Here is a 56,596-nt window from a genome sequence, read left to right on the forward strand (position 1 = left end):
CCTGCGGCAGCTCCTACAGGAACCTTGTGTTACTTCTGGACAAACTTCGCGCTGACATACGGCGAATAATCCGGCAGCACCGTCTCCACCTTCCCTTGCTCCTTCAGGAATTTCGCCGTCTCGCCAATGGCCTTGGCCGTGCCGCCATCCAGCAGCGCGCTGCCCTGTTGCGCCTTGGCATCCGGGAATGCGGAACCGGCCAATAGCTCCGGCACATCGGCGGCGTTGGCACCGGTCAGTTTGGCGATTTTCTGGACGGGCACCGAATCAACGGTCCATTGGTCCTTATGGGCGGCATAGTCGGCGAACGAATCCAGAGTGACCTTGGCGAATTTGGCTACCACCTCTGGGTGCTTCTCTGCGTAATCCTTGCGCGCTACCCAGACTTCGAAGGTTGGCGCGCCCCATTGGCCGACCTGTGCAGCGTCGGTCAGGGTCTTGCCCGTCTTGCGGATTTCCCCCAGTGCAGGCGACCAGACAAACGCGCCATCAATATCACCACGCTTCCAGGCAGCGGCAATTTCTGCTGGCTGCAGGTTCACCACTTTGACTTTCGAGCCGTCCAGGCCCCAGTGCTTCAGCGCACCGAGCAGGCTGTAGTGGGAGGTTGAAACGAAAGGCGTGGCGATGGTCTTTCCGATCAGATCTTGCGGTTTTTCGATGCCGCTGCCGTTGCGCACCACCAGCGCTTCGGCGGCATTGATCTGGGCCGAGACGATGAACGCGACGATCGGCAGGTTGCGCGAAGCCGCAGCGGCCAGTGGACTGGAGCCGAGATTGCCGATTTGCACATCGCCCGACGCAATCGCCGTGACCACTTCCGGGCCGCTGTTGAAGCGCCGCCAGTCGATGGGCTGGCCGATGGTTTTTTCATAAAGACCATCGGCCTGGGGGACTTTGCTGGGGTCGATTCCGGTTTGATAACCGACGGTGAGGTTCGCCGCCTGAGCGGTGAGGGAAAATGCGAGCGATACACAAACTGTAACAATTGATCCGGATAGTGCGCGTTTGATCGTCATGGGGCCGCCTTTCGGTAAAGGATTTGTTTCCGAATTGCGTCAAAACTAAACGATCTAAAAAAGTAAAAATAAATACCGATTAGGAATTAGCTTATGGTCCAAACCCTCTATTCTGGGGTGATTGGCGATCGGGGAGCTAAATTCCTAAACGGTATTAGAAAAGAATCGGGTAATTCTTTTCAGGTTCATGACGAATTCATGACCCAGCAGGGACCAAAAAAACGGGGGTTAGACTATGGTCGTAGACACATATAGTTACGATTGACTTATGGGTCACGGTCTGGCGCTAATCGCGCATCTTAGGATTTCGGGCGTCGACTCGAGACCAGGAATACAAGAATTAGAAACGAGAGGAGCTGCACAATGAACAAGTCCACCTTGGCTTTGGCCGTGGCCGTAGGGGTAGTGGCGCAGCAGGCAGGCGCCGCAGGTTTCCTGGAAGACAGCAAGGCGTCCATCAGTTCCCGGACCATGTATTACAACAACGATAACCGTGAAGGCGGTGCGGATCAGAGAGAGTCCGCAGAAGGCCTGAAATTCGATTATCTGTCCGGTTTCACCCAAGGCACCGTCGGTTTCGGTATCGACGCCCAGGCACTGCTCGGTATCCACCTGGACGGCGGCAAGGGTCACCACCCAGACAACAACACCTTCTTCCCAAGCGATAGCGATGGTTCGGCCGTGTCCGAATGGAGCCGTGCAGCCGCTAACGTCAAGGCGCGCTTCTCGAAGACCGAAGCCCACCTGGGTGGCGCTCTGGCACCCAACTTGCCGATCCTGGTCGCGAACGACAGCCGTCTGCTGCCACAGACCTTTGACGGTGGCACCATCACTTCGAAAGAAATCGACAACGTGACCTTCAACGCAGGTCAGTTGGAGCATTCGGCAGGTCGCGCCTCTTCGAACTCCACCGGCCTGGCCGTGGCTGGCGGTACAGAGGGCAGCAACAAGTTCTACTACGGTGGTGCTGACTGGAAGGTCACCAAGGACCTGACCCTGCAGTACTACCACTCGAATCTGAAGGACTACTACAAGCAGGATTTCCTGGGCTTGATCCACGTGCTACCGATCAGCGCCAACCAGTCCTTCAAGACGGATATTCGTTACTTCGACAGCAGCTCCGACGGCAGGAACGGTGATCCGGGTTTCCGTTTCAACAACAACAACGGTTTTGCCAAGAACCCGGGCGAGGTCGATAACAAGACCTGGAGCGCCATGTTCACCTACACCCTGGGTGGCAACGCCTTCCTGCTCGGTCATCAGCGCGTCAGCGATGACGGTGGTTTTGTCTACCTGAACCAGGGCAACGTGGTCGATGGCAATGGCCGTCCGGAAGGGAATGGCGGCGCCAGCTTCTACCTGTTCACCGACTCCATGATCAACGGATTTGTTCGTGCCGGTGAAAACACCACTTTCGGCCAGTACTCCTATGACTTCGCAGCACTGGGTGTGCCGGGCCTGAAAACGTCGATCGCCTACCTGCACGGCGATGACATCAAGGCGACCAGCGGCAGTGGTCCTGACAGCTCCGAGTGGGAGCGCGACATGAGGATCGACTACACCATCCAGCAGGGTGCTCTCAAAGGTTTCGGCGTAACGCTGCGTAATGGCGTCTACCGTGGCAGTGAAGTCTCCAACAACCCTGACGTTGACCAGACTCGTGTGATCTTCAACTACACCTACAGCTTCCTGTAACAAGCCTTGTGAAAAAGCCTCGTCTGTTGACGGGGTTTTTTTTGAGCTGATTTTTATATTCCATAATGATCTTTATTGATTATTTATTATTCTTTTTAGTTTTTATTCATCCCGCTTAAAGTGCGTCTGTCCGACACTCATCCCTGAGCTCGGATTCGGCAATTTCGTCCCTCGACAATTGATCAGTTTCAGGAATCGGCCTTGCCGCCGATACCTCGGATCTGCCGTGGGAAGTCATATTCCACAGCGGTATTAAAAAATCCAAAGAAATTCTTTTTGGCTTTAAGGCCATGTATCCTGCGGCCCGCCAAACGACCGACCTAGACGGTTTGCCGCGAATTTATGCATTCAGGATCCCGGGCAATCGATTCGGGACCAGGAACATCAGAACTAGAAACGAGAGGAGCGAAACATGAACAAGTCCACCTTGGCCATGGCTGTGGCCGTCGGGGTATTGGCCCAGCAGGCAAACGCCGCGGGTTTCATCGAAGACAGCAAGGCAACGTTGGGGCTGCGTAACTTCTATATCAACACCGATTACCGCGACGGTACCGGTCCCAACAAAAACGAAGAGTGGGGCCAAGGCTTCGATCTGCGTTTCATCTCCGGTTACACCCAAGGCACCGTCGGTTTCGGTATCGATGCGATCGGCCTGTTGGGCGTCAAGCTGGATTCGGGTGGCGGTACCAACGGCGCCACGGCGACCTCTTACGGCGGCACGGTTTTCCCGAGCAAATCCAATGGCGAGGCGGTAGATGATTTCTCCAGCCTGGGCTTGACCGCCAAAGCCAAGGTTTCCCAGACTGAACTGAAGCTCGGCACCCTGCAGCCGAAAAACCCGGTGATCGTGACCAACGATGGTCGCCTGCTGCCGCAAACCTGGCAGGGTGGCCAGATCACTTCCGCCGAGATCAAGGACCTGTCGCTGGTCGGCGGTCAGATCGAAGCCGTAAAAGGCCGTAACTCCAGCAACAACGATCAAATGTCGATTTCCGGTGCGAACACTCGCGGTACCAAGTTCCGCGACAGCAACAAGTTCATCTATGCCGGCGGCGACTACAAGATCACCAAGGACCTGACGGCCCAGTACTACTACGGCAAGCTGGAAGAGTTCTACAAGCAGCACTTCCTGGGTCTGGTTCACAACTGGGCAATCGGCCCGGGCGTATTGAAGTCGGATTTCCGTTATTTCAACAGCTCTGATGATGGTGCCAACGGTCACGACCCGCTGTACTACACCACTGGCAACTACAACGCGCCAAACGGTAAAGGCAAGGTCGACAACAACCTGTACAGCGGCCTGTTCCTGTATTCGGTTGCCGGTCATACCTTCGGTGGCGGTTACCAGGTCAGCAACGGCAGCAGCGACTTCCCTTGGCTGAACCAGGGTGACGGTTCGTCGAACTACACCATCACCGATTCGCAAATCCAGAAGTTCGGCCGTGCCGGCGAGAAAACCTGGCAAGCACGTTACTCGTTCGACTTCGCCAAGGTCGGTGTGCCTGGCCTGACCGCGGGTCTGGTGTACCTGCACGGCGACAACATCGATACCGTCAACGCCAAGGGTGGCCAGGCGGCCAACGGTGCTTCCGAGTGGGAACGTGACCTGAGTGTTGCCTACGTGGTGCAGGAAGGTCCGTTGAAGAATCTGGGCCTGGCGTGGAAAAACGCTACCTGGCGCACCGACCTGCCGAACACCCGTTCGCAGGACGAAAACCGCTTGATCGTCAGCTACTCGATCCCGCTGTTGTAATAGCGCTCGCGTAACCGATGCAAAAAAGCCCCGCCCGGTATTGCACCGGGCGGGGCTTTTACATGTTCAGGACGGGTTCACCCCCGTAATCCCGTCCTGAAGTTCCCTCTTTGCAGCAACTCAAGGCCTTCTCGAACCTCGTGGCCGATCTTCGACGGGTTGTGCGTGCACGTCCAGTGAACAGATCTTTAATATTTCTTAATGATCTAAATAAATCGATATTTATTCTTTTTAATAGATAAAAAACACAGGCACAGTTGAACCCATCAAGCACTCACAAGGAGCAGCACCATGGGTCTCAGACTTGGCGATATCGCCCCCGATTTCGAACAGAACTCCAGCGCCGGCATCATCCGTTTCCATCAGTGGCTGGGCGATAGCTGGGGCGTGCTGTTTTCCCATCCGGCGGATTTCACGCCGGTATGCACCACCGAACTGGGTTTCACCGCCAGGCTCAAGGATGAGTTCGCGACCCGCGGTGTCAAGGCTATCGCACTGTCCGTGGACCCTGTGGAGTCGCATCACAGATGGATCGAGGACATCAACGAGACGCAGAGTACCGTGGTCAACTTTCCGATCCTGGATGACGCCGACCGCAAGGTCTCGGACCTCTACGACCTGATCCATCCCAACGCCAACGACACCCTGACCGTGCGTTCGCTGTTCGTGATCGATCCGAACAAAAAGGTCCGGTTGACGATTACCTACCCGGCGAGCACCGGGCGCAATTTCAATGAAATCCTGCGGGTGATCGACTCGCTGCAACTCACCGACAACTACAAGGTGGCCACGCCGGCCAACTGGCAGGACGGTGATGAAGTGGTGATCGTGCCGTCGCTCAAGGATGAAGAGGAAATCAAACAGCGTTTTCCCAAGGGCTATCGTGCCATCAAGCCTTACCTGCGCCTGACGCCGCAGCCGAACCGTTGAAGATCAAAAGATCGCCGCCAATCCCTGTAGGAGCTGCCGCAGGCTGCGATCTTTTCAAGATACCCACAGAGCAGGGGATTTCAGGCCGTTTCGACGGCCTTTTTTTTTGCCCGAATGAAGTCGATTTGTATATCTCTATAGTGAATAACCAAATGAATAAATATGATTTATGGATATATGAATCAGCTGTTAAGGTCACTCCATCGAAGCGAGATCGCAAACCGCGAATCGCCAACACCGCTCAAGGAATCGTCTGAATGTTGGTCGTCTCACTCGGAGGCAGTCCCAGTCAGCGCTCCCGTTCCGGGGTGCTGCTGGACCGCTCCAGGAGTTGGTTGCAAGAACAGGGCGTGGAGGTGGTGAGTTATCAGGTACGGGACTTCCCGGCCGAAGACTTGCTGCATGCACGCTTCGACAGCCCGAAGGTCATTGACCTGCTGCAACAGATTGAAAACGCCGATGGCCTGCTGATCGCTACGCCGGTGTACAAGGCTTCGTTCTCCGGCGCATTGAAAACCGTGCTGGATCTGCTGCCCGAACGCGCCCTGAGCCACAAGGTGGTTTTGCCGATGGCAACCGGTGGCAGTATCGCCCACATGCTGGCGGTGGACTACGCGCTCAAGCCGGTGCTGTCGGCGTTGAAAGCCCAGGAAATGCTCCACGGGATTTTCGCCGTCGACAGCCAGATCGCTTACGGCGAAGGCAGCGCCCTGGCGCAGTTGGCGCCGGAGCTGGAGCAACGGCTGAATGAATCGCTGGAGCTGTTTCTCAGCGCCATGGCACGACGGCCCAAGCCGCTCGATCCTAACCTGTTGAATGAACGTTTGTTGAGTGCTCGCTGGAGCATATGAGCTCCACTGAACATTAGCCCCACCGAAAATTGAAGTACTGGCCTTACTCGCCCGCCAACGGGCAAGCAGGTGCAGCCAAAACCCAACTGCAAAAAGGAGAGCGCCATGCGCCCTGTCATTTTGCGTCGTGGTCTGGTCGCTCTGTTTGCTGCGGCTGTCACCTTCGGCGCCATCACTCAAGCCCAGGCCGAGACGCTACGGATCGGCTATCAGAAATACGGCACCCTGGTGCTGCTCAAAGCCAAGGGCACCCTGGAAAAACGCCTCGCCGCCCAAGGCGTGGACGTGCAATGGACTGAATTCCCCGGTGGCCCGCAACTGCTTGAAGGCTTGAATGTCGGCTCCATCGACTTCGGCGTTACCGGCGAAACCCCTCCCGTGTTCGCCCAAGCGGCCGGCGCCGATCTGCTTTACGTTGCTTATGAACCACCAGCGCCGCACAGCGAGGCGATCCTGGTGCCGAAGGACTCGCCGATCAAGTCGGTGGCAGAGCTCAAGGGCAAGAAGGTCGTGCTCAACAAGGGCTCCAACGTGCACTACCTGCTGGTGCGTGCGCTGGAAGACGCCGGCCTCAAATACACCGACATCCAGACCGTCTTCCTGCCGCCGGCCGATGCCCGCGCTGCGTTCGAGCGTGGCAGTGTCGATGCCTGGGTCATCTGGGACCCGTACCAGGCCGCCGCCGAACAACAGTTGCAAGCGCGCACCCTGCGCGATGGCCAGGGCATCGTCGACAACCATCAGTTCTACCTGGCGACCAAACCCTACGCGCAAAAAAATCCCGAGGTGATCAAGACCCTGGTGGAAGAAGTGCGCGCAGTCGGCGACTGGTCCCGGGCCAATCCTGAAGACGTGACCCAGCAAGTCTCGCCACTGCTCGGCCTGTCGGCAGACATCACCCGCACTTCGGTGAAACGCCAGGGCTACGGCGCGTTGTTCCTGACCCCGGAAGTGGTCGCGGCGCAGCAGAAAATCGCCGACACCTTCTACCAGCTCAAGCTGATTCCAAAGCAATTGAGCATCAAAGACGTGATCTGGACGCCGCCGGCCGCCGTTGCGAAAGCCCAATAATTCGATCCCCCAAGGAGACCACTCCATGAGCCTCAATATCTTCTGGTTCCTGCCTACCCACGGCGACGGCCATTACCTTGGCACCGCCGAAGGCGCACGCGCCGTTGACCACGGCTACCTGCAACAAGTCGCGCAAGCGGCGGACCGACTGGGTTTCGGCGGCGTGCTGATTCCCACCGGGCGCTCCTGCGAAGATTCGTGGTTGGTGGCGGCGTCGCTGATTCCGGTGACCCAGCGCTTGAAGTTTCTGGTTGCCCTGCGCCCCGGGATCATTTCCCCGACGGTGGCGGCGCGTCAGGCCGCGACCCTGGATCGGCTGTCCGGCGGTCGTGCGCTGTTCAACCTGGTGACGGGCGGTGATCCGGAAGAGTTGGCCGGCGATGGTCTGTTCCTCAGCCACGAAGAACGCTACCAGGCTTCCGTGGAGTTCACCCGTATCTGGCGCCGCGTGCTGGAAGGTGAAACCGTTGATTACGACGGCCAGCACATCAGCGTGAAGGGCGCGAAACTGCTCTATCCACCGATCCAGCAGCCGCGCCCGCCGCTGTACTTCGGCGGCTCTTCGGATGCCGCGCAAGACCTGGCTGCCGAACAGGTGGAAATGGTTCTGACCTGGGGTGAGCCGCCGGCCGCCGTGGCGGAAAAAATCGAACAGGTCCGCGCCAAGGCCGCGAAGCTCGGGCGCACCGTGCGCTTCGGTATTCGCCTGCACGTGATTGTGCGTGAAACCAACGAAGAGGCCTGGAAAGCCGCGGATCGACTGATCTCCCATCTCGACGACGACACCATCGCTCGGGCCCAGGCATCGCTGGCGCGCTTCGATTCGGTCGGTCAGCAGCGCATGGCCGCATTGCATGGCGGCAACCGCGACAACCTGGAAGTCAGCCCGAACCTGTGGGCCGGTGTCGGCCTGGTGCGTGGCGGTGCCGGTACGGCGCTGGTGGGTGATGGCCCGACTGTGGCCGCCCGCGTGAAGGAGTACGCGGACCTCGGCATCGACACCTTTATTTTCTCCGGTTATCCCCACCTGGAAGAGTCGTACCGAGTCGCCGAACTGCTGTTCCCGCACCTCGATGTCGAGCGGCCTGAACTGCCGAAAAGTGCGGGCTACGTGAGTCCGTTCGGCGAGATGGTCGCCAACGACATTCTGCCCAAAGCCGCGTCCCAGAGCTGAGGCGCGGTCATGAAGAAAATCATCCACAGTCTCGCGCCCTGGGCGTTGCCGGTGTTGTTGCTGGCGGTGTGGCAGTTGAGTGTGTCGGCGGGCTGGTTGTCGACACGGATTCTGCCGGCGCCGGTTGCCGTGATCGAAGCTGGCGTGAGCCTGGTGCGCAGCGGCGAAATCTGGACGCACCTGGCGATCAGTGGCTGGCGTGCCGCGCTGGGCTTCACCATCGGTGGCGGCATCGGTTTGACCTTGGGTTTCATTACTGGCCTGTCGAAGTGGGGTGAGCGACTGCTCGACAGTTCGGTGCAGATGATCCGCAACGTGCCACACCTGGCGCTGATTCCGCTGGTGATCCTGTGGTTCGGCATCGACGAGTCGGCAAAAATTTTCCTGGTGGCGCTGGGCACGCTGTTCCCGATTTACCTCAACACCTATCACGGCATCCGCAACGTCGACCCGGCGCTGGTGGAGATGGCGCGCAGCTATGGCCTGACCGGCTTCAGCCTGTTCTGGCAGGTGATCCTGCCGGGGGCGCTGCCTTCGATTCTGGTTGGCGTGCGCTTTGCCCTGGGCTTCATGTGGCTGACGTTGATCGTCGCGGAAACCATCTCCGCCAGTTCCGGTATCGGTTATCTGGCGATGAATGCCCGGGAGTTCTTGCAGACCGACGTGGTGGTGCTGGCGATTCTGCTGTACGCGGTGCTCGGCAAACTGGCCGACCTCGCGGCCCGTGGACTTGAGCGTGTGTGGCTGCGCTGGCACCCGGCGTATCAGGTAGCCAAGGGAGGTGCGGCATGATCGCGGAACAACCTCCACGCCTGCTGCGCGGCATTCCGCTGGCGGTGCGCGAGCTGCAAAAAACCTTTGGCGCGCGGCAGGTGCTGCACGAGATCGACCTGCACATTCCGGCGGGCCAGTTTGTCGCCGTGGTGGGGCGTAGCGGTTGCGGCAAAAGCACCTTGCTGCGATTGCTCGCCGGCCTCGATCAGCCGACTGGCGGTGAATTGCTCGCCGGTGCCGCGCCATTGAGTGACGCGCGGGAAGATACGCGGCTGATGTTCCAGGAAGCGCGGTTGCTGCCGTGGAAAAAGATCATCGACAACGTCGGTCTGGGCCTCAAGGGCAACTGGCGGCCGCAAGCGCTTGAAGCCTTGGACGCGGTGGGCCTGGCCGACCGCGCCAACGAATGGCCGGCAGCGTTGTCCGGTGGACAGAAGCAACGCGTGGCGTTGGCCCGTGCGTTGATTCATCAGCCGCGCCTGCTGTTGCTCGACGAACCCCTGGGTGCGCTGGATGCCCTGACCCGAATTGAAATGCAGCAACTGATCGAACGGCTCTGGCAGCAGCACGGCTTCACGGTGTTGTTGGTGACCCATGACGTCAGTGAAGCGGTGGCGATTGCCGATCGGGTGATCCTGATCGAAGACGGTGAAGTCGGCCTCGACCTGCACGTGGAACTGCCGCGCCCTCGAGTGCGCGGCTCCCATCGGCTGGCGGCGCTGGAAACCGAAGTCCTCAATCGCGTGCTGGCGCTGCCCGGTCAGCCACCGGAGCCGGAACCTGTTTCACCCTTGCCTACGCAATTGCGCTGGGCTCAATAACTCAAGTCTTACCCAACGACAGGAATCAACATCATGACTATCAAGGCCATCAACGTTCGCAACCAGTTCAAAGGCTCCATCAAGGAAATCGTCCTCGGCGACGTGTTGTCGGAAATCGACGTGCAGACCGCTTCCGGCATCGTCACTTCGGTGATCACCACGCGCTCGGTGAAAGAGCTGGAACTGGCGGTGGGCAGTGAAGTGATCGCGTTTGTGAAATCCACTGAGGTGTCGATCGCCAAGTTGTAAGCCACATGCGTAAACAACAACCCCGAAGGGTTTGAGCCCTTCGGGGTTTTTTTGTGCGTGTGATTCATTGAGATCGGTGGCGCGGCCTTCGCGAGCAGGCTCGCTCCCACAGGGGAATGCATTTCAAATGTGGGAGCGAGCCTGCTCGCGAAGAGGCCAGTAAGGCCAATCAAGAAATCAGGATGGAATGCTGCGCTTGGGCAGATAGGGCGGCAGGTACAACCCCACATAAGCATCAAACACTCGCATCCCTTCCTCGGCCATGCGTGGCGTAATCTGCCCGTGCTGCTGCACCGAGCGCGCATACACCCGGTCGCCAAGCTCCATGGCCAGGGCGAACACGTCGACATCTCTCGGCAGCGTCGGCAGTTCGAAGTGGTGATCGAACAGCTTGTGCATCAACTCGCCCAGTTCGAGGTCGTGCTGGCGGTCGGCCTGGGTGACTTCGGTCAGGCCGTGCTGGGCCAGAATGAGTTGGCGGGCGGCGGCGTCCTCTGCATAGATGTCGAGCATGCGTTGTTCCACCAGCCGCGACAGATCGCGCCAGCTGCCGAGGGCGTGATGATCGATGGGTGCTTGCAGGCACGCGCGGAAGGCCGCATGGACGTCGGCGGTCAAGGCTTCGAGTAATGCCGGCACGCTGGCGAAGAAATGGTAGACCGAGGAGGGCGGAATCTCCGCGCGCTCGGCGACACTGTAGATCGACAGACTGGCCACGCCCTCGGCGGCCAACAGCGTGCGGGCCGCATCGAGTATCGAGTCGATCCGGGCCTGGCTGCGTGCGCGGGGTTTGCGGGGGGTGGCTACGCGTGTCATTGAAGTCTCCTGCGGGGCAGGGGGCATTGTACGAGTCGGGTTGTGTGTTGTCTGCCCGGACGCTTTCGCGGGCAAGCCCGCTCCCACAGGGATTGGTTTCGTACACCCGATTTGTGGTCGACAAAGAACCCTGTGGGAGCTGGCTTGCCAGCGATCCGCCGAAGGCGGCCATAAAAAAACGCCGCAGGCTGAGAGGCCGGCGGCGTTTCTTCACTACCGCAACCGCTTACACGGTATGCAGGTACCAGTTGTACTCGAGGTCGGAGATGGAGTGTTCGAACTCCTCCAGCTCGCTCTCTTTACAGGCCACGAAGATATCGATGTATTTCGGATCGATGTACTTGGCCATGACTTCGCTGTCGTCCAGCTCGCGCAGCGCATCACGCAGGTTGTTCGGCAGGCTTTGCTCGTTCTGCTCGTAGCTGTTGCCTTCGACCGGAGCGCCCGGCTCGACCTTGTTGACCAGGCCGTGGTGCACGCCTGCCAGGACCGAAGCCATCAGCAGGTACGGGTTGGCATCGGCGCCGGCCACTCGGTGTTCGATGCGCACGGCATCGGCAGAACCGGTGGGCACGCGAATCGCCACGGTACGGTTGTCCAGGCCCCAGCACGGCGAGTTCGGCACGTAGAACTGTGCGCCGAAACGACGGTAGGAGTTGACGTTCGGGCAGAGGAAAGCCATCTGCGCCGGTAGGGTCTCGAGCACACCGCCGATCGCGTGACGCAGTGCGGCGTTCTGCTCGGGATCCTCACTGGCAAAAATGTTCTTGCCGTCTTTGTCGAGAATCGAGATGTGGACGTGCAGACCATTACCCGCCTGGCCCGGGTAAGGCTTGGCCATGAAGGTGGTGTCCATTTCATGGTCGTAGGCGATGTTCTTGATCAGGCGCTTGAGCAGGACCGCGTAGTCGCAGGCCTTGATCGGATCGGCCACGTGGTGCAGGTTCACTTCGAACTGCGCCGGGGCACTTTCCTTGACGATGGCGTCAGCCGGAATGCCTTGCTCTTTGGCACCTTCCAGAATGTCCTGGAGGCAATCGACGTATTCGTCGAGGTCGTCGATCAGGTAGACCTGGGTCGAGTGCGGACGTTTGCCGGAAACCGGTGAGCGAGGTGGTTGCGGACGACCATTCACGTTCTCCTGGTCGATCAGGTAGAACTCCAGTTCGAACGCGGCGCAGATGGTCAGGCCCATTTCGTCGAACTTGCGCACCACGTTGGCCAGCACTTCACGCGGGTCGGCGAAGAAGGGTTCGCCTTCGAGTTCGTGCATGGTCATCAACAGTTGCGCGGTCGGGCGCTTCTGCCATGGCTCGTTGCACAGGGTATCGGGGATTGGATAGCAGATTCGGTCAGCATCACCGATGTCCAGGCCCAGGCCGGTGCTTTCCACCGTCGAGCCGTTGATATCCAGAGCAAATAGAGAGGCCGGCAGGTTGATGCCTTTCTCGTAAACCTTGTGGAGGCTGGTGCGTTCGATGCGCTTGCCGCGCACCACACCATTCATATCCGCAATCAGAAGGTCAACGTACAGAACCTCAGGATGTTCCTTAAGGAACGCGTTCGCTTCGTTAAGCTGAACGGCACGCGGGGGTACCGACATGATGCAACACCTTTGTTGTTAAAAATATCAATCATTGATCTTTTCTGGTTTCAGTCAACCCGAACGGCATGCCGAAGTCAAGCGAGGCCTTTTTTGCCCTAAAAAAGCACCCGTGTGGCTTTTTTGAGGCACTTTGGGGCGTTTTTATGCCCTTGGCCTCTATGGCGCCCGCAGGCTTGAGCGGGCCGTGTTGTATTTTTTACGGGGGTGTTGTGTAAAAAAATGAACAAGGCTAAGCTCGAATCAAACCCATAACAGCAATAATACCGGGGTGCTTCATGTCTCGCCTGCCGATAATCGGCGTCACCGACTGCTCAAGACAGGTCGGTCGGCATGTTTATCACATCAGTGATGACACGGCCGTCCGTTCCGTGGTCTCGGCGCTTGCGGTGATCCTCCCATCCGCGACGGTTCAACCGTCCCCGTCCGATATTCTGGACGGTCGCGATGGCACCCCCATTACGGTTACTCCATTCAATATAGAACCGATTCACAATAGCGGCCTGACCATCGTTCGGGGCATCGCTCGTGATTCTGCACGCCCGGCCTCTGCGGCAGTGTTGGCAAACACGATAATCTGCCGCGCAAACGCTCTACAACGCGACGCCGATGCGTCAAACAACGCCTGACCTTAAAAGGGCCAGACAACTCAAGCCTAGAGGCATTTATGAGTAACAACCTCGACCAGCTCACCGATTGGTTGAAAAACCACAAGATCACAGAAGTCGAATGCATGATCGCCGACTTGACCGGGATTACCCGGGGCAAGATTTCGCCGACCAATAAATTCATCGCCGAAAAAGGCATGCGCCTACCAGAAAGCGTTCTGCTGCAGACCGTGACCGGCGATTACGTCGAAGACGACATCTATTACGAACTGCTCGACCCGGCCGACATCGACATGATCTGCCGTCCCGACCAGAGTGCGGTGTACCTGGTGCCGTGGGCCATCGAGCCGACCGCCATCGTTATCCACGATTCCTACGACAAGCAAGGCAACCCGATCGAGCTGTCGCCGCGCAATGTGCTCAAGAAAGTCCTGAAACTCTATTCCGACAAAGGCTGGCAGCCCATCGTGGCGCCGGAAATGGAGTTTTACCTGACCAAGCGCAGTGACGACCCGGACTACCCGCTGCAGCCGCCGGTCGGCCGCTCCGGTCGCCCGGAAACGGGTCGTCAGTCGTTCTCCATTGAAGCGGCGAACGAGTTCGATCCGCTGTTCGAAGACGTCTATGACTGGTGTGAACTGCAGGACCTTGACCTCGATACGCTGATTCATGAAGACGGCACGGCGCAGATGGAAATCAACTTCCGTCACGGCGATGCCCTGTCCCTGGCCGACCAGATCCTGGTGTTCAAGCGCACCATGCGCGAGGCTGCGCTCAAGCACAACGTGGCCGCGACCTTCATGGCCAAGCCGATGACCGGCGAGCCGGGCAGTGCCATGCACTTGCACCAGAGCATCATCGACATCGAGACCGGCAGGAACATCTTCTCCAATGATGACGGGACCATGAGCCAGCTGTTCCTGCACCACATCGGTGGCTTGCAGAAACTCATTCCCGAGCTGTTGCCGCTGTTCGCTCCAAACGTCAACTCGTTCCGCCGCTTCCTGCCCGATACCTCGGCTCCGGTGAACGTGGAGTGGGGCGAAGAGAACCGCACCGTGGGCCTGCGGGTTCCGGATGCCGGGCCGCAGAACCGTCGGGTGGAAAACCGCCTGCCGGGCGCCGATGCCAACCCGTACCTGGCGATTGCCGCGAGCCTGCTCTGCGGGTACATCGGCATGGTTGAAGGCCTGAATCCGAGTGCGCCGGTGGTAGGGCGTGGCTATGAGCGCCGCAACCTGCGCCTGCCGCTGACCATCGAAGACGCGCTGGAACGCATGGAAAACAGCGCGACCATCGAGCGCTACCTTGGCAAAAATTTCATCACTGGCTACGTCGCGGTCAAGCGGGCCGAGCATGAAAACTTCAAGCGCGTGATCAGTTCGTGGGAAAGGGAATTCCTGCTCTTTGCCGTCTGATACGCCGGGCGCCGTTGTCCTCTAATGGCGCCTTCACCTGATTTTTTTAGGAGATTCGTATGACCAGCAACAATCCGCAAACCCGTGAATGGCAAACCTTGAGCAATGATCACCACCTGGCTCCGTTCAGCGACTTCAAACAGCTGAAAGAGAAAGGCCCGCGGATCATCACCAACGCCAAGGGCGTTTACCTCTGGGACAGCGAAGGCAACAAGATCCTCGACGGCATGGCCGGCCTGTGGTGTGTCGCGATTGGTTATGGTCGCGATGAACTGGCCGATGCCGCCAGCAAACAGATGCGCGAGCTGCCTTACTACAACCTGTTCTTCCAGACGGCGCACCCGCCGGTACTGGAACTGGCCAAGGCCATCGCCGACATCGCGCCGCAAGGCATGAACCATGTGTTCTTCACCGGTTCCGGCTCTGAAGGCAACGACACCATGCTGCGCATGGTTCGTCACTATTGGTCAATCAAGGGCCAGCCGAACAAGAAAGTCATCATCAGCCGCAAGAACGGCTATCACGGTTCCACCGTGGCCGGCGCGAGCCTGGGTGGCATGACGTACATGCATGAACAGGGCGACTTGCCGATCCCGGGCATCGTCCACATTGCCCAGCCGTACTGGTTCGCCGAAGGCGGCGACATGACCCCGGAAGAATTCGGTGTGTGGGCGGCCAATCAGCTGGAAGAAAAGATTCTGGAAGTCGGCGTCGACAACGTCGGTGCCTTTATTGCCGAACCGATCCAGGGCGCCGGTGGCGTGATCATTCCGCCAGACACCTACTGGCCGCGCATCAAGGAAATCCTCGCCAAGTACGACATCCTGTTCGTGGCTGACGAAGTGATTTGTGGTTTCGGTCGTACCGGCGAGTGGTTCGGCAGCGATTTCTACGGCCTCAAGCCGGACATGATGACCATCGCCAAGGGCCTGACCTCGGGCTACATCCCGATGGGCGGCCTGATCGTGCGTGACGAAGTGGTGGAAGTCCTGAACGAAGGCGGTGATTTCAACCACGGCTTCACGTACTCCGGTCACCCGGTGGCGGCTGCGGTGGCGCTGGAAAACATCCGCATCATGCGCGACGAGAAAATTATCGAGCGCGTCCATGCAGAAACGGCACCGTATTTGCAAAAGCGTCTGCGGGAACTGAACGATCACCCGCTGGTGGGTGAAGTTCGCGGGGTCGGTTTGTTGGGGGCCATCGAACTGGTCCAGGACAAGGCCACGCGCAAGCGTTACGAGGGCAAGGGTGTCGGCATGATCTGCCGCCAGTTCTGCTTCGACAACGGCCTGATCATGCGCGCCGTCGGCGACACCATGATCATCGCACCGCCACTGGTGATTACACCGGCGGAAATCGATGAGCTGGTGACCAAGGCTCGCAAGTGTCTTGACCTGACCCTGAGTGCATTGCAGGGCTAAGTGCTAGGCTCTGAGCGGAAGTCCGAAGTTCTGCATATGAAGTAGGAACTTTCGCTCAGAACTGTCAGAAAGCGTGGCCGTTTCCTTGAAAGACCGATGTGGATCTTGCCAGACTAGCCGCGGTTCCAGTTGCCCGGGTTCGGTCGCTGAACAAGTGGTTCAAAAAAGAAAAATTTGGAGCATTACGCATGAAGGCACTAGGTAAAAAGCTCGCTGGCAAGACTCTGCTTGCCATGTCCGTGATGGGGTTGATGGCGGGCGCGGTTCAGGCCGATGACAAAGTACTGCACGTGTACAACTGGTCCGACTACATCGCACCGGACACCGTCAAGAAGTTTGAAGACGAGTCGGGCATCAAGGTTGTCTATGACGTCTTCGACAGCAACGAAACCCTGGAAGCCAAGTTGCTGGCAGGCAAGTCCGGCTACGACATCGTCGTACCGTCGAACAACTTCCTGGCCAAGCAGATCAAGGCTGGGGTCTACCAGAAGCTGGACAAGTCCAAGCTGCCTAACTGGAAGAACCTGAACACCGACCTGCTCAAGGCCGTTTCCGTGAGCGACCCGGGCAACGAGCACGCCTTCCCGTACATGTGGGGTTCGATCGGTATCGGCTTCAACGCCGAGAAGGTCAAGGCAGCACTGGGTGCCGACGCACCGGTCGATTCCTGGGACCTGATCTTCAAGCCTGAAAACGCCGCCAAGCTGAAAGCGTGCGGTATCAGCCTGCTGGACTCGCCAACCGAGATGATTCCGGTGGCGCTGCACTACCTGGGCCTGCCAACCGACAGCCAGAAGAAAGAAGACATCGACAAGGCTGAAGCGCTGATCATGAAGGTCCGTCCTTCGATCGCCTACTTCCACTCGTCCAAGTACATCTCGGACCTCGCCAACGGCAACATCTGCGTGGCCGTGGGTTACTCGGGTGACATTTACCAGGCCAAATCCCGCGCTGCCGAAGCCGGTGACAAGGTGAAAGTCAGCTACAACATTCCGAAAGAAGGTGCCGGCAGCTTCTACGACATGGTCGCCATCCCTAAAGATGCCGAAAACGTCGAAGGCGCCTACAAGTTCATGACCTTCCTGCAGAAGCCGGAAATCATGGCTGAAATCACCAATGCCGTGCGTTTCCCGAACGGTAACGCGGCTGCAACTGCGTTGGTTGATAAAGACATCACCAGCGACCCGGGCGTTTACCCGCCGGCGGACGTGCTGGCCAAGCTGTACGCGATTGCCGACTTGCCGGCCGCGACCCAGCGGATCATGACCCGCAGCTGGACCAAGATCAAATCGGGTAAATAAGTAAAACCCCTGTAGGAGCGAGCCCGCTCGCGATGAACCTGAGAGCACCGCTGGGTGTCAGGCACCCAGCGTCATCGTTGACGACCATCGCGAGCGGGCTCGCTCCTACAGGTATCTGTATAAAAGTTTTGCTGGAACGGTTTTTCGAGGGTAAGTTGCGCGCCGGTTTTGTTGCTGGGCAATCACGGTTGTCATGTAACGCGGGGCAACTTGGGCCCAACTAATTTCAGAGGACCTCCACGTGCCTATTTTTTCTTTGTTGCGCAATGCCATGCTGGTGGGCGCCGGGCTGACGATTGCCGTCAGTGTCCAGGCCGCCGGCACCGTGCATATTTATAACTGGTCGGATTATATCGGCGAGAGCACCCTGGCGGACTTCCAGAAAGAGACCGGGATCAAACCGGTCTACGACGTCTTTGATTCCAACGAAACCCTGGAAGGCAAGTTGCTGGCCGGGCATACGGGGTATGACGTGGTCGTGCCGTCCAATCACTTCCTCGGCAAGCAGATCAAGGCCGGCGCATTCCAGAAGCTCGACAAGTCGCAGCTGCCGAACTATTCGAACCTCGACCCGGTGCTGCTCAAGCGCCTGGAGCAGAACGATCCGGGCAACCTGTACGCCGTGCCGTACCTTTGGGGTACCAACGGCATCGGTTACAACGTCGACAAGGTCAAGGCCGTGCTGGGTGTCGACAAGATTGACTCCTGGAGCGTGCTGTTCGAGCCAGAGAACATCAAGAAGCTGCACAAATGCGGCGTGGCGTTCCTCGATTCCGCTGATGAAATGATGCCGACGGTCCTTAACTACATGGGCCTGAACGCCAACAGCACCAACGAGGAAGACTACAAGAAGGCGACCGCCAAGTTGCTGGCCGTGCGGCCCTACGTCACCTACTTCAACTCGTCCAAGTACATCACCGACCTGGCCAACGGCGATATCTGCGTGGCGGTCGGGTTCTCCGGCGACATCTTCCAGGCCCGCAACCGTGCCCAGGAAGCCAAGAAAGGCATCAACATCGCCTACGCCATTCCGAAAGAAGGCGGCGCTCTCTGGTTCGACATGCTGGCGATTCCGAAGGATTCGGCCAACCCCAAGGAGGCGCACGCGTTCATCAATTACTTGCTGAAACCCGAGGTTATCGCCCAGGTCAGCGACTACGTCGGCTATGCCAACCCTAATCCGGGGTCGGACAAACTGATGGAACAGTCCATTCGCACCGACGAAGCGGTTTATCCACCGCAAGAGGTGCTCGACAAGACCTACGTGTCCGTCGAGTTGCCACCGAAGATTCAACGCTTGATGACCCGTAGCTGGACCATGGTCAAGTCGGGTAAATAGTTTCAAGGCTCAAATATCCAAGGTTGGCTCACCTTGAGCGAACTGCACTCTTTTTTTCTGGGAGTTTCGTAAATGGCAGTTGCCTCCGGCGCCTATAAGAAAGCCCTCGAGGGCGACCAGCAACCGAAACAGGTGCTGGTCAAAATCGACCGGGTCACGAAGAAGTTCGACGAGACGATTGCCGTGGACGACGTGTCCCTGGAAATCAAGAAAGGCGAGATCTTTGCCCTGCTCGGCGGCTCGGGATCGGGCAAGTCCACATTGCTGCGCATGCTCGCAGGTTTTGAACGGCCCACGGAGGGGCGCATTTTCCTCGATGGCGTAGACATCACCGACATGCCGCCCTACGAGCGGCCGATCAACATGATGTTCCAGTCCTACGCTCTGTTCCCGCACATGACCGTGGCGCAGAACATCGCCTTCGGCCTCAAGCAGGACAAGCTGCCGGCCGCCGAAGTCGATGCGCGGGTGGCCGACATGCTCAAGCTGGTGCAGATGAGCCAGTACGCCAAGCGCAAGCCGCACCAGTTGTCCGGTGGCCAGCGTCAGCGTGTGGCCCTGGCTCGTTCCCTGGCCAAGCGACCGAAGCTGCTGCTGCTCGACGAACCGATGGGCGCACTGGACAAGAAGCTGCGCTCGCAGATGCAGCTGGAGCTGGTGGAGATCATCGAGCGCGTCGGCGTAACCTGCGTCATGGTGACCCACGACCAGGAAGAGGCCATGACCATGGCCGAGCGCATCGCGATCATGCACCTGGGCTGGATCGCCCAGATCGGCAGCCCGATCGACATCTACGAAACCCCGACCAGCCGCCTGGTCTGTGAATTCATCGGTAACGTCAACATCTTCGACGGTGAAGTGATCGACGACGCCGAGGGCCACGCGATCATTACCTGCAAGGACCTCGACCGGAAGATCTATGTGGGCCACGGCATCAGCACCTCGGTGCAAGACAAATCCGTGACCTACGCGATCCGTCCGGAAAAACTGCTCGTGACCCCGACCATGCCGACCTGCGAATACAACTGGTCCAGCGGCAAGGTGCACGACATCGCCTACCTCGGTGGCCACTCGGTGTTCTACGTCGAATTGCCGAGCGGCAAAATCGTCCAGTCTTTCGTAGCCAACGCCGAGCGCCGTGGCCAGCGGCCGACCTGGGGTGATCAGGTCTACGTGTATTGGGAAGACGATAGCGGCGTGGTACTTCGCTCATGAACATGCGCAAATTCAAACGCCGACTCAATCGAATAATTCCCGGTGGCCGTCAGATGGTCATCGGGGTTCCCTTCATCTGGCTGTTCCTGTTCTTCATGCTGCCGTTCTTCATCGTACTGAAGATCAGCTTCGCCGAAGCGGACGTGGCCATTCCTCCCTACACAGAAATCTACAGCTACGCCGAGCAGAAGCTGCAGTTGCTGCTTAACCTGGGCAACTACGCGATGCTGGCCGGTGACGAGCTGTACATCGCCGCTTACCTCGGCTCGTTGAAGATGGCGTTTTTCAGCACCATCCTCTGCCTGCTGATCGGCTACCCGATGGCCTACGGCATCTCCGTTGCCCGCAAGGAAGTGCAGACGGTGCTGGTGCTGCTGATCATGATGCCGACCTGGACCGCGATCCTGATCCGCGTGTATGCGTGGATGGGCATCCTCAGCAACAATGGCCTGCTCAACGGTTTCCTGATGAGCATGGGCTGGATCAACGAGCCGCTGCAGATCCTGAACACCAACCTGGCGGTCTACATCGGTGTGGTTTATTCCTACCTGCCGTTCATGATCCTGCCGTTGTACGCCAACCTGGTGAAGCATGACCAGAGCCTGCTGGAAGCCGCGTCGGACCTGGGTTCTAGCACCTTCAACAGTTTCTGGAAAATCACCGTGCCGCTGTCGAAAAACGGCATCATCGCCGGCTGCATGCTGGTGTTCATCCCGGTGGTGGGTGAGTTCGTGATCCCGGAACTGCTCGGCGGCCCGGAAACCCTGATGATCGGTAAAGTGCTCTGGCAAGAGTTCTTCAACAACCGTGACTGGCCGGTGGCGTCTGCCCTGGCGGTGGTGATGCTGGCGATCCTGATTGTGCCGATCATCCTGTTCAACCGCAGTCAGGCCAAGGAAATGGAGGGTAAAGAATGAAGCGCTTCCGTTTCTCGAGCCTGATGCTGGTAGTGGGTCTGTTGTTCATCTACCTGCCGATGCTGATCCTGGTGATCTACTCGTTCAACGCCTCGAAACTGGTGACGGTGTGGGGCGGCTGGTCGATCAAGTGGTACGTCGGCCTGCTCGACAATTCGCAACTGATGGGGTCGGTGGTGCGCTCGCTGGAAATCGCCTGCTACACGGCGGTGGCGGCGGTGGCGCTGGGTACCCTGGCGGCGTTCGTCCTGACGCGTATTACGCGCTTCAAAGGCCGTACCCTGTTCGGTGGCCTGGTGACCGCGCCGCTGGTGATGCCTGAGGTGATCACCGGTCTGTCGCTGTTGCTGCTGTTCGTGGCCATGGCGCAGATGATCGGCTGGCCGCAGGAACGCGGCATCATCACCATCTGGATCGCCCACACCACGTTCTGTGCGGCCTATGTGGCGGTGGTGGTCTCGGCACGCTTGCGCGAGCTGGACCTGTCCATCGAAGAGGCGGCCATGGACCTGGGCGCGAAACCGTGGAAGGTGTTCTTCCTGATCACCATCCCGATGATCGCACCGTCGCTGGCAGCGGGCGGCATGATGTCGTTCGCCCTGTCGCTGGATGACCTGGTGCTGGCGAGCTTCGTGTCGGGCCCGGGGTCCACGACCCTGCCGATGGAGGTGTTCTCGGCGGTACGTCTGGGCGTGAAGCCCGAGATCAACGCCGTGGCCAGCCTGATCCTGTTGGCGGTGTCGATCGTGACTTTCCTGGTCTGGTTCTTCAGCCGTCGCGCCGAAGAAGGTCGTCGTCGTGCGATCCAGCAAGCGATCGAAGAAGCGGCCGCCGACTCGTGGAAGCAACCGGACGTGCGTCGCGCGCAGGCACCGGAAGCGGCTTGAGCCTGATGCCGGGTTGACCACAACTTTGTGGCCAACCCGACCCCCTGTGGGAGCGAGCTTGCTCGCGATAGCGGACTGACATTCAACATCGATGTTGACTGTGATGCCGCCATCGCGAGCAAGCTCGCTCCCACAGGCTCTTTGGCGGTCAGGAAATCCAAGGAGATTGGCGAATGACCTCGACGAAATTCATCGGCTTGAATCCCGACTCCTGATCCACCAGTACATCCGTCTTCACATTCCCGAACGTAGTCTGCGGACGATGACGCAAGCCATCGGCAAACGCGCAGATGATGCACTCCTTGAACCCCTCACCCCGTGGATGCGCATGCACCACCGCTTCACGCTGCACGCTGGAGAACGCCGCGTAGTCCATGCCCAGCACGTCCATCTCGACTCCAGCCGTTACCAGCGCCACGGTGGGCCGCAAGTACTGAGGAACGCCCGGTGTGGTGTGCAGGGCAATCGATAGCCAGACCTGTTCGATATCGTCGTCGCTCAGCCCGTAAGGCTTGAGAAATGCGGCTGCCGCATTGGCGCCGTCGACTTCGAAACGCTCGTTGTCGCTGCGGTGACCCTCCATCAGGCCCAGGTCATGGAACATCGCGCCGACGTACAGCAACTCCGGGTTGTAGGCCAATTGCTTGCGCTCACCGCTCAGGGCGCCGAACAGGAAGACCCGACGCGAGTGGTGGTAGAGCAGGTCCGATTCGATGTCACGGATGTATTCGGTGGTGGCCTTGGCCAGCGCGCTGTCGGGGATCCTGATGCCGGCGATGGTGGTGCTCATGGAGTTTTCCTTGTCGTGAACGCCTGGGTGGCGCTGAGGGTTTCAGTCTGTTCCGGCCCCCGAATCCGGACAATCGCGCCATGGCTGCGATCCCGGCCAATGAGCATGCATATCGCGCCAACCTCGCTTGTTGCGCCTGGTTTGGCTAGGGTGGCTCACACTAAACCCGCTTTTGTGGCGAGGGGGCTTGCCCCCGTTGGGTCGCGAAGCGGCCCCAATGCTCATTCGGGTAAGCCGCGTTCAAGCGGTTTACGACTGCTGCGCAGCCGAACGGGGGCAAGCCCCCTCGCCACAGGTACGCGTCAATCCTGATTCATTGAGGGCGTTTCGAACCATGAGTAAAACCATCGCCATCGTGGTCTTCGCCGGCGTCCAGTCGCTGGATGTCACCGGGCCCATGGATGTGTTTTCCGAGGCCAATCGATTCCTTGCCCCGCAGGATCACTATCGGCTGGAGGTGATCGGTGTCGAGCACGGGATAATGGCGTGCTCCAACGGTTTGGCACTCAATGCCCATCGGCATTTCAGCGAAGCGCTCGAGGCGTACGACTTGTTATTGGTGGCGGGCGGGCCGCAATTACCGTTCATGAGTTTCGGCGTGGCGTTCGACACCTGGCTGCGCGAGGCCTGCGGGCGGGCGCAGCGGTTCGGCTCGATCTGCAACGGTGCCTTCATGCTCGCCCGCGCCGGGTTGCTGGAGGGGCGCACGGTCACCACGCATTGGCAGGACGCATCGGATCTGGCGGCGCTGTGCCCCTCGTCCCGCGTGGAAGCGGATCGACTGTACGTTGAGGACGGCGACCTGTTCACCTCGGCCGGGGTTACAGCGGGGATCGATCTGTCCTTGTATCTATTGGGCCGGGATCACGGGCCGGAAGTGGCACTGAATGTCGCCAAGCGGCTGGTGGTGTTCACCCAGCGTTCGGGCGGGCAGTCGCAGTTCAGCCCGTTCCTCACGCCCCACGCCGAACCGGACTCGGCGGTGGCGATGGTCCAGCATTACGTGCTGGCCAACCTGACGGGCGATTTAGCCATCGCCGACCTTGCCAATTCGGCCAACATGAGCGCGCGCAATTTTTCCCGTGTGTTTGCCAGGGAAGCGAAAATCACCCCGGCCGAGTTCGTCGAACGCGCGCGGGTCGATGCGGCGCGGGTGATGCTCGAAAGCACCCGGGCGCCGCTCAAGACTGTGGCCTATCAATGTGGATTTCGCGATGCCCAGCACATGCGCAGTGTGTTCAATCGCAGGCTGGGGGTGACGCCGCAGCAGTTCAGGTTGAATTTTGCGGCGATGGTTTGAGCTGACATCTTTGTTGCCTGTGAGGGCCTCTTCGCGAGCAAGCCCGCTCCCACAGGGGGAACGCATTTCAACTGTGGGAGCGGGCTTGCTCGCGAAGGGGCCAGTCCAGTCAGCAAAAGTCTATGGCGCTGCCCGCGCCGGCAACAGCTTCAACGTACTGCGCGTATTGGCCGTGACTTCTTCGTCATTGAGATGCGCCTGGAAATACATCCCCTCGATATAGGCCTCGGCCTGATCATCATAGTGACTGTCGAACACTACGCCGCTCTGGCCAACCGGGTTGACGGTCAGGCTGTGGGCCGGGTCGGCGAAGTCGATCAGGCGCCGGGTCGAAGGGCCGTAGGTGACGGGCCAGGGTGCCGGGCCAATTTTCGCCGAGAGGTTGTTCGGCACTTCATGGCTGCCAGGTGCGGCGAAGGGGCCGACGTTGAAGGCCAGGTCCAGCGGCTTTTGCTGCCCTAGCGGATGACCATGGGTCAAGGTGTGCGCGCTACCCCACTGCCATTGCGAGGCATCTGCGCCGAGGGTGCTCTTGAGGTGTGCGAGGCTGGCTTGCCAGGCGGCCTTCACCGTGTCGGCGCGGGTCTCCTTGCCGAGGGTGCTTCGGTTGTCCCACCACGGTGAATCGGCGCTGGCAGCCAGGCGGGGGAGCGCGGCGTCGATCACCCGGGTCGAGAGCAGTGTTTCGAAAAAGTCGTTACCCAGTTCATCGTGCATCGTCGCGTCAGCCAGGTTGAACAGCAACTGGTTGAACAGCGTGGCGCTGGTGGAATCGAGCGGGTAGTCACCTTTCCACTGGGCCAGTTGCTCCACCAGTTTGAGTTCGGCGGGGTCGCTCACCACTTCGCGCAACACCGGCAACAGCGGCGCCAACAAGCGCGGACCGTAGGCGGTGGTAGTGCCCAACTGCAGTTTCTGGCTGTTTTCCAGGTCCCATTTCACGGCTTTGTCGCTGAGCTGGCGATTGAGCTGCTGGCCGCGATCGGCAAGGTTGTAATAGCCGGGAATCTCCATGCCGGTCGGCGACACCGGCTGGAAGTTGGCCGAGACGATGTAGCCCCGCGCCGGGTTTTCTTCCTGAGGGTTGGCGCTGAACGGATAGAAGCCATCCTTGTCGGCCTCGGCGCTGCTGCCATCGAGGATGAACCATGGGCTTACACCCGCCGGACGTTTCGGCAGTTGCGCCGCCGCCCACCAGCCGATGTCACCCTTGGCATTGGCCCATACGACGTTCAGGCCCGGTGCCTGGATTTTTGCCGCGGCACTGCGGGCCTTGACCAGGGTGTCGGCGCGGTTGAGTTGGTAGAACCCGTCCAGAATCGGGTTCTGGCTTTCGAGAAACGCCCACCACATGGCAATCGGTGTCTTGCCGACGCCGCTGCCCAAGGCATCGTTGACGATCGGGCCGTGGGGTGATTGACGCAGTACCAGCGTCACCGGTTCCTGGCCCTTGACCGCAATCTTCTGTTCGCTGGTGACCATGTCCACCCACTTGCCGCGATACCAGACCTGATTGGGATTGTCCGGGTTGACCTTCTCGGCGATCAGGTCGAGGTCGTCGTTCTGGAACATGGTGATGCTCCAGCCGAAGTCGTTGTTCATGCCCAGGGAGGCGAACGGCATCAACGCCTGGTAATGCCCGTAGAGTTCAAAGCCCGGCGCGGAGAGTTGTGCTTCGTACCACACTGACGGTGCGGAGAAACGGATATGCGGATCGCCCGCCAGCAGTGGCTTGCCGCTTTGGGTCCGGCTGCCCGCGACGACCCAGGCGTTACTGCCCTCGAACTGGGGCAGACCGTTGTCAGCCAAGACCTGTTCGCTCAGACGGGCGAGGGCGTTGAGGTCTTTCCAGTCGGCGCTGGCCAGGGAAGGTGCGGTCCCGTCGAGCACGCCTTTGGGCTGCCAGTCGAGATCGAAAACGCTCAGGTAGTCAGGGCCCAGTTGATCGCGTACGAATGTCAGCAAGGGTTCGGTACGAAAGGCCGCCGCAAAACTGTAGGCCATGTAACCGGCGATGCTGATGGTGTCCTGGGCGGTGAACGGGCGTTTTGGAATGCCCAGCACATCGAACTCCACGGGTTTGGCGTGGCTGTCCTGATACTGGTTGATGCCGTCCAGATAGGCCTGCATGGCGATGAAAGAGGGTGACTGTTTGTCGAGATTGGCGAAGTAGGTTTCAGCGCGTTCGCGAATGCGCAGGCTGCGCATCAGTTTGTCGGTGTCGAGCAGCTTCGGTCCGAGCACCTCGGCCAGTTCGCCACGGGCCAGACGACGCAGGACTTCCATCTGGAACAAGCGGTCCTGGGCATGCACGTAGCCGAGCGCGCGGTACAGGTCGGGTTCGTTGTCGGCGCGGATATGCGGAACGCCGCGCTCGTCGTAGCGCACGGTGACTGAGCCTTGCAGGTGTTGCAGTTCGACCATGCCCTGGCGTGACGGCTGTTTACTGTAGAGGTACCAGCCGGCTCCGGCGGCCAGCACGACGATCAACAGCGCGAGAGCGGTCAGGCTGCGTTTCATGGGGATTCCTTGTTGTTATTGTGATTCCAGGTGCCACTGTTTAACACGGCGCGCCGGCTTGGCGCATCGCCCGTAGGAGGGATTCGTATGGGCGTGGCTTTGCCTACTTCGCCGGATCGACAGGCCACGGGCAGTAACACCCCACCGCCAGTGTGTGCGTGGCACTCACCGCTCGGCCTTCATTGAGCGCTTGCAGGATGGGTTCGATAAAGCTGTTGCTGGAATTGCAGGTCAGGCCTTCGCTGTAGGGGCCGAAGTACGCCAGTTTGCCGCTGCGATCCCAGATTGCCACGGCCGGGCTGGCGGGGATCTGTTCGGAACCGGGCAAGACGTCGATGGATTTCAGGCGGCTCAAGGTGCCTGTTAACTGGCCATGGCTACCGGGTTTTTGCACGGTATAGAATTCCACGCCGTGGGGGACATAGCGCTCGACCAGTTCGGTCAGGTGTTGTTGATTGCCGACATTGCATGGGCAGGCCGGGTCCCAGAAATGCACCAGGCGGATGGCACCAGGGCCTGCGAGGTCATCGGGAAGGCGCAGCGGATCACCCGAAAACATTGCCGTGTGCTCGCTGAACGCCCGCAGGTAACGCCCCTGGAACCAGTCGTAGGCCGCCCACAATACGCCGGCACACACCACGGCGAGCAGGCTGGCAAACAGGGTGGCGCGAAAGGGCGGGCGCATCGGTTCAGTCCTCGAAGGTCGGCTAGCTTGCCATGCTTGCCGCGACAGAAGAATATCGCAGGCCTATAAAGTCCGTTTCACGCTCTGGAATCGTCCATGCCGGCCACTTTCGACCCTGATCTTCTACGTGCAAGTCTGCTGCCACTGGCGGCCGGGCAGCCGTTGTCGGCGCAGGCGAAGGCCTACCAGCAGTTCTACGGACTGGATTTTTCATCGCATCAGGTGCGCAGCGGTCTTGGGCGCTTCGAGGTCGATGGATATCAGCTGGTCAGCCAGTTCTGGTGGCCCGAGCGGGCGAAGGCGACGCTGTTTGTCATCCACGGTTTCTACGACCACACCGGTCTCTACCGGCATGTGATCGAATGGGCGCTGGACCAAGGCTTTGCGGTGATTGCCTGCGACCTGCCGGGACATGGCTTGTCCAGTGGCGAGCGGGCGAGCATCAAGGATTTCGCCGAGTACCAGGACACGTTGCAAGGGTTGTTCAGCGAGGCGCAATCCCTCGATTTGCCGCAACCGTGGCACCTGTGCGGGCAAAGTACCGGTGGGGCGATCGTGATCGATCATGTGTTGAATGCGGGGGCGAGCAGCCCGGCCCAGGGGCAGGTGATCCTGTTGGCACCCTTGGTGCGGCCGCGCGCGTGGGGTTGGTCGCATCTGAGCTATTACGTGCTCAGGCCGTTCGTCAAAGCCATCGCCCGGCGCTTCAGCGAGAACTCCAACGACCCGGCCTTTCTGCCGTTCCTGCAAGCCGATCCGTTGCAGCCGCTACGTCTGCCGACGGCCTGGGTGGGCGCGCTGGCACGCTGGATCAAACGCGTTGAAGCGGCGCCTGTCAGCACCAGGCGGCCGCTGATCGTGCAGGGGCAGGCGGACATGACCGTGGATTGGGAGCATAACCTTGAAGTGTTGCGGGGCAAGTTTGATAGGCCGCAGGTCTTGATGTTGCCCGAGGCGCGGCATCATCTGGCGAATGAAACACTGGCGATGCGCACGGAGTATTTCGGGTTTTTGAGCAGGCGGATGAGTCGTCAGAATCGGTAAGCAAGATCAAAAGATCGCAGCCTTCGGCAGCTCCTACAGTGCGATCTTTTCACTGGGTCAGGTTCGAATTGCTCTGCCCCACCGCCAACCCCGCGCGAATCGCCGCCAGTGCCGCCTGATAGTAAGCCTGGCCTTGCGTCGATTCGGCAAAGGTCGCGAACTCTTCCAGCTCGTCGTCCGACAGGTCGCGATAGACATACAGCAGCGTATTGTTCAGGTCGCTGCCAATCTGGTCCATCAGGCGCTGGCGCTGGCCGTTGAGCATGCCCTGGGCCTGACCGGCACCAAGCAATCCCGGGATCATCGAACTCAGGCTGTCGGCGGCCACACCGGCAATCGCCAGGCTGACTTCCGCGCCGGCCTCGCGAGCAGGCAGCGCTTGTGCCAGATGGCCGATGATCAGCAGGCGGCTGTCGCTGGCCTGCATCTTTGGCAAGCCCTTGGCATTTTTCGCCAGTTGGTCGCGACGGGTCGCCAGCAACTCGGCAGCGACGATCTTCTTGCCCAGAGGCGACTGGAAAAACGTCAGTGCAGGTTTTGGATCGGCGAGGTTCTTGCGCAATTGCGCTTCGGCGCGCTGGTCCACGGCCTGGGCGGAAAATCGCTGATTGCTGTTATTGACCAGAGCCTGATACACCGCCGGAGGCAGGCTGCCCTGGTAGCGTTGCTGGGCAGCCGAGAGGGCGTCGTTGAAATGCGCGCGTTGTTCCGGCCAGCCGGCGACCTTGTACAACTGGTCGTGGCCGTCTGCCCAGGCGGGCATAACGCAGAACATCAGCAGTGATAAAAGCAAACGGCGCATAGGGACTCCTGTCAGCAGGCGACTATTCTCCGTGTGGTATCCGTACTTGTCGAGAATTCGTATCAACCCGCTGCGCGGCTCTGTCGGATTTTCGGGCACAGGAATACTATGCGCGGCATGCAAATATCCTCTGATCACCCGCTGCTGTTACGAATCGTCGACGACCTGGCCGAGCACGGCTGGTCGCAGCAGAATATTTTCCTGCCTCAGGACCTGACCCGAGCGCTGGCGGCCGAGTGTCGCAAGCGTGCTGCCGAGGGTGAACTGGCTCCGGCCGCCGTGGGTCGAGGGCCGTCGTCGGAGATCCGCGAAGGAATTCGTGGCGACCATATCCAATGGATCGACCCCGGCCAGGCCGAGGCTTGCGACAGCTATCTGAGTTTGATGGACAGCCTGCGCGAGGCGATCAATCGCGGTCTGTTTCTCGGCCTGGAGGATTTCGAAAGCCATTTTGCGATGTACCCGCCCGGGGCGTTCTACCTCAAGCATGTCGATCGCTTTCGCGATGACGACCGGCGCATGGTTTCGGCGGTGGTTTACCTCAATGACGGCTGGCTTCCCGAGCACGGCGGCTCGTTGCGCATGTACCTCGACAACGATCGCGTCCACGACGTGCAGCCTACCGGTGGCTGCCTGGTGGTGTTTCTTTCCGGAGAGGTTCCCCACGAAGTCCTGCCCGCGACCCGCGATCGCCTGTCGCTGACGGGCTGGTTCCGGCGGCGCGGCAACGAGCCGTTCTGATCATGCAGAAAATTCTCGTCAGCCGCTGCCTGTTGGGCCACCGCGTTCGTTACGACGGCGGGGCCAGCGGGCTGTTCGATCAGCTTCAGCACTGGCTCGACGAAGGTCGGATCGTACCGTTGTGCCCGGAGGTCGCCGGTGGCTTGCCAACGCCTCGGGCGGCAGCGGAAATTCCGGGCGGGCAGGGCGCGCAAGTCCTCGATGGCCAGACCTCGGTGATCACGACCGAGGGCGAGGACGTCAGTGCGCAGTTTTTGTCGGGGGCGTATCAGGCTCTGGAACTGGTGCAAAAGCACGGCATCCGCATTGCCGTCCTCAAGGCCAACAGCCCGTCCTGCGGCAATCTGTTGACCTATGACGGGACGTTCAGCGGTGTGAAGGTCAGTGGCGAGGGCGTGACAGCGGCGCTGCTCAAGCGCCATGGCGTGCAGGTGTTCAGTGAGCTGGAGCTGCCGCAGGCGGCGCAGGCCTTGGCAACACTCGATTAACGAGCGACAAAAGACACTGTGGGAGCGAGCTTGCTCGCGATGGCGGCCTGACATTCAACATCAATGTTGACTGGACTGGCCTCATCGCGAGCAAGCTCGCTCCCACAGGTTCTGCATTCACTTCAGTTCTGCAGCTTCGGCACCACATCCACCCCGAACCACTTCTGCTCCAGCGCGTGCATTCGTCCATCATCCTTGATTCGCTGCAAGGCGCTTTCCAGGCTGGCATGGAACGCCGGATTTCCCTTCTGAAACGGAATCGCCAGGCTCACGGCCGGGTTGGTTTTGGGCTTCCCTTCGGTCAGCGACTGCACCAGCAGAATGGAGCGCGGCTCTTCTTTCTGCGCGATCAATTGCGCCTGGGCTTGAACGTAAGGTTCGCTGAAATCGAAACGATCACTGAGATCCGGGGTCACTGCTATGTGGTTGATAGCGATGTCGTATTTGCCGCTTTCGACGCCGGTCAGCAGATCGCTGCCGTCGGTGACGACAAAGTCGGCCCGGACATCGAGTTCACTTGCCAGCAGTTGGCCCAGTTCGACTTCGAAGCCGGCGAGCTTGTCACCATCCTTGTAGTTGAAGGGGGGAGTGTTGGCTTCAACGGCTATGCGCAACTCGCCCCGGTCGTTGACGTCATCAATCAGTTCGGCATGAGCCAAAGGGCTCAGAAGGGGTAGCAGGCAGATCAGGCCAGGCAGAAAGCGCATGGTCACTCCTTTGAATTTATTATCGCGACCCTCTGATTCAGGCTCGCTTTGCTATGGTTGTCGAGTGCCTTCGACAACGAATGGCCATGAAGTTGTCATGGTCACGCGGATTTTACGAAAAAACTGGAGAAGAGAATGAAAACCTTTATGTCACGTGCTGCTTTGGCTGGCCTGTTGATGGGTGTTTCGGTGCTGGCCAGTGCTGCAACGCCGGCTCCGAAAGGCGCCGAAGTGTCCATCGTGTCTCCCAAGGACGGCGCGAATGTTCCACAGACTGTGGTCGTCAAGTTCGCTGTTGAAAATATTGCCTTGGCACCGGCGGGCGACCCCACCAAGAACACCGGTCATCACCATTTGCTGATCGATGTCGATGAGTTGCCGGCCGCCGGAGCGCCGATCCCCAAAGATGCCAACCACCAGCATTTCGGCGCCGCGCAGACCCAGGCTGAAGTCACGCTCACGCCGGGCAAACACACCCTGCAGCTTGAACTGGGCGATAGCAACCACATGCCGTTCGATCCGCCGATCGTTTCCGAGAAGATCACCGTCAACGTCAAGTAACGTTGTTGCGTCGATGAAAAAGGGAGCCCGAAGGCTCCCTTTTTTTTGCTCAGATCGCGATCAGAACAACACACGGCTACGGATGGTGCCTTTGACGTGTTGCAGCTTCTCTTGCGCCAGGTCCGAGTACTCGGCGTCGACGTCGATCACCACGTAGCCAACCTTCTCGTTGGTCTGCAGGAACTGGCCGGAGATGTTGATGCCGTTTTCGGCGAAGACTTTGTTGATCTCGCTGAGTACGCCCGGAATGTTTTCGTGGATGTGCAGCAGGCGGTGCTTGCCAGGGTGAGCCGGCAGGGCCACTTCCGGGAAGTTCACGGACGATACCGAGGTACCGTTGTCGCTGTACTTGACCAGTTTTTCCGCGACTTCCAGACCGATGTTGGCCTGGGCTTCAGCGGTAGAACCGCCGATGTGCGGGGTCAGGATCACGTTGTCCAGGCCACGCAGCGGGCTTTCGAACTCTTCGTCGTTGGAGCGTGGCTCCACCGGGAATACGTCGATGGCCGCGCCGATCAGGTGCTTGTCCTTGATGGCGGCCGCCAGGTGGTCCAGTTCGACAACGGTGCCGCGGGCGGCGTTGATCAGGATGCCGCCTTTCTTGATGGCACGGATTTCTTTCTCGCCCATCATCCACTGGGTGGCGGCGGTTTCCGGTACGTGCAGCGAAACGATGTCGGACATCGCCAGCAGCTCGTGCAGGTTGCCTACCTGAGTAGCGTTACCCAATGGCAGCTTGGTGATGGTGTCGTAGAAGTACACCTGCATGCCCAGGCCTTCCGCCAGGACCGACAGTTGCGTACCGATCGAGCCGTAACCGACGATGCCCAGCTTCTTGCCACGGATCTCGAAGGAGTTGGCCGCGCTCTTGATCCAGCCGCCACGGTGGCAGGAAGCGTTCTTCTCAGGGATGCCGCGCAGCAGCAGGATCGCTTCGGCCAGCACCAGCTCCGCTACGGAACGGGTGTTGGAGTAGGGCGCGTTGAACACCGCGATACCGCGTTCGCGGGCAGCGTCCAGGTCGACCTGGTTGGTGCCGATGCAGAAACAGCCGACCGCAACCAGCTTCTTCGCGTGATCGAAGATCTCTTCGGTCAGTTGAGTGCGCGAGCGAATGCCGATGAAGTGAGCGTCAGCGATCTTTTCCTTGAGCTGGGCTTCCGGCAGAGAACCCGTGAGGTACTCGATGCTGGTGTAGCCCGCCGCCTTGAGGACGTCGACAGCCGATTGGTGGACGCCTTCGAGAAGAAGGAACTTGATCTTGCTCTTATCGAGAGAAGTCTTGCTCATCTGCGTAAACCTGTATCCCGGAGAAAATTGGCAGGGAAGGGAGCAGCCCAGAGCTGACCCGGACGGCAAGAAAGCCGTGCCGCAGAATAGCCGTTGGGCACTATGCTGCGGGGTCGGTATGCTAGCATATGCGCCCCGCTAAACACTCATTCCTGCGACGTGAAGCGTTCTCAGGATGACCATGAATTGTTCGAGAGTTCTGTCGATGACCAATCCTGCCTTGATTGAAGAGCTGAAGACCCTGGTTGAGCCTGGCAAGGTGCTGACCGATGCCGACTCCCTGAATGCTTATGGTAAGGATTGGACCAAGCATTTCGCTCCGGCCCCGACCGCCATCGTGTTCCCCAAGACCACCGAGCAGGTCCAGGCCATTGTCCTGTGGGCCAACAAGCACAAGGTGGCGCTGGTGCCGTCCGGCGGTCGCACCGGCCTTTCCGCCGCAGCGGTAGCGGCCAATGGCGAAGTGGTCGTGTCGTTCGACTACATGAACCAGATCCTCGACGTGAACCTCACTGACCGCACCGCCGTGTGTCAGCCGGGCGTGGTTACCGAGCATCTGCAGAACGTGGCCGAAGAAAACGGCCTGTACTACCCGGTGGACTTCGCTTCGGCAGGATCGAGCCAGATTGGCGGCAATATCGGCACCAATGCCGGCGGGATCAAGGTGATTCGCTACGGCATGACTCGTAACTGGGTCGCTGGCATGAAGGTCGTCACCGGCAAGGGCGACGTGCTGGAACTGAACCGGGACCTGATCAAGAACGCCACCGGCTACGACATGCGCCAGCTGTTCATCGGGGCCGAAGGCACACTCGGGTTCGTGGTCGAAGCGACCATGCGCCTTGATCGCGCGCCGAAAAACCTGACCGCGATGGTCCTCGGCACCGCCGATTTCGACTCGATCATGCCGGTGCTGCACGCCTTCCAGAGCAAACTCGACCTTACCGCCTTCGAATTCTTCTCCGACAAGGCCCTGGCCAAGGTCATGGCCCGTGGTGACGTGCCGGCGCCGTTCGAGTCCGACTGCCCGTTCTACGCGCTGCTGGAATTCGAAGCGACCACCGAAGAGGTGGCCAACCACGCCCTGGAAACCTTCGAGCACTGCGTCGAGCAAGGCTGGGTGCTGGACGGCGTGATGAGCCAGAGCGAAACCCAGCTGCAGAACCTGTGGAAGCTGCGCGAGTACATTTCCGAAACCATCTCCCACTGGACGCCGTACAAGAACGACATCTCGGTCACCGTGTCGAAAGTCCCGGCGTTCCTGAAGGAAATCGACGCGATCGTCGGCGAACACTACCCCGATTTCGAAATCGTCTGGTTCGGCCACATCGGCGACGGCAACCTGCACTTGAACATCCTCAAGCCGGATAACCTGAGCAAGGACGAGTTCTTCGCCAAGTGCGCGACCGTCAACAAGTGGGTGTTCGAAACCGTCGAGAAGTACAACGGTTCGATCTCCGCCGAGCACGGCGTGGGCATGACCAAGCGTGATTACTTGACCTACAGCCGTTCGCCGGTCGAGATCGAGTACATGAAAGCGGTCAAGGCAGTGTTCGACCCGAACGGCATCATGAACCCGGGCAAGATCTTCGCGGTTTGAGCAGAAAACCTTACGCACCCTTGAAGGCAGGAGACGGTAAATGAGCTATCAGCACCAGTATGTCGACGGTACGCGTATTCATTTCCCGTTGGGGAAAGTTGTGTGCATCGGCCGCAACTACGCCGAACACGCCAAGGAACTGGATAACCCGGTGCCGACCGAGCCACTGCTGTTCATCAAGCCGGGCAGTTGCGTGGTGCCGCTGGAAGGTGGTTTCAGCATTCCCACCGAGCGCGGCTCGGTGCACTACGAAGCGGAGATCGCGGTGTTGATCGGCAAGCCGTTGTCGACCAGGCCGAGCCGTGAAGAAGTGCTCGACGCCATCTCCGGTTTCGCCCCGGCCCTGGACTTGACCCTGCGCGACAAGCAGGCCGAGCTGAAATCCAAGGGTCTGCCGTGGGAAATCGCCAAGTCATTCGACGGTGCGGCGGTGATTGCTCCGTTCGTGTCCGGCAGCACCTTTGCCGACCTGACCGACATCGGCATCCGCCTGACCATCAACGGCGAAGTGCGCCAGGACGGCAACAGCAGCGCAATGCTCAACCCGATCGTTCCGATGATCCAGCACATGGCCGGCTGCTTTTCGTTGCAGGCCGGGGATGTGATCCTCACCGGCACACCAGTGGGCGTCGGTCCGCTGAATGTCGGTGACGAGATCGTCCTGGAACTGCCGGGCGCCAGCCGCTTTAGCAGCAGCGTTCGCTAGTTGTAGCGCCGTTGTACCCTGTGGGAGCGGGCTTGCTCGCGAAGAGGGCGTGACAGTCGACATAAGTGTTGCCTGACACACCGCTTTCGCGAGCAAGTCAAATCGTCGCACCGCCGGTCCCACATTGGTTTTGTCGTGGCCTGTAGATGGCCCACCCTGTCATTTCCCGTTTTTTTCACATCCTGTCTGGATAATTTCAGGGCTTTCGGCCTCTGAGCCGGCCCCAAACTGTGCTATTACCCCTAGCCTGAATTTCTGGAACGCATTCCCCAATGGCCACTCCTCCGCTATCCACGCTTAATCCTGCCCGCCGCTCACGTTTCGCCCTGCGTTGGCACACCTGGCTTTTGTTGGTGGCCGTTGTCGCCTATGGCGTTGCATTTGCCATGCACTGGGATGCGCGGGGCGTGCTCTGGGTGAAAGAACAATTCAAAAGCCCGGCCGAGCGTCAGGCCAGTGTCTGGCTGCCGGACTATCGGGCGGTGATCGATGCCAAGCCGTTGCCGGGCATGGAGAAGGACGAAGCATCGGACGTGGCCTATGACCCTCAGACCAAGACCCTGTTTTCGGTCATGGGCAAGAACCCCTTCCTGGTCGAGTTGAACCTGCAGGGTGATGTGCTGCGCAAAATGCCATTGGTCGGCTGGAGCAACCCGGAGGGCGTCACCGTGCTGGGCGACGGCCGACTGGCCATTGTCGATGAGCGCGAGCATCTGATCTCTATCGTCAAGGTCGCTGCCGAGACTCGCGAACTGAACATCGCCGACTTCCCGAAATACGACCTCGGCCCTTCCAAAGACCAGAACAAAGCCTTTGAGGCTGTTACCTGGGATCTGGGCAATCAGCAACTGGTGTTGGGTGAAGAGCGCCCGCCGGCATTGTTTGCCTGGAAGGGGGACGGCAAGGTCCTGACCGGCGACAAGCTGAAGCTGGCCAGTCATGCGCTGGACATGCGCAACCTGTCGGCGCTGGCCATCGACCCGCGGACCGGCCACATGCTGGCGCTGTCCGCGGACTCGCACCTGTTGCTGGAGCTGGACAAGAATGGCCAGCAGGTCAGTTTCATCACCCTGTTGGGCGGCTTCAACGGCTTGAAAAACACCATTCCGCGCGCCGAAGGCGTGACCATGGATGAAGCGGGCACGTTGTACATGGTGAGTGAACCGAACCTGTTTTATCGCTTCGAAAAACAGAGGTAATGCCTCTGTGTATGCGTAAAGGGCCCGCGGCCATTAAGCTTCAGTTCAGACGGGCGTGATATTTCATCCGCCTGTTTTGACCCTGAGCCCAGCCGAATGCGTCGATTTGCCCGCCCCAAATCCCTGATTCTGATCCTGTCGGTGATCTCGCTGATCGCCCTGGTTGCGTTCGGCCAATACCTGCGTCTGTTCGAGCGTGCCTGGTTCAATCTGCATACGCTGTGGCAGCCGGTGAGTTCCCAGGCCATGGGCCTTGATCAATACCGGGTCGTGACCGAAGCGCAGGTGATCGATGGCCTGGCGGACAACGTTTCAGCGTTGACCTACGACCCGGTGCGCAAAAGTCTGTTCACCGTCACCAACAAACACAGCGAGCTGATCGAGTTGTCCCTCGACGGCAGGATTTTGCGCCGTGTGGCGCTGGTCGGTTTCGGCGATCCGGAGGCGGTGGAGTTCATCAGTGAGGACGTCTATGTGGTCACTGATGAAAGCCAGCAGCGGCTGATCAAGATTCGACTGGAGCAGGACACCACTTTCGTCGATGCGGCAGACGCCGAGCAGATGACCATTGGCGTCCACATGGGCGGCAACAAGGGTTTCGAGGGCCTGGCTTACGATTCCGTGGGCAAGCGCCTGTTCGTTGCCAAGGAGCGCAACCCGATGCTGATCTACGAGGTGCACGGTTTTCCGCGCTTCAATCCTGAAGAATCCTACTCGATACACGTGATCAACGACCCCAAGCGTGATGCCGGGATGTTCGTGCGGGATCTGTCGAGCCTGCAATACGACGAGCGCAGCGGGCATTTGCTGGCGCTGTCGGATGAGTCGCGGTTGATTCTGGAGCTGGATGTGAGCGGGCGTCCGCTGAGCACAATGTCGTTGGGCAAGGGGCGCCAGGGCCTGCAAAAAACCGTGCCGCAAGCGGAGGGGGTCGCCGTGGACGACGACGGTACGCTGTACCTCGTCAGCGAGCCGAACCTGTTTTACGTGTTCAAGAAGCCCGCACAACTCTAACCAACACCACAAAATACTGTGGGAGCGAGCTTGCTCGCGATTGCGGTCTGTCATTCAGCATTTCAGTCGACTGACACGGCCTCATCGCGAGCAAGCTCGCTCCCACAGGTCATTCATCTGCCCAGAGAATTTGGGCAGTCTGGCTTATTGGGCGCGCAGGGTCTTCACGCCTTCGCTGGTACCCAGCAGCAACAGATCCGCCGGACGCGCCGCGAACAAACCATTGGTGACCACGCCGACGATCGCGTTGATCTGTGTCTCCAGCTCCACCGGGTTGGTGATCTGCATGTTGAACACATCGAGGATGATGTTGCCGTTGTCGGTCAGCACGCCTTCGCGGTAGACCGGGTCGCCACCGAGCTTCACCAGTTCGCGGGCCACATGGCTGCGGGCCATCGGGATGACTTCCACCGGCAGCGGGAAAGTACCGAGGACCGGCACCAGTTTGCTGGCATCGGCGATGCAGATGAACGTCTTGGCCACGGCCGCGACGATCTTCTCGCGGGTCAGGGCGGCGCCGCCACCCTTGATCAAGTTCAGGTGTTCGTCGCTTTCATCGGCGCCGTCGACATAGAACTCCAGGTCGCTGACGGTGTTCAGTTCGTACACCGGAATCCCGTGGCCCTTGAGGCGCGCGGCGGTGGCTTCGGAACTGGCGACGGCGCCATCGAATGCGCCCTTGTGCTGGGCCAGGGCATCGATGAAGCAGTTGGCGGTGGAGCCGGTGCCGACCCCGACGATGCTCTTGTCGTCGAGTTTCGGAAGGATGAAGTCGACGGCGGCCTGGGCCACTGCCTGTTTGAGTTGATCCTGGTTCATGCGGGCTCCGGAGTGCCGAGGAGGGGACGAAAGGCCGGCATTATAGGCTTCGGGGCGGGGAAGGTCATTGCCCGATTGGCAGGTCAAAACATCGAACCTGTAGGAGCTGCCGAAGGCTGCGATCTTTTCGCTGGCTTAAAACCACCTGTTTAGTGTGGTCGCCCGCCCAAAATGCGGGTTAGACTCCTTGGTCCCGCCCAACCCGCTCAGTGATGCTTTCCGATGCTTGAACAGTACGTCAAAAAGATCCTCACCTCGCGCGTTTATGACGTTGCCGTAGAAACCCCGCTGCAGTCTGCCCGCCAGCTTTCCGAGCGGCTGGGCAACAGCATTTGGCTCAAGCGCGAAGACTTGCAGCCGGTGTTCTCCTTCAAGATTCGCGGCGCCTACAACAAGTTGACCCAGTTGAGCGACGAGGAGCGCGCCCGCGGCGTAGTGACGGCTTCGGCGGGCAACCATGCGCAAGGCCTGGCCCTGGCGGCGAAGGTGCTGGGTGTGAAAGCGACCATCGTCATGCCCAAGACCACCCCGGAGATCAAGGTCGAAGGCGTGCGCTCGCGCGGCGGTAAAGTGGTGCTGCACGGCGATTCGTTCCCGGAAGCCCTGGCCTACTCGCTGAAACTGGTCGATGAAAAAGGCTACGTCTACATTCACCCGTACGACGATCCCCACACCATTGCCGGGCAGGGCACCGTGGCGATGGAGATTCTGCGCCAGCACCCGCAGCCTCTGGATGCGATTTTCGTCCCGGTGGGCGGTGGCGGCCTGATCGCCGGCATTGCGGCGTACGTGAAGTACCTGCGCCCGGACATCAAGATCATCGGCGTCGAGCCGGATGACTCCAATTGCCTGCAAGCCGCCATGGCGGCGGGCGAGCGTGTGGTGTTGCCGACCGTGGGCATCTTCGCCGACGGTGTTGCGGTGGCTCAGATCGGTCAGCACACCTTTGACATCTGCAAGGATCATGTCGATGAAGTGATTACCGTGAGCACCGACGAAATCTGTGCCGCCATCAAGGATATCTACGACGATACCCGCTCGATCACCGAACCTGCCGGCGCCTTGGGCGTGGCCGGGATCAAGAAATATGTCGAGCAGCGCGGCGTCAGCGGCCAGACCTTCGTCGCCATCGACTCCGGGGCCAACGTCAACTTCGACCGCCTGCGCCACGTCGCCGAGCGCGCGGAGCTGGGCGAGGGCCGCGAAGCGATCATCGCCGTGACCATTCCCGAGAAACCGGGCAGCTTCAAGGCGTTCTGCGAAGCCATCGGCAAGCGCCAGATCACCGAATTCAACTACCGCTACAACACCGGCAGTGAAGCGCACATCTTTGTCGGCGTGCAGACCCATCCGGAAAACGACCCGCGCAGCGCCCTGATCGCCAGTCTGAGTGAGCAGGGTTTCCCGGTACTGGACCTGACCGACAATGAACTGGCCAAGTTGCACATCCGCCACATGGTCGGCGGGCGTGCGGCGCATGTGGTCGACGAAGTGATCCTGCGTTTCGAATTCCCGGAGCGTCCGGGGGCGTTGTTCAACTTCCTCAACAAGCTCGGCGGGCGCTGGAACATCTCGATGTTCCATTACCGCAACCATGGCGCGGCGGATGGCCGGGTCGTCGCGGGCCTGCAAGTGCCCCACGACGAGCGCCACCTGGTGCCGGCGGCGCTGGAAGAGATCGGTTACCCATACTGGGACGAAAGCGACAACCCGGCCTATCAGCTGTTTCTTGGCTGAGGGGCTACGCTGTTGGGCAGGTCATAAGGAAATCGAACAATGGAAACGTTAACTGCCCTGAAAGCGGCGCACATGGTGGCAACCGTTGTACTGCTGGCTTGTGCGCTGGGTCTGGGCGTCTGGGTTTTGCTGGCGCGGCGCAAGGGTGATGCGACGGCGGGAAGCCGCACCCTGCAACGGCCGCGTGTATTTGTCTGGCTGTTGATGGGGCTGGCGCTGCTGAGCATGCCGTTTACCGGCTGGTGGATGGTGCACCTGGTGGGCTGGCCGCTGGGGCAGACCTGGTTGCTGGCCTCCAGTGTGCTCTACACCGTGGCGGCACTGGCGTGGTTCTGGCTGCTGGTACGGCTGAACAAGCTGCGTAAAGCGCCGGGTGGCGTGGGGAAGTTCACCTTTGCCCTGGCGTTGTTCAGTTTTGTCTGTTTTATCGCCATTGCCGGGTTGATGGGCGCCAAGCCGGTTTAACCCGAAAAGATCGCAGCCTGCGGCAGCTCCTACAGGTGTACACATTCCCCCTGTAGGAGCTGCCGCAGGCTGCGATCTTTTGATCTTCAGTCGCGCAACGAAATCACCGGCCAACCACGCTTCTCGGCCTCGGCCCGCAGATTCGGGTCCGGATCAACCGCCACCGGATTCGTCACCTGCTCCAGCAGCGGCAGATCATTCATCGAGTCGCTATAGAAGTAGCTGTCTTCCAGCGTAAACCCGGTTTCTTCCAGCCAGCGATTCAACCGCGTCACCTTGCCTTCGCGGAAGCACGGCACATCGGTGCTGCGTCCGGTGTAGCGGCCTTCGACCATTTCGCATTCGGTGGCGATCAGGGTTTCGACGCCCAGGCGCTCGGCAATCGGCCCGGTGACGAAGCGGTTGGTGGCGGTGATGATCACCAGTTTGTCGCCAGCGTCGCGGTGCTTGGCCAGCAACTCTATAGCCTTGGGCAGCACGATCGGCTCGATGCAGTCGCGCATGTAATCACTGTGCCACTGATCCAGCGTAGCCATTTCGGTGCGCCCGAGGACTTCCAGGCAGAAGTTCAGGTAAGCAGCGTTATCCAGTTTGCCGGCCAGGTAATCCTGGTAGAACTCATCGTTGCGTGCCTTGTAGGCGACGGCGTCGAGAAAGCCGCGCTCGCACAGGTAATCGCCCCAGGCGTGATCGCTGTCACCGCCCAGAAGGGTGTTGTCCAAATCGAATAAAGCCAGGCGCATTGCAGTTACCCGCTGAAAAGTCAGTAAAAAGGCGACAAGAATACGGTCTTTTCACAAGAGTGCACATAAGGTAGGAACCTTCGTTGCCGCCTTAACAACCTTTGTGGAACAATGCGGCGACATGCGTTTGCGAGGTTGTTGCCGTGATCGACCCCGATGGTTTTCGCCCCAATGTCGGGATCATTCTGACGAATGACGCCGGCCAGGTGCTATGGGCTCGCCGAATCAATCAAGATGCCTGGCAGTTTCCACAGGGAGGAATCAACCCCGAAGAGACGCCGGAAGACGCCTTGTACCGCGAGCTGAACGAAGAAGTAGGCCTGGAGCGCGAAGATGTTGAAATTCTCGCCTGCACCCGGGGCTGGTTGCGCTATCGTTTGCCGCAACGTCTGGTACGTACCCACAGCCAACCGCTGTGCATCGGCCAGAAACAGAAATGGTTTCTCCTGCGCCTGATCTCCAACGAGCAGCGGGTGCGGATGGATTTGACCGGTAAACCGGAATTCGATGGCTGGCGCTGGGTCAGCTATTGGTATCCGTTGGGCCAGGTGGTGACATTCAAGCGCGAGGTGTATCGACGCGCTCTCAAAGAGCTTGCCCCGCGCCTTTTAGCGCGCGACTGACGACGGAGTTCGACCCCGAGCCATGCTCAATACGCTGCGCAAGATCGTCCAGGAAGTTAACTCCGCCAAGGATCTCAAGGCGGCGTTGGGGATTATTGTGTTGCGCGTCAAAGAGGCCATGGGCAGCCAGGTCTGCTCGGTCTACCTGCTTGACCCCGAGACCAACCGCTTCGTGCTGATGGCCACCGAGGGCTTGAACAAGCGCTCGATCGGCAAAGTCAGCATGGCACCCAACGAAGGTCTGGTTGGCCTGGTCGGTACGCGCGAAGAACCCCTGAACCTCGAAAACGCTGCGGACCACCCGCGCTATCGCTACTTCGCCGAGACCGGTGAAGAGCGCTTCGCCTCATTCCTCGGGGCGCCGATCATTCACCACCGCCGCGTCGTCGGCGTGTTGGTCATTCAGCAAAAAGAACGTCGTCAGTTCGATGAAGGTGAAGAAGCCTTCCTCGTGACCATGAGCGCGCAGCTCGCCGGCGTTATCGCCCACGCCGAAGCCACCGGTTCGATCCGTGGCCTCGGTCGTCAGGGCAAAGGCATCCAGGAAGCCAAGTTCGTCGGCGTGCCGGGTTCGCCGGGTGCGGCAGTGGGTACGGCGGTGGTCATGCTGCCGCCGGCCGACCTGGACGTGGTGCCGGACAAGACCATCACCGACATCGACGCCGAACTCGGGCTGTTCAAGACCGCCATCGAAGGCGTGCGCGCCGACATGCGCGCGTTGTCGGCCAAGCTCGCCACGCAGTTGCGCCCGGAAGAGCGTGCCTTGTTCGATGTCTATTTGATGATGCTCGACGATGCCGCGCTGGGCAGCGAAGTCACCACAGTGATCAAGACCGGTCAGTGGGCCCAGGGCGCGTTGCGCCAGGTGGTCACCGATCACGTCAACCGTTTCGAATTGATGGACGACGCCTACCTGCGTGAGCGTGCCTCGGACGTCAAGGACCTCGGCCGGCGCTTGCTGGCTTATTTGCAGGAAGAGCGCCAGCAAACCCTGGTCTACCCCGACAACACCATCCTGGTCAGTGAAGAACTGACGCCGGCGATGCTCGGCGAGGTGCCGGAAGGCAAGCTGGCTGGCCTGGTGTCGGTGCTCGGTTCCGGTAACTCCCACGTTGCCATCCTCGCCCGCGCCATGGGCATCCCGACCGTGATGGGTCTGGTCGACCTGCCGTACTCCAAGGTCGACGGCATCCAGATGATCGTCGACGGCTACCACGGCGAGGTCTACACCAACCCGAGTGACGTGCTGCGCAAGCAGTTCGCCGAAGTGGTCGAAGAAGAGAAGCAACTGGCCCTCGGGCTGGATGCGCTGCGCGATCTGCCGTGTATCACGGTCGATGGCCACCGCATGCCGCTGTGGGTCAACACCGGCCTGCTGGCGGACGTGGCGCGGGCGCAGAAGCGCGGTGCCGAAGGCGTGGGCCTGTACCGCACCGAAGTGCCGTTCATGATCAATCAGCGGTTCCCGAGCGAAAAGGAACAACTGGCGATCTACCGCGAACAACTGGCCGCGTTCCACCCGCAACCGGTGACCATGCGCACCCTGGACATCGGTGGCGACAAGTCACTGTCGTACTTCCCGATCAAGGAAGACAACCCGTTCCTCGGCTGGCGCGGCATTCGCGTCACCCTCGACCACCCGGAAATCTTCCTGGTGCAGACCCGTGCCATGCTCAAGGCCAGCGAAGGCTTGAACAACCTGCGCATTCTGCTGCCGATGATCTCCGGCATTCATGAACTGGAAGAAGCGCTGCACCTGATCCACCGCGCCTGGGGCGAAGTGCGCGACGAAGGCTGCGACGTGCCGATGCCGCCGATTGGCGTGATGATCGAGATCCCCGCGGCGGTGTACCAGACCAAGGAACTGGCGCGACAGGTGGACTTCCTGTCGGTCGGTTCCAACGACCTGACCCAATACCTGTTGGCCGTGGACCGCAACAACCCGCGGGTCGCCGATCTTTACGACTACCTGCACCCGGCGGTGCTTCAGGCCTTGCAGAACGTCGTGCGTGACGCCCATGCCGAAGGCAAGCCGGTGAGCATCTGCGGTGAGATGGCCGGTGACCCGGCGGCGGCCGTGCTGTTGATGGCGATGGGTTTCGACAGCCTGTCGATGAACGCCACCAACTTGCCGAAGGTGAAGTGGATGCTGCGCCAGATCAACCTGAGCAAGGCCAGGGAATTGCTGGCCGAGCTGATGACCATCGACAACCCGCAGGTTATCCACAGCTCGCTGCAACTGGCGCTGAAGAACCTCGGGTTAGCGCGGATGATCAATCCGGCGGCGATCAAGCCCCTCTGAGCCTGTAGCGGCCTCTTCGCGAGCAAGCCCGCTCCCACACTGGATTTGTGAACGACGCAAATCCCCTGTGGGAGCGGGCTTGCTCGCGAAAGGGTCCGCACGAACAGCGCAAAACTAAATTCTGATCTCCACTTCCCCAAGATGCCCGCCATACGGCCCGAAACTGCGTTCCACGATATGCCGCGTGCCATCCGCCTGCACAACCAACGCCGTGCTCGCCCGCGTCCCATAACTCTGGCTGGCAATGAACACACTCGACAGCAACGTCTCGGTCGCCAGCCCCACTCCCGTGTCCGGCAACTCGGCAAACGGCGCGGTCTGCGCATCGCTCAATAATGCCAGCAGTGCCTGAGGCTGTGGATCAGCCAGCACCTCGCTCAACGCCGCCCTGGCCTTGAGCAGTTTCGGCCAGGGTGTATCCAGTCCGGCATTGGATAACCCGTAGACCCCCGGTGCCAGCATGACGGCTTCCGCTTCCCGTTGATTGAAGTGCCAGAGCTCATGGGAATTGCCGACCAGCAGGTTAAAGCCACCATATTCCAGCGAACGGTCGACAACGTCGGCTAAATAGTCGTCAATCGTCAGTTCTCCGGTGAGAAATCGCGCGACCAGCTCCCCGCGAGACTTGCGCCCTGGCGGTCGGTGGGGGTCGCGGATATTGGTCAGCGCCGCAAAACGTCCGTTGGCACCGACACCGAGCCAGGTGCCACCGGCCTCGAGGTCGCGCCCTGCATGCACGTGCGGTGCTTCGGGCCATGGCGCCAGAGGGAGGCTGGGGCGGGCGTAGAATTCATCGCGATTCGCCGCCACGACCAGCGGCTGGGCATGACCCGGTCGCCAGGCAAAAACAATCAGGCACATCAGGCTGTCCTTGTGTGTTTTTTGCTCACTCTACGCAGACATCGCTCATCGATCCATCGCCTTGCACAGTGGAGCTTGAGGCCATGCATCCGTTACCATGCCGCTCCGGTTTTGGGGATACGGGCGGGACAACCATGGAATTTCTGCTCTATCTGGCGCTCGGCGCCTGTGCAGGTGTGCTCGCCGGGCTGTTTGGGGTGGGTGGCGGGATCATCATCGTCCCGGTGCTGGTGTTCAGCTTCAAGGCCCAAGGGTTCGATCCGTCGATCCTCACGCACCTGGCGGTGGGGACGTCCCTGGCGACGATCATCTTTACCTCGGTCAACGCGGTACGCGAGCATCACCGCCGTGGCGCCGTGCGTTGGCCGATCTTCATGTGGATGACCGTCGGCATACTGATCGGTGCCGGGTTCGGCGCCTTGACGGCGGAAGCGATTTCCGGCCCCAACCTGCAGAAACTCATTGGTGTATTCGCCCTGGTGATCGCCGCTCAACTGGCACTGGAGGTCAAACCCAAGGCCAGCCGAACCGTGCCGGGCAAACTCGGTCTGACCGTGGCCGGCAGCGTGATTGGCTGGGCCTCGGCGATTTTCGGCATTGGCGGCGGTTCATTGACCGTGCCATTCCTGACCTGGCGCAGCGTACCGATGCAGCAAGCCGTGGCCACTTCATCGGCCTGCGGTCTGCCGATTGCCCTGGCCAGTGCATTAAGTTTCATGATTCTGGGCTGGCACGATCCGTTGCTTCCGGCCCATAGTCTCGGTTTTGTTTATTTGCCGGCGCTGCTGGGCATTGCCCTGACCAGCATGGTGTTCGCCCGTTTGGGCGCGCGACTGGCCCACAGGTTGTCGCCGAGGTTGCTGAAAAGGCTGTTTGCCGCTTTGCTGTTCTGCGTCGGCCTGAACTTTCTAGTCTGAAGCATCTGCTCTGACGCACAGCGCAATCCTGGCTTAATCCTGAGGTGGCAGCGTCGCCCGGGAATTTTTGAGATTTGAACTCTAACGAGGAGTCGCAATGCTGCCTTACCCGCAGATCGACCCGGTGGCCCTGGCCATCGGTCCGCTGAAAATCCACTGGTACGGCCTGATGTACCTGATCGGCATCGGCGGCGCCTGGCTGCTGGCCTCCCGCCGGTTGAACCGCTTCGACCCGACCTGGACCAAGGAGAAGCTCTCCGACATGGTGTTCTGGATGTCGATGGGGGTGATCGTCGGCGGACGCCTGGGTTATGTGCTGTTCTACGACCTGAGCGCCTATCTGGCCAACCCGACGCTGATTTTCGAAGTGTGGAAGGGCGGCATGTCGTTCCATGGCGGTTTCATCGGCGTGATGCTGGCGGCGCTGTGGTTCGGTAAAAAGAACAACAAGTCGTTCTTCCAGCTGATGGATTTCGTTGCGCCGATGGTGCCGATTGGCCTGGGGGCCGGGCGTATCGGCAACTTCATCAATGCCGAACTGTGGGGCAAGCCGACCGACGTGCCGTGGGCGATGATCTTCCCGCCGTTCAGCGACCCGGCGCAGTTGCCGCGTCACCCCTCGCAGCTGTACCAGTTCGCCCTCGAAGGTGTGGCGCTGTTCCTGATCCTCTGGTTGTTCTCGCGCAAGCCGCGGCCGACCATGGCGGTATCGGGGATGTTCGCGCTGTTCTATGGCATCTTCCGTTTCATCGTCGAATTCGTCCGCGTACCGGACGCGCAGCTGGGCTATCTGGCCTGGAACTGGCTGACCATGGGCCAGGTGCTGTGCCTGCCGATGATCGTCGGCGGCCTGGTCCTGATCTGGCTGGCGTATCACCGCGCCCCGGCAACGCCAGCGGCAGCCGTATAAAATTCGAACCCCGCAGCGAAGGCTGCGGGTTCAAGGACACAGGTAACTCATGAAGCAATATCTCGAACTGGTCGCCCACGTCATCAAGAACGGCACCAAGCAGGCCAACCGTACCGGCGTGAACACCATCAGCTTTCCCGGTGCGATGCTGCGTTATGACCTGCAGGAAGGTTTTCCGGCGATCACCACGCGCAAGATGGCCTTCAAATCGGCCATCGGCGAAATGTGCGGATTCCTCCGTGGCGTGAACAACGCTGCCGAATTCCGTGCCCTGGGCTGCAAGGTCTGGGACCAGAACGCCAACGAAAACGCCCAGTGGCTGGCCAACCCGTTCCGCCAGGGCGAAGACGACCTTGGCGAAATCTACGGCGTGCAATGGCGCAAATGGCCGGCGTACAAGCAGATTCCGCTCAGCAACCCGGCCGCCATCGAGCAGACCCTGAAGCAAGGCTACCGCCAGATTGCCGAAGGCGAGGAAAACGGCCAGGCCTATGTGGTGCTGTACAAGGCCATCGACCAGGTGCGCCAGTGCGTCGACACCATCATCAAGGACCCGGGCAGCCGTCGCATCCTGTTCCACGGCTGGAACTGCGCCCAGCTTGATGAAATGGCCTTGCCGCCGTGCCACCTGCTGTACCAGTTCCACCCGAATGTCGAGACCAAAGAGATTTCCTTGACCCTCTACATCCGCTCCAACGACCTGGGCCTGGGCACGCCGTTCAACCTCACCGAAGGCGCCGCGCTGCTGAGCCTGATCGGTCGCCTGACCGGCTACACGCCACGCTGGTTCACCTATTTCATCGGTGATGCGCACGTCTACGAAAATCACCTGGACATGCTCAACGAACAGCTCAAGCGTGAGCCGTTCCCGATGCCGAAACTGGTGATTTCCGACCGTGTGCCGGAGTTTGCCAAGACAGGTGTGTATCAGCCGGAATGGCTGGAGCTGGTGGAGCCGGGCGACTTCTCGCTGGAAGGCTACGAGCACCACGCGCCAATGACCGCACCAATGGCGGTCTGAAGTACAACGCCTGAACCTGTGGGAGCGGGCTTGCTCGCGATGGCGGCGGCACATCCAACATTGATGTGACTGACATACCGCTATCGCGGGCAAGCCCGCTCCCACAGGGATTTGTGGTGTTCTCAGTGGCCGTGACTACGGCCGACATGGGAATGCTCGGCCTCTGTTGCCACAACCCCGCCGCTCACTTCCAGCCGCTGCAAAATCCCGCATGGATCGACACCCGGCCTCTCGCCGCAGCGTTGGCGCAGGTCGAGCAGTTGTGCCTGCAAGGCCAGCAGGCCGTCGATCCGCGATTTGACGTGGTGGATGTGTTCGTCGATCAGTGCATTGACGCTTTCGCACTGGTCCTGCGGACTGTCGCGAAATGCCAGCAGGCTGCGGATTTCCTCGAGGGTCATGTCGAGGGTGCGACAGTTGCGGATGAAGGTCAGGCGCTCGGCGTGGGCCTGGGTGTAGACGCGATAGTTGCCGTCACTGCGGGCCGGTTCCGGCAGAAGGTTCTCGCGCTCGTAGTAACGGATCGTCTCTACGGCGCAGTCCGTGAGTTTCGCCAATTCTCCAATCTTCATGACGACAATCTCCAAAACTCCAAAATGGGTGCTTGACCCTATAGTGGCTACAGGGTCTTTACTGGGCAACAGGCACTCTTATGGACGCAACCAATGAGCGATTCTCAGCATACCCACAAACCTGTAGCCGAACATGAAATCGGCGTTAAGCTTCGACCCTTGCCCAAGCATGACCATGGCGGTCACGGCGACGCTTGCTGTTCATCAAAAACGGCAGCGCCTGCGCGGGTCACGCTGAGCGAATCGCCGACGGCGGGTGCCCGTCTGAGCAGCTTTCGCATCGAGGCGATGGACTGCCCGACCGAGCAGACGCTGATCCAGAACAAGCTAAGCAAGCTGACAGGCGTGCAGCAGCTGGAGTTCAATCTGATCAACCGGGTGCTCGGCGTGACCCACGATTTGCCAGGCACCGAGCCAATCATCGAGGCGATCAAGTCCCTGGGCATGCACGCCGAACCGCTGGAACAGGGGGCTGAAACACCGGCAGCGAAACCCGACAGGAAACACTGGTGGCCATTGGCGTTGTCCGGTGTGGGGGCATTGCTGGCGGAAGTCATCCACTTCACCGCTACCGCGCCTGATTGGGTGGTCGCGGTCATTGCGCTGGTGTCCATCCTCAGCGGCGGTCTCGGCACCTATAAAAAGGGCTGGATCGCGCTCAAGAACCTCAATCTGAATATCAACGCGCTGATGAGCATTGCCGTCACCGGCGCCGTCCTGATCGGTCAATGGCCGGAAGCGGCGATGGTGATGTTCCTGTTCACCGTGGCCGAGCTGATCGAGGCTCGCTCTCTGGATCGTGCGCGCAATGCCATCGGTGGGCTGATGCAGATGGCGCCGGAGCAGGCGACGGTGTTGCAGGCCGACGGCAGTTGGGTCGAGCAGGATGTCAAAATCATCGAAATCGGCGCTCGGGTGCGTGTGCGTCCCGGCGAACGCATTGGTCTGGACGGCGAAGTGCTTTCCGGGCGTTCGACCATCGATCAGGCGCCCATTACCGGGGAAAGCCTGCCGGTGGAGAAAACCGTCGGCGACAAAGTGTTCGCCGGCACCATCAATCAGGCCGGTTCCCTTGAGTACGCGGTCACTGCCGCCGCGGGTAATTCAACTCTGGCACGCATCATCCACGCCGTTGAACAGGCCCAAGGCGCGCGAGCGCCGACCCAGCGATTCGTCGATCAATTTTCGAAAATCTACACCCCGGCAGTGTTTGTCCTTGCGCTGGCCGTGGCGGTCATCCCACCGCTGTTCATGGGCGCGTTGTGGTTCGACTGGATCTATCGGGCGCTGGTACTGCTGGTAGTGGCGTGCCCGTGTGCGCTGGTGATTTCCACGCCGGTGACCATCGTCAGCGGCCTCGCGGCGGCGGCGCGCAAAGGGATCCTGGTCAAGGGCGGCGTATATCTGGAAGGTGGTTACAAGCTCGACTACCTGGCCCTGGACAAGACCGGCACCATCACCCACGGCAAGCCGGTGCAGACCGATTACCTGTCGCTGGACCCGACCGCCGATGCATCGGCGCCAGCCATTGCCGCCGCGCTGGCCGGGCGCTCGGATCACCCGGTTTCCCTGGCCATCGCCAAAACGGCTGTGGATAACCAGAGCACGACGCTGATTGTGGATAACTTCGAAGCCCTGGGCGGGCGCGGTGTGCGCGGCGAGATCAACGGCCAACTCTACCACCTGGGCAACCATCGTCTGGTGGAGGATTTGGGCCTGTGCTCGCCGGCGCTGGAAGAAAAACTGTTTGCCCTGGAAAAGCAGGGCAAGTCGGTGGTGCTGCTGCTTGATTCGTCAGGTCCTTTGGCACTGTACGCTGTCGCCGATACGGTAAAGGCGTCCAGTCGCGAAGCCATCGAGCAACTGCATGACCTGGGCATCAAAACCCTGATGCTCACCGGCGACAACGTCCACACTGCGCAGGCCATTGCCTCGCAGGTTGGCATAGATGAAGCCAGGGGCGACCTGTTGCCAGGGGACAAATTACAGTCTATCGAGGCTCTTTATGCCCAGGGGCACCGGGTCGGCATGGTTGGCGACGGCATCAACGACGCGCCTGCGCTGGCGCGCTCCGAGATTGGTTTCGCCATGGCCGCCGCAGGCACCGATACAGCGATCGAAACCGCCGATGTCGCCCTGATGGACGACGATCTGCGCAAGGTCCCGGCATTCATTCGCCTGTCGCGGCAGACGTCGAGCATCCTCAAACAAAACATCGCCCTGGCGTTGGTCATCAAGGCGATCTTTCTTGGGGTAACCTTCGCCGGGGTCGCTACCATGTGGATGGCAGTGTTCGCCGACATGGGCGTGAGTTTGCTGGTGGTGTTCAACGGTTTGCGCCTGCTGCGCAAGTAAAGAAAGAGGGGCGGTTGTGCTGAGTGCCGAGCTGAAGGCGTTTTACATGGTGGCCCGCCTGGGCAGCATTACCCAGGCTGCCAAAAAGCTTGGCCTGAGCCAACCGACGGTGACGACGCAGATCCGCAACCTGGAGAGTCAGTATTCGGTCGAGCTGTTCTACCGTGGCGGTCGGCGCCTGAGCGTCAGCGAGGAGGGCGCGCGGCTGCTGCCGATGGTCAAGGTGCTGATGCAGCAGGAGGCCGACATCGAGTTTTTCCTGCGTAACTGCGGCCAGGTCCAGGGCACATTGCGTATTGCCGCCACGGCGCCGTATTACATCCTCGACCTGGTGAAAACCTTTCGCGAACGCCTGCCCCAGGTGGAGGTGTCGGTGGAAATCGGCAATTCCCAGCAAGTGCTCGAAGCGCTGGAAGAGTACCGGGTCGATGTCGCGGCGTCGTCGCAGTTGCTCGATGACGCGCGGCTGATTCGCCGGGTGCTTGGTAGCGATCCGCTGGTGCTGGCGGTGCATCGCAATCATCCACTGGCGGTTCATGATCACGTACCACTCGGCGCCCTGGCCGGGCATACCCTGCTGATGCGCGAGCCGGGCTCAACCACCCGCCGCCTGACCGAAGAATTGCTGGCAAGCGCCGGAGTGAGTTTCGGGCCGCTGCTGGAAATCGGCAGCCGCGAATCGATCCGCGAAGCGGTGCTGCGCAACATCGGCATCAGCATCATCGCCCGCCAGGAAGTACCTCATGATCCGCAACTGCGGGTGCTGACCATCGAGAAAGCACCGCAGATTCCCGAATACCTGTATTGCCTCAAGGAACGCAAGGGCGCGCGATTGCCGGCGGCGTTCCTTGGGTTGGCGCAGGAAGTTTCAGGTTGTTGAAAATCAGGTGTGCACTACGGTTTTAACCTACGGGGCGACGTTTCGATCAATTATGGTTAGTTGAAAGGCAGCGAGCTCTAAATCCTCTTCATATTCGTCAGTGAAGGCAGCAGAGAAGCCGGGAAGACGGTAGTTATATAGATGTCTGCGTCCTCCGGCGAGAATGTAAATGGTGTGCTGGTCGGTTAATGTGTTTTCTACTGTAAAATTACCGCCATTGCCTCGAACAAGACTGACGTAATAACCGGTCGGATTCGTACCGGAATAAGCGGATAGTAACCGCTCGCTGCCTTCCAGACTCAGTAAATGGTCATTGTATCGACCAGGCCCTCGTGTCCTGATCAAATAACGGTCGCCGTCGCGTTGGAAGTAAAGTAACTCCGGCTCCATGTTGAGGTCAGTTACAACGTGCTCGGGAATTCTTTCCAGCTGTTTTATAAAAGATTCACGTTTTTTGGCAGGAGTGTTCTGGTCCGTGATATAGCTTATAAGGCGATTGTAATTCAAGACAACCGATTTTCCATCAAAGCTTAATGTTCCGGTAAAGGAAAGAAGTTGTTCAGTTGGCGTCATGATGTCTCTCAATGTTTTGGGGTTGATGGTTGGAGTGTATTTGTTAGAGGCGAGATTTTGTAGGGTGTTTATGTATGAGGTTTGTATTGTTTTATTTCGTTGGAAGTTTGCGTAATTAAATATATGTTTATTGTGGTTTGGATGAGTATTTATTTGAGGCGCACAACGCTCCTGCCGAACTCCACCGGCACTCTAAAATTTACCAATACCACTATCAGCCGTTTTTGCCTCGCTGCCATATGACGGAAGCATTACAACCCTAGGATGGCCTTCATCTGCCAGATGAGGCCCGTCCATGAACAACTCGATCGCAACTGCCCTGACCAACCCCGGCGCACCGATGAAGGTGCGCGGCATACAGAAACGTTTTGGCGCTTTCACGGCGCTGGATAACGTTTCACTCGACGTGGCGGCCGGTGAGCTGGTGTGTCTGCTGGGGCCGTCGGGCTGTGGCAAGACCACCTTGCTGCGCTGCATCGCCGGCCTGGAAAAGCAGGACAGCGGCGAGTTGTACCTGGGTGACCGCGACGTTTCCCACCTGGTTCCCCAGGCGCGGGACTACGGCATTCTGTTCCAGTCCTACGCGTTGTTTCCCAATCTCACCGTCGAAGCGAACATTGCCTACGGCCTCGCCGGCAATGGTCGCGACCAGATTCGCCAGCGTGTCGGTCAGATGCTGGAACTGGTCGGCCTGGGCGGCAGCGAGAAAAAATATCCCGGTCAGTTGTCCGGTGGTCAGCAGCAGCGGGTTGCACTGGCTCGCGCTCTGGCCCCGGCGCCTTCGCTGTTGCTGCTCGACGAGCCGATGTCGGCCCTCGATGCCCGGGTGCGGGAGCATTTGTGCACCGAACTGCGCCAGCTGCAACGCAACCTCGGCATCACCACCCTGATGGTGACCCACAATCAGGACGAGGCCATGCTGATGGCCGACCGTATCGCCGTGATGAACAACGGCAAAGTCGAGCAGTACGCCACGCCGCAGGAAATCTACAACCGCCCGGCCACGCCGTTCGTGGCGGAGTTCGTCGGCCAGGGCAACTGGTTGCCGTTCCAGCGCAGCAGCGACAGCCACGCCCAGGTCGGCGGGATGAACATGCGCCTGGCCGACGGCAGCGCCAAGACCGCCTCGGGCCGCTTGTTCTGCCGCCCCGAAGCGATCAACGTCAATCCGCTGGTGCACGAGGAAAACCTGTTCCCGGCCAAGGTTCGTGAGATAACCTTCCTCGGCAACCGCTGCCGCATGAGCTTCGAACTCGATCATTTGCCGGGCCATGCACTGTTGGCGGAACTGGCACCGGAAGCCATGCCGCGCCTTGGCGCCCAGCAGATCATGGTCGCCTTGCCGCCACGCAGCCTGCAGGTGTTTGCCTGATGAGCGCGAACATCGCGCTGGCGCTGCCACACAAGCAGGTTCGGCAGACTTCCCGTGCCGAGATCGGTGACCGGCTGTTCGTGGTCGGCGGCAAAGTGCTTCTGCTGGTGTTGTTGGGTGTTGCCGTATTGATGCCGTTGCTGGCGATCTTCTGGCGTGGTTTCAGCGCTGAAGCCGGGCAGGGGGGTGGTTGGGTTGCTGCGAAAGAACTGGTGACCAGCGAGAACTTCCACTGGTTGCTCGGCAACAGTCTGAAGGTTTCCCTCAGCGTCGCGGCGATTGTCGTACCCCTGGCTTACCTGTTTGCCTACGCGCTGCAGCGCACCATGATTGCGGGTAAAGGCCTCTGGCGTGGCATTTCCCTGCTGCCATTGATGGCGCCGTCGATGCTGCCCGGGATTGCGCTGGTTTACCTGTTCGGCAACCAGGGCATGCTGCGTGGCCTGCTCTCGGACAACATCTACGGCTTCTGGGGCATTGTTCTGGGTGAGGTGATCTACACCTTCCCGCACGCCTTGATGATTCTTCTGTCGGCCTTGTCCCTGGCAGATGCGCGATTGTTCGATGCGGCTTCAAGCATGGGCGCCAGTCCGGCGAAAGCGTTCCGCAGCATCACCTGGCCGGCGACCCGTCAGGCGGTTTTCGCGGCGTTCTGCCTGGTGTTCACCCTGAGCATCACTGATTTCGGTGTTCCGGTGGTGGTCGGTGGCGACTATCAAGTGCTGGCACTGGAAGCCTATAAAGCCGTGGTCGGCCAACAGCAATTCGGCCGCGGTGCCTTGATCGGCATGGTGTTGTTGCTGCCGGCGCTGTTCAGCTTTGGCGTCGATGCCTGGTTGCGTCGACGTCACGGCGACTCCATGAGCGGTCGCGCCCAGGTGTTCAAGCCTGCGCCATCGAAGCTGCGCGACGCTTGCTACCTGGCCATCGTCCTGTTGATCAGCGCGGCGTTGCTGCTGGTGTTCGGCATGGCGGTGTTCTCGTCCCTGGTGAAATTTTGGCCGTACAACCTGTCGCTGTCGCTCAACCACTACCAGTTCAATGAAACCGCCGGCGGTGGCTGGCTGGCCTACGGCAACAGCTTGAAGATGGCCTTGGGCACGGCGTTGATCGGCAGCCTGCTGATTTTCACCGGCGCCTACCTGATGGAAAAAACCAGGGGGCAACGCGGCCTGAACCTGGCCTTGCGCATGCTCAGTTTCGTTCCGATGGCGGTGCCGGGCCTGGTGTTGGGGTTGGGTTATGTCTTCTTCTTCAACCTCACCGGCAACCCGCTGCATGTGCTGTACGGGACCATGACCCTGCTGATCGTCTGCACCATTGCGCACTATTTGACCACCGCGCAAATGACCGCCACCACCGCATTGCGTCAACTCGATGCCGAGTTCGAAGCCGCCGCGCTGTCGCTCAAGGCGCCGCTGTACCGCCACTACTTGCGCGTCACCGTGCCGATTTGCCTGCCGGCGCTGCTGGACATCGTGCGATACCTGTTCGTCTCGGCCATGACCACCGTCTCGGCGGCGATCTTCCTCTACAGCCCCGACACCATCCTCGCGGCGGTGGCGGTGCTGAACATGGACGACGCCGGCAACGTCGGCGGTGCGGCGGCGATGTCGACCCTGATTCTGTTCACCTCGGCGGGCGTGTCCCTGCTGCTGGCCTGGGCCTCGCGCGGATTGCTGCGCCGCTCCCAGGCCTGGCGGCAGACCGCGCCCGGTCACTGATTCACACCCTCAACTCAAATACAGGAAAAGATCATGTTCAAGCCTATGGCCCTGGCCGCCGCTGTCCTCACCGCTTTCAGCCTGAACGCCTTCGCGGCGAAAACCGAGTTGACGGTGTACACCGCCCTCGAAGCCGAACAGCTGAAAACCTATAAAGAAGCCTTCGAAAAGGCCAACCCGGACGTCGAAATCAAATGGGTACGTGATTCCACCGGCATCATCACGGCCAAGTTGCTCGCCGAAAAAACCCGCCCGCAGGCTGACGCCGTGTGGGGCCTGGCGGCTTCCAGCCTGGCGATCCTCGACCAGCAGGGCATGCTGCAAAGCTATGCACCGAAGGACCTGGGCAAGATCGGCGCCAACTACCGCGACGCCGCCAACCCGCCAGCCTGGGTCGGCATGGATGTCTGGGCCGCGACCATTTGCTTCAACACCGTCGAAGCCGAAAAGCAGGGCCTGAGCAAACCCGTGAGCTGGCAAGACCTGACCAAGCCTGAGTACAAAGGCAAGATCGTCATGCCGAACCCGGCATCGTCCGGCACCGGCTTCCTCGACGTCAGCGCCTGGCTGCAAACCTTCGGCGAGAAGCAGGGCTGGGCCTACATGGACGGCCTGCACCAGAACATCGGCCAGTACGTTCACTCCGGTTCCAAGCCTTGCAAACTGGCGGCTGCGGGTGAGTTCCCGATCGGTATTTCCTTCGAATATCCGGCCGTTCAGCTGAAGCGCCAGGGCGCACCGCTGGACATCATCCTGCCGAAGGAAGGCCTGGGCTGGGAAATCGAAGCGACTGCCGTGATCAAGGGCACGGCCCACGAGGAAGCCGCGAAGAAACTGGCTGACTTCTCCGCCAGCCCGGAAGCGATGGAACTGTACAAGGAAAACTTCGCCGTGCTCGCCCAGCCTGGCATCGCCAAGCCGCAGACCGAACTGCCAGCTGACTACGAACAGCGCCTGATCAAGAACGACTTCGCGTGGGCCTCGAAGAACCGCGACGAGATCCTGACTGAATGGCGCAAGCGTTATGACGGAAAATCCGAGAAAGTGGCGGCCAAGTAAGATCTTCATCGGCTGAAAGGGCCTCTTCGCGAGCAAGCCCGCTCCCACAGGGAAATGCGTTCCAATGTGGGAGCGGGCTTGCTCGCGAAAGCGGTCTACCATTGACCACAAATCTCACTGACCGGGAGACTTCTGATGCGCAGCAATGAACAAACCGTCGCCAAGGTCTTCGCCCTCTACGAACGCTTTGGCGACAGCGACTACATCGGCGAGCCGGTGTCGCAGATCGAGCACATGTCCCAGGCCGCCCAATGCGCGATGGCCGAAGGCTTCGACGACGAAGTCGTGCTGGCGGCGTTCTTCCACGATATCGGGCACATCTGCGCCGAGGGTGCCGAGAACATGGGCGGC

Annotated in this window: 53 protein-coding genes (1 of these 53 cut by a window edge); 39 read left to right on the forward strand and 14 right to left on the reverse strand. The window is 60.0% G+C overall.

From position 1 onward, the window contains the following. Positions 1 to 29: 29 nt before the first annotated feature. Positions 30 to 1,013, reverse strand: a complete 984-nt coding sequence (gene tauA, locus PMI26_RS10210; protein ID WP_443200850.1) for a taurine ABC transporter substrate-binding protein — start codon at positions 1,011 to 1,013, stop codon at positions 30 to 32. Positions 1,014 to 1,382: 369 nt separating this feature from the next. On the opposite strand from tauA, the gene PMI26_RS10205 reads away from it, so the two are divergent. The 9 genes from PMI26_RS10205 to PMI26_RS10165 all read left to right on the forward strand — a co-directional run bounded on the left by PMI26_RS10205 (position 1,383) and on the right by PMI26_RS10165 (position 10,337). Continuing rightward, positions 1,383 to 2,714 carry an OprD family porin gene (locus PMI26_RS10205; protein WP_007976337.1) on the forward strand — a complete coding sequence of 444 codons (1,332 nt, stop codon included), beginning with the start codon at positions 1,383 to 1,385 and terminating at the stop codon, positions 2,712 to 2,714. Between the two features lie 412 nt (positions 2,715 to 3,126). After that, positions 3,127 to 4,467: an OprD family porin gene (locus PMI26_RS10200; protein ID WP_007976339.1), complete on the forward strand. Its 1,341-nt coding sequence runs from the start codon at positions 3,127 to 3,129 to the stop codon at positions 4,465 to 4,467. Between the two features lie 291 nt (positions 4,468 to 4,758). Beyond that, complete coding sequence (locus tag PMI26_RS10195; RefSeq protein ID WP_007976341.1) at positions 4,759 to 5,397, forward strand: peroxiredoxin; 639 nt, start codon at positions 4,759 to 4,761, stop codon at positions 5,395 to 5,397. A gap of 257 nt (positions 5,398 to 5,654) precedes the next feature. After that, a complete protein-coding gene (gene ssuE / locus PMI26_RS10190) occupies positions 5,655 to 6,248 on the forward strand; it encodes an NADPH-dependent FMN reductase (RefSeq protein ID WP_007976342.1) in 594 nt (197 codons plus the stop codon). A 105-nt stretch (positions 6,249 to 6,353) separates the two neighbouring features. After that, on the forward strand, positions 6,354 to 7,319 hold the full coding sequence (locus PMI26_RS10185) for a sulfonate ABC transporter substrate-binding protein (RefSeq protein ID WP_007976344.1): 966 nt from the start codon (positions 6,354 to 6,356) through the stop codon (positions 7,317 to 7,319). Between the two features lie 25 nt (positions 7,320 to 7,344). After that, positions 7,345 to 8,493 carry an FMNH2-dependent alkanesulfonate monooxygenase gene (gene ssuD, locus PMI26_RS10180; protein ID WP_007976345.1) on the forward strand — a complete coding sequence of 383 codons (1,149 nt, stop codon included), beginning with the start codon at positions 7,345 to 7,347 and terminating at the stop codon, positions 8,491 to 8,493. A 9-nt stretch (positions 8,494 to 8,502) separates the two neighbouring features. After that, positions 8,503 to 9,285 carry an aliphatic sulfonate ABC transporter permease SsuC gene (ssuC, locus tag PMI26_RS10175; RefSeq protein ID WP_007976348.1) on the forward strand — a complete coding sequence of 261 codons (783 nt, stop codon included), beginning with the start codon at positions 8,503 to 8,505 and terminating at the stop codon, positions 9,283 to 9,285. Beyond that, positions 9,282 to 10,088 carry an aliphatic sulfonates ABC transporter ATP-binding protein gene (ssuB, locus tag PMI26_RS10170; RefSeq protein WP_007976350.1) on the forward strand — a complete coding sequence of 269 codons (807 nt, stop codon included), beginning with the start codon at positions 9,282 to 9,284 and terminating at the stop codon, positions 10,086 to 10,088. Before ssuC ends, ssuB begins: the two co-directional genes overlap by 4 nt. Positions 10,089 to 10,121: 33 nt before the next feature. Next, complete coding sequence (locus tag PMI26_RS10165) at positions 10,122 to 10,337, forward strand: TOBE domain-containing protein (protein WP_007967989.1); 216 nt, start codon at positions 10,122 to 10,124, stop codon at positions 10,335 to 10,337. Between the two features lie 177 nt (positions 10,338 to 10,514). On the opposite strand, the gene PMI26_RS10160 is transcribed toward PMI26_RS10165, so the two are convergent. Then, positions 10,515 to 11,153 (reverse strand): TetR/AcrR family transcriptional regulator, encoded by a 639-nt coding sequence (locus tag PMI26_RS10160; RefSeq protein WP_007976352.1) that lies wholly within the window; start codon positions 11,151 to 11,153, stop codon positions 10,515 to 10,517. A gap of 226 nt (positions 11,154 to 11,379) precedes the next feature. Next, positions 11,380 to 12,756: a glutamine synthetase family protein gene (locus PMI26_RS10155; RefSeq protein WP_007976355.1), complete on the reverse strand. Its 1,377-nt coding sequence runs from the start codon at positions 12,754 to 12,756 to the stop codon at positions 11,380 to 11,382. Between the two features lie 278 nt (positions 12,757 to 13,034). On the opposite strand from PMI26_RS10155, the gene PMI26_RS30780 reads away from it, so the two are divergent. From PMI26_RS30780 to PMI26_RS10120, 8 genes are all read left to right on the forward strand, one after another. Then, positions 13,035 to 13,385, forward strand: coding sequence for a hypothetical protein (locus PMI26_RS30780; protein WP_081500993.1), 351 nt, complete (start codon positions 13,035 to 13,037; stop codon positions 13,383 to 13,385). A 38-nt stretch (positions 13,386 to 13,423) separates the two neighbouring features. Continuing rightward, a complete protein-coding gene (locus tag PMI26_RS10150; protein WP_007976357.1) occupies positions 13,424 to 14,782 on the forward strand; it encodes a glutamine synthetase family protein in 1,359 nt (452 codons plus the stop codon). Between the two features lie 59 nt (positions 14,783 to 14,841). Further along, positions 14,842 to 16,206, forward strand: a complete 1,365-nt coding sequence (locus PMI26_RS10145; protein WP_007976359.1) for an aspartate aminotransferase family protein — start codon at positions 14,842 to 14,844, stop codon at positions 16,204 to 16,206. Between the two features lie 188 nt (positions 16,207 to 16,394). After that, positions 16,395 to 17,507 (forward strand): polyamine ABC transporter substrate-binding protein, encoded by a 1,113-nt coding sequence (locus PMI26_RS10140; RefSeq protein WP_007976361.1) that lies wholly within the window; start codon positions 16,395 to 16,397, stop codon positions 17,505 to 17,507. Between the two features lie 241 nt (positions 17,508 to 17,748). Then, positions 17,749 to 18,846, forward strand: a complete 1,098-nt coding sequence (locus PMI26_RS10135; RefSeq protein ID WP_007976363.1) for a polyamine ABC transporter substrate-binding protein — start codon at positions 17,749 to 17,751, stop codon at positions 18,844 to 18,846. 72 nt (positions 18,847 to 18,918) lie between these two features. Beyond that, positions 18,919 to 20,061 (forward strand): ABC transporter ATP-binding protein, encoded by a 1,143-nt coding sequence (locus PMI26_RS10130; RefSeq protein WP_007976366.1) that lies wholly within the window; start codon positions 18,919 to 18,921, stop codon positions 20,059 to 20,061. A 35-nt stretch (positions 20,062 to 20,096) separates the two neighbouring features. Next, a complete protein-coding gene (locus PMI26_RS10125; RefSeq protein WP_177323535.1) occupies positions 20,097 to 20,978 on the forward strand; it encodes an ABC transporter permease subunit in 882 nt (293 codons plus the stop codon). Then, positions 20,975 to 21,865, forward strand: coding sequence for an ABC transporter permease subunit (locus PMI26_RS10120; protein ID WP_007976370.1), 891 nt, complete (start codon positions 20,975 to 20,977; stop codon positions 21,863 to 21,865). The genes PMI26_RS10125 and PMI26_RS10120 overlap by 4 nt, the downstream gene beginning before the upstream one ends. A gap of 148 nt (positions 21,866 to 22,013) precedes the next feature. Here the strand turns inward: PMI26_RS10120 and PMI26_RS10115 are convergent, their stop codons facing one another. Further along, the gene (locus PMI26_RS10115; RefSeq protein ID WP_007976372.1) at positions 22,014 to 22,655 is read right to left on the reverse strand and encodes an HD domain-containing protein; all 642 of its coding nucleotides are present in this window, start codon (positions 22,653 to 22,655) and stop codon (positions 22,014 to 22,016) included. 334 nt (positions 22,656 to 22,989) lie between these two features. On the opposite strand from PMI26_RS10115, the gene PMI26_RS10110 reads away from it, so the two are divergent. After that, positions 22,990 to 23,955: a GlxA family transcriptional regulator gene (locus tag PMI26_RS10110; protein ID WP_007976375.1), complete on the forward strand. Its 966-nt coding sequence runs from the start codon at positions 22,990 to 22,992 to the stop codon at positions 23,953 to 23,955. Positions 23,956 to 24,075: 120 nt separating this feature from the next. On the opposite strand, the gene PMI26_RS10105 is transcribed toward PMI26_RS10110, so the two are convergent. Then, positions 24,076 to 26,475 (reverse strand): penicillin acylase family protein, encoded by a 2,400-nt coding sequence (locus PMI26_RS10105; RefSeq protein WP_007976377.1) that lies wholly within the window; start codon positions 26,473 to 26,475, stop codon positions 24,076 to 24,078. A gap of 103 nt (positions 26,476 to 26,578) precedes the next feature. After that, positions 26,579 to 27,160 carry a DUF6436 domain-containing protein gene (locus PMI26_RS10100; protein WP_007976379.1) on the reverse strand — a complete coding sequence of 194 codons (582 nt, stop codon included), beginning with the start codon at positions 27,158 to 27,160 and terminating at the stop codon, positions 26,579 to 26,581. Positions 27,161 to 27,256: 96 nt separating this feature from the next. Between PMI26_RS10100 and PMI26_RS10095 the strand changes: the two genes are divergently transcribed. Further along, positions 27,257 to 28,204 (forward strand): alpha/beta hydrolase, encoded by a 948-nt coding sequence (locus tag PMI26_RS10095; RefSeq protein WP_007976381.1) that lies wholly within the window; start codon positions 27,257 to 27,259, stop codon positions 28,202 to 28,204. A 49-nt stretch (positions 28,205 to 28,253) separates the two neighbouring features. Here the strand turns inward: PMI26_RS10095 and PMI26_RS10090 are convergent, their stop codons facing one another. Then, complete coding sequence (locus PMI26_RS10090) at positions 28,254 to 29,006, reverse strand: DUF2059 domain-containing protein (protein WP_007976384.1); 753 nt, start codon at positions 29,004 to 29,006, stop codon at positions 28,254 to 28,256. A 108-nt stretch (positions 29,007 to 29,114) separates the two neighbouring features. On the opposite strand from PMI26_RS10090, the gene PMI26_RS10085 reads away from it, so the two are divergent. Both PMI26_RS10085 and PMI26_RS10080 read left to right on the forward strand, forming a co-directional pair. Further along, positions 29,115 to 29,747, forward strand: coding sequence for a 2OG-Fe(II) oxygenase (locus PMI26_RS10085; protein ID WP_007976386.1), 633 nt, complete (start codon positions 29,115 to 29,117; stop codon positions 29,745 to 29,747). Positions 29,748 to 29,749: 2 nt separating this feature from the next. Further along, positions 29,750 to 30,235, forward strand: coding sequence for a DUF523 domain-containing protein (locus PMI26_RS10080; protein WP_007976388.1), 486 nt, complete (start codon positions 29,750 to 29,752; stop codon positions 30,233 to 30,235). Positions 30,236 to 30,357: 122 nt separating this feature from the next. Here the strand turns inward: PMI26_RS10080 and PMI26_RS10075 are convergent, their stop codons facing one another. Continuing rightward, positions 30,358 to 30,942, reverse strand: a complete 585-nt coding sequence (locus PMI26_RS10075; protein WP_007976389.1) for a transporter substrate-binding domain-containing protein — start codon at positions 30,940 to 30,942, stop codon at positions 30,358 to 30,360. A 135-nt stretch (positions 30,943 to 31,077) separates the two neighbouring features. Here PMI26_RS10075 and PMI26_RS10070 point away from each other — a divergent pair, with 135 nt between their 5' ends. After that, positions 31,078 to 31,503, forward strand: coding sequence for a DUF4399 domain-containing protein (locus PMI26_RS10070; RefSeq protein WP_007976392.1), 426 nt, complete (start codon positions 31,078 to 31,080; stop codon positions 31,501 to 31,503). Between the two features lie 60 nt (positions 31,504 to 31,563). Here PMI26_RS10070 and serA read toward each other — a convergent pair whose 3' ends face one another. Then, positions 31,564 to 32,793 (reverse strand): phosphoglycerate dehydrogenase, encoded by a 1,230-nt coding sequence (gene serA / locus PMI26_RS10065; RefSeq protein WP_007976393.1) that lies wholly within the window; start codon positions 32,791 to 32,793, stop codon positions 31,564 to 31,566. Between the two features lie 205 nt (positions 32,794 to 32,998). Between serA and PMI26_RS10060 the strand changes: the two genes are divergently transcribed. From PMI26_RS10060 to PMI26_RS10045, 4 genes are all read left to right on the forward strand, one after another. Next, on the forward strand, positions 32,999 to 34,393 hold the full coding sequence (locus tag PMI26_RS10060) for an FAD-binding oxidoreductase (RefSeq protein ID WP_032829505.1): 1,395 nt from the start codon (positions 32,999 to 33,001) through the stop codon (positions 34,391 to 34,393). Between the two features lie 40 nt (positions 34,394 to 34,433). Beyond that, on the forward strand, positions 34,434 to 35,099 hold the full coding sequence (locus PMI26_RS10055) for a fumarylacetoacetate hydrolase family protein (RefSeq protein ID WP_007976397.1): 666 nt from the start codon (positions 34,434 to 34,436) through the stop codon (positions 35,097 to 35,099). A 272-nt stretch (positions 35,100 to 35,371) separates the two neighbouring features. Then, entirely contained in the window at positions 35,372 to 36,298 is a 927-nt protein-coding gene (locus PMI26_RS10050) for an SdiA-regulated domain-containing protein (protein ID WP_007976399.1), read from the forward strand. A gap of 96 nt (positions 36,299 to 36,394) precedes the next feature. Then, a complete protein-coding gene (locus tag PMI26_RS10045; RefSeq protein WP_007976400.1) occupies positions 36,395 to 37,312 on the forward strand; it encodes an SdiA-regulated domain-containing protein in 918 nt (305 codons plus the stop codon). Positions 37,313 to 37,456: 144 nt separating this feature from the next. Here the strand turns inward: PMI26_RS10045 and rpiA are convergent, their stop codons facing one another. Continuing rightward, on the reverse strand, positions 37,457 to 38,131 hold the full coding sequence (rpiA, locus tag PMI26_RS10040) for a ribose-5-phosphate isomerase RpiA (protein WP_007976402.1): 675 nt from the start codon (positions 38,129 to 38,131) through the stop codon (positions 37,457 to 37,459). A 222-nt stretch (positions 38,132 to 38,353) separates the two neighbouring features. Between rpiA and ilvA the strand changes: the two genes are divergently transcribed. Together ilvA and PMI26_RS10030 are read left to right on the forward strand one after the other, a co-directional pair. Beyond that, positions 38,354 to 39,868 (forward strand): threonine ammonia-lyase, biosynthetic, encoded by a 1,515-nt coding sequence (ilvA, locus tag PMI26_RS10035; RefSeq protein WP_007976404.1) that lies wholly within the window; start codon positions 38,354 to 38,356, stop codon positions 39,866 to 39,868. Positions 39,869 to 39,907: 39 nt separating this feature from the next. Continuing rightward, entirely contained in the window at positions 39,908 to 40,333 is a 426-nt protein-coding gene (locus tag PMI26_RS10030; protein WP_007976406.1) for a DUF2269 domain-containing protein, read from the forward strand. A gap of 86 nt (positions 40,334 to 40,419) precedes the next feature. Here PMI26_RS10030 and PMI26_RS10025 read toward each other — a convergent pair whose 3' ends face one another. Then, complete coding sequence (locus PMI26_RS10025) at positions 40,420 to 41,076, reverse strand: HAD family hydrolase (protein ID WP_007976408.1); 657 nt, start codon at positions 41,074 to 41,076, stop codon at positions 40,420 to 40,422. 143 nt (positions 41,077 to 41,219) lie between these two features. On the opposite strand from PMI26_RS10025, the gene PMI26_RS10020 reads away from it, so the two are divergent. Both PMI26_RS10020 and ptsP read left to right on the forward strand, forming a co-directional pair. Beyond that, entirely contained in the window at positions 41,220 to 41,699 is a 480-nt protein-coding gene (locus PMI26_RS10020) for an RNA pyrophosphohydrolase (protein ID WP_003229203.1), read from the forward strand. Between the two features lie 22 nt (positions 41,700 to 41,721). Then, positions 41,722 to 44,001 (forward strand): phosphoenolpyruvate--protein phosphotransferase, encoded by a 2,280-nt coding sequence (gene ptsP / locus PMI26_RS10015; protein ID WP_007976410.1) that lies wholly within the window; start codon positions 41,722 to 41,724, stop codon positions 43,999 to 44,001. Positions 44,002 to 44,115: 114 nt separating this feature from the next. On the opposite strand, the gene PMI26_RS10010 is transcribed toward ptsP, so the two are convergent. Continuing rightward, entirely contained in the window at positions 44,116 to 44,862 is a 747-nt protein-coding gene (locus PMI26_RS10010) for an NRDE family protein (protein WP_007976412.1), read from the reverse strand. A 134-nt stretch (positions 44,863 to 44,996) separates the two neighbouring features. Here PMI26_RS10010 and PMI26_RS10005 point away from each other — a divergent pair, with 134 nt between their 5' ends. The 3 genes from PMI26_RS10005 to PMI26_RS09995 all read left to right on the forward strand — a co-directional run bounded on the left by PMI26_RS10005 (position 44,997) and on the right by PMI26_RS09995 (position 47,710). Beyond that, positions 44,997 to 45,779, forward strand: a complete 783-nt coding sequence (locus tag PMI26_RS10005; protein WP_033048041.1) for a sulfite exporter TauE/SafE family protein — start codon at positions 44,997 to 44,999, stop codon at positions 45,777 to 45,779. Positions 45,780 to 45,876: 97 nt separating this feature from the next. Then, complete coding sequence (gene lgt, locus PMI26_RS10000; protein ID WP_007976415.1) at positions 45,877 to 46,689, forward strand: prolipoprotein diacylglyceryl transferase; 813 nt, start codon at positions 45,877 to 45,879, stop codon at positions 46,687 to 46,689. 49 nt (positions 46,690 to 46,738) lie between these two features. Next, positions 46,739 to 47,710, forward strand: a complete 972-nt coding sequence (locus PMI26_RS09995) for a thymidylate synthase (protein WP_007976417.1) — start codon at positions 46,739 to 46,741, stop codon at positions 47,708 to 47,710. 122 nt (positions 47,711 to 47,832) lie between these two features. Here the strand turns inward: PMI26_RS09995 and cadR are convergent, their stop codons facing one another. Continuing rightward, positions 47,833 to 48,282, reverse strand: coding sequence for a Cd(II)/Pb(II)-responsive transcriptional regulator (gene cadR, locus PMI26_RS09990; RefSeq protein WP_007976419.1), 450 nt, complete (start codon positions 48,280 to 48,282; stop codon positions 47,833 to 47,835). Positions 48,283 to 48,375: 93 nt separating this feature from the next. Between cadR and PMI26_RS09985 the strand changes: the two genes are divergently transcribed. Both PMI26_RS09985 and PMI26_RS09980 read left to right on the forward strand, forming a co-directional pair. Beyond that, positions 48,376 to 50,637, forward strand: a complete 2,262-nt coding sequence (locus PMI26_RS09985) for a heavy metal translocating P-type ATPase (protein WP_007976421.1) — start codon at positions 48,376 to 48,378, stop codon at positions 50,635 to 50,637. Between the two features lie 16 nt (positions 50,638 to 50,653). Beyond that, positions 50,654 to 51,517 carry a LysR family transcriptional regulator gene (locus PMI26_RS09980; protein WP_007976423.1) on the forward strand — a complete coding sequence of 288 codons (864 nt, stop codon included), beginning with the start codon at positions 50,654 to 50,656 and terminating at the stop codon, positions 51,515 to 51,517. Between the two features lie 27 nt (positions 51,518 to 51,544). On the opposite strand, the gene PMI26_RS09975 is transcribed toward PMI26_RS09980, so the two are convergent. Beyond that, on the reverse strand, positions 51,545 to 52,090 hold the full coding sequence (locus tag PMI26_RS09975) for a hypothetical protein (protein ID WP_007976425.1): 546 nt from the start codon (positions 52,088 to 52,090) through the stop codon (positions 51,545 to 51,547). 295 nt (positions 52,091 to 52,385) lie between these two features. On the opposite strand from PMI26_RS09975, the gene PMI26_RS09970 reads away from it, so the two are divergent. From PMI26_RS09970 to PMI26_RS09955, 4 genes are all read left to right on the forward strand, one after another. Continuing rightward, on the forward strand, positions 52,386 to 53,462 hold the full coding sequence (locus tag PMI26_RS09970) for a putative 2-aminoethylphosphonate ABC transporter ATP-binding protein (RefSeq protein ID WP_007976427.1): 1,077 nt from the start codon (positions 52,386 to 52,388) through the stop codon (positions 53,460 to 53,462). Further along, positions 53,462 to 55,186 (forward strand): putative 2-aminoethylphosphonate ABC transporter permease subunit, encoded by a 1,725-nt coding sequence (locus PMI26_RS09965; RefSeq protein WP_007976429.1) that lies wholly within the window; start codon positions 53,462 to 53,464, stop codon positions 55,184 to 55,186. Before PMI26_RS09970 ends, PMI26_RS09965 begins: the two co-directional genes overlap by 1 nt. Positions 55,187 to 55,219: 33 nt before the next feature. Next, on the forward strand, positions 55,220 to 56,245 hold the full coding sequence (locus PMI26_RS09960) for a putative 2-aminoethylphosphonate ABC transporter substrate-binding protein (protein ID WP_007976431.1): 1,026 nt from the start codon (positions 55,220 to 55,222) through the stop codon (positions 56,243 to 56,245). 135 nt (positions 56,246 to 56,380) lie between these two features. Continuing rightward, positions 56,381 to 56,596: the beginning of a phosphonate degradation HD-domain oxygenase gene (locus PMI26_RS09955; RefSeq protein WP_007976432.1), read on the forward strand. The gene runs 369 nt beyond the window's last position; only the first 216 of its 585 coding nucleotides appear in the window; it begins with the start codon at positions 56,381 to 56,383; the stop codon falls past the right edge of the window.

Origin of the sequence: Pseudomonas sp. GM33, assembly GCF_000282295.1 — a bacterium.
Taxonomy (GTDB): Bacteria; Pseudomonadota; Gammaproteobacteria; order Pseudomonadales; family Pseudomonadaceae; genus Aquipseudomonas; species Aquipseudomonas laurylsulfatiphila.

Bases quoted from the DNA above. Each gene is read 5' to 3' on its own strand.
- PMI26_RS10205 (WP_007976337.1), top strand. From the start codon at position 1,383: ATGAACAAGTCCACCTTGGCTTTGGCCGTGGCCGTAGGGGTAGTGGCG.
- PMI26_RS10200 (WP_007976339.1), top strand. From the start codon at position 3,127: ATGAACAAGTCCACCTTGGCCATGGCTGTGGCCGTCGGGGTATTGGCC.
- PMI26_RS10195 (WP_007976341.1), top strand. From the start codon at position 4,759: ATGGGTCTCAGACTTGGCGATATCGCCCCCGATTTCGAACAGAACTCC.
- ssuE (WP_007976342.1), top strand. From the start codon at position 5,655: ATGTTGGTCGTCTCACTCGGAGGCAGTCCCAGTCAGCGCTCCCGTTCC.
- PMI26_RS10185 (WP_007976344.1), top strand. From the start codon at position 6,354: ATGCGCCCTGTCATTTTGCGTCGTGGTCTGGTCGCTCTGTTTGCTGCG.
- ssuD (WP_007976345.1), top strand. From the start codon at position 7,345: ATGAGCCTCAATATCTTCTGGTTCCTGCCTACCCACGGCGACGGCCAT.
- ssuC (WP_007976348.1), top strand. From the start codon at position 8,503: ATGAAGAAAATCATCCACAGTCTCGCGCCCTGGGCGTTGCCGGTGTTG.
- ssuB (WP_007976350.1), top strand. From the start codon at position 9,282: ATGATCGCGGAACAACCTCCACGCCTGCTGCGCGGCATTCCGCTGGCG.
- PMI26_RS10165 (WP_007967989.1), top strand. From the start codon at position 10,122: ATGACTATCAAGGCCATCAACGTTCGCAACCAGTTCAAAGGCTCCATC.
- PMI26_RS10160 (WP_007976352.1), bottom strand. From the start codon at position 11,153: ATGACACGCGTAGCCACCCCCCGCAAACCCCGCGCACGCAGCCAGGCC.
- PMI26_RS10155 (WP_007976355.1), bottom strand. From the start codon at position 12,756: ATGTCGGTACCCCCGCGTGCCGTTCAGCTTAACGAAGCGAACGCGTTC.
- PMI26_RS30780 (WP_081500993.1), top strand. From the start codon at position 13,035: ATGTCTCGCCTGCCGATAATCGGCGTCACCGACTGCTCAAGACAGGTC.
- PMI26_RS10150 (WP_007976357.1), top strand. From the start codon at position 13,424: ATGAGTAACAACCTCGACCAGCTCACCGATTGGTTGAAAAACCACAAG.
- PMI26_RS10145 (WP_007976359.1), top strand. From the start codon at position 14,842: ATGACCAGCAACAATCCGCAAACCCGTGAATGGCAAACCTTGAGCAAT.
- PMI26_RS10140 (WP_007976361.1), top strand. From the start codon at position 16,395: ATGAAGGCACTAGGTAAAAAGCTCGCTGGCAAGACTCTGCTTGCCATG.
- PMI26_RS10130 (WP_007976366.1), top strand. From the start codon at position 18,919: ATGGCAGTTGCCTCCGGCGCCTATAAGAAAGCCCTCGAGGGCGACCAG.
- PMI26_RS10120 (WP_007976370.1), top strand. From the start codon at position 20,975: ATGAAGCGCTTCCGTTTCTCGAGCCTGATGCTGGTAGTGGGTCTGTTG.
- PMI26_RS10115 (WP_007976372.1), bottom strand. From the start codon at position 22,655: ATGAGCACCACCATCGCCGGCATCAGGATCCCCGACAGCGCGCTGGCC.
- PMI26_RS10110 (WP_007976375.1), top strand. From the start codon at position 22,990: ATGAGTAAAACCATCGCCATCGTGGTCTTCGCCGGCGTCCAGTCGCTG.
- PMI26_RS10105 (WP_007976377.1), bottom strand. From the start codon at position 26,475: ATGAAACGCAGCCTGACCGCTCTCGCGCTGTTGATCGTCGTGCTGGCC.
- PMI26_RS10100 (WP_007976379.1), bottom strand. From the start codon at position 27,160: ATGCGCCCGCCCTTTCGCGCCACCCTGTTTGCCAGCCTGCTCGCCGTG.
- PMI26_RS10095 (WP_007976381.1), top strand. From the start codon at position 27,257: ATGCCGGCCACTTTCGACCCTGATCTTCTACGTGCAAGTCTGCTGCCA.
- PMI26_RS10090 (WP_007976384.1), bottom strand. From the start codon at position 29,006: ATGCGCCGTTTGCTTTTATCACTGCTGATGTTCTGCGTTATGCCCGCC.
- PMI26_RS10085 (WP_007976386.1), top strand. From the start codon at position 29,115: ATGCGCGGCATGCAAATATCCTCTGATCACCCGCTGCTGTTACGAATC.
- PMI26_RS10080 (WP_007976388.1), top strand. From the start codon at position 29,750: ATGCAGAAAATTCTCGTCAGCCGCTGCCTGTTGGGCCACCGCGTTCGT.
- PMI26_RS10075 (WP_007976389.1), bottom strand. From the start codon at position 30,942: ATGCGCTTTCTGCCTGGCCTGATCTGCCTGCTACCCCTTCTGAGCCCT.
- PMI26_RS10070 (WP_007976392.1), top strand. From the start codon at position 31,078: ATGAAAACCTTTATGTCACGTGCTGCTTTGGCTGGCCTGTTGATGGGT.
- serA (WP_007976393.1), bottom strand. From the start codon at position 32,793: ATGAGCAAGACTTCTCTCGATAAGAGCAAGATCAAGTTCCTTCTTCTC.
- PMI26_RS10060 (WP_032829505.1), top strand. From the start codon at position 32,999: ATGACCAATCCTGCCTTGATTGAAGAGCTGAAGACCCTGGTTGAGCCT.
- PMI26_RS10055 (WP_007976397.1), top strand. From the start codon at position 34,434: ATGAGCTATCAGCACCAGTATGTCGACGGTACGCGTATTCATTTCCCG.
- PMI26_RS10050 (WP_007976399.1), top strand. From the start codon at position 35,372: ATGGCCACTCCTCCGCTATCCACGCTTAATCCTGCCCGCCGCTCACGT.
- PMI26_RS10045 (WP_007976400.1), top strand. From the start codon at position 36,395: ATGCGTCGATTTGCCCGCCCCAAATCCCTGATTCTGATCCTGTCGGTG.
- rpiA (WP_007976402.1), bottom strand. From the start codon at position 38,131: ATGAACCAGGATCAACTCAAACAGGCAGTGGCCCAGGCCGCCGTCGAC.
- ilvA (WP_007976404.1), top strand. From the start codon at position 38,354: ATGCTTGAACAGTACGTCAAAAAGATCCTCACCTCGCGCGTTTATGAC.
- PMI26_RS10030 (WP_007976406.1), top strand. From the start codon at position 39,908: ATGGAAACGTTAACTGCCCTGAAAGCGGCGCACATGGTGGCAACCGTT.
- PMI26_RS10025 (WP_007976408.1), bottom strand. From the start codon at position 41,076: ATGCGCCTGGCTTTATTCGATTTGGACAACACCCTTCTGGGCGGTGAC.
- ptsP (WP_007976410.1), top strand. From the start codon at position 41,722: ATGCTCAATACGCTGCGCAAGATCGTCCAGGAAGTTAACTCCGCCAAG.
- PMI26_RS10010 (WP_007976412.1), bottom strand. From the start codon at position 44,862: ATGTGCCTGATTGTTTTTGCCTGGCGACCGGGTCATGCCCAGCCGCTG.
- PMI26_RS10005 (WP_033048041.1), top strand. From the start codon at position 44,997: ATGGAATTTCTGCTCTATCTGGCGCTCGGCGCCTGTGCAGGTGTGCTC.
- lgt (WP_007976415.1), top strand. From the start codon at position 45,877: ATGCTGCCTTACCCGCAGATCGACCCGGTGGCCCTGGCCATCGGTCCG.
- PMI26_RS09995 (WP_007976417.1), top strand. From the start codon at position 46,739: ATGAAGCAATATCTCGAACTGGTCGCCCACGTCATCAAGAACGGCACC.
- cadR (WP_007976419.1), bottom strand. From the start codon at position 48,282: ATGAAGATTGGAGAATTGGCGAAACTCACGGACTGCGCCGTAGAGACG.
- PMI26_RS09985 (WP_007976421.1), top strand. From the start codon at position 48,376: ATGAGCGATTCTCAGCATACCCACAAACCTGTAGCCGAACATGAAATC.
- PMI26_RS09975 (WP_007976425.1), bottom strand. From the start codon at position 52,090: ATGACGCCAACTGAACAACTTCTTTCCTTTACCGGAACATTAAGCTTT.
- PMI26_RS09970 (WP_007976427.1), top strand. From the start codon at position 52,386: ATGAACAACTCGATCGCAACTGCCCTGACCAACCCCGGCGCACCGATG.
- PMI26_RS09965 (WP_007976429.1), top strand. From the start codon at position 53,462: ATGAGCGCGAACATCGCGCTGGCGCTGCCACACAAGCAGGTTCGGCAG.
- PMI26_RS09960 (WP_007976431.1), top strand. From the start codon at position 55,220: ATGTTCAAGCCTATGGCCCTGGCCGCCGCTGTCCTCACCGCTTTCAGC.